Genomic DNA, 57,671 nt, shown 5'->3' on the forward strand with positions numbered 1-57,671 from the left:
CCAGCCTGCGCCGCTTTCACACCCACCACCGCTTCCGCATAACCACAGAAGCGGTAATCCTTCGGATCCTCCACAATGCCAGCACGCACAGGATTGAGATCAATATAAGCCGCCATCGTTTGCAGCGGATTACCATGTCCCTCAACCAGAACCGACTTAAAGCGGTCGGCCCACAGTGTGCCATAGCGCTTATGATTACGATTAAACCAGACCGAAAAGCGCTGCTTCAGCGATTTCATATATTCAGAAACATCGCCCATCCGCGCCAATAATTTCGCACGCAACTGCTGCGCCTCCTCCGAGTCCTCTTTCAACTGAGAAGTCAGCACTTTGACCGAATCCGCCTGATACTTAGTAGGTTTCGGATACAGCACCTTATAGCGGCGCATCAGCTCGGCATCATCCACCTGCTGACCGTCCGGCACACGCAAGAGCACATGAAAGTGGTTCGACATCACACAGTAAGTCAGCACCTGCACTCCGCAGAAATCAGCCACCTGCCAGATCATTTTACGCAGCATCTCCTTTTCACGATCCTCGAACAAGCGCTCCCCATTCACCACCCGCGTCATGCAATGATAAACGGCATCTCGACCATGAACTTTTGTGCGACGAACTTTCATAATATCCTCCCCCTTCCCAGCTGACTCTCTGCACATCACCAACTCGAGTCAACCCATTTCTTATAGCCTGGTTAATTAAAGATCTTTTCTTATAGCCTGGTTAATTAAAGATCTCTTTTTCCTAGGAGCTCTGTTTGAGGACTGGAACAGTCCGAGTGCTCCGTTAAAGGAAAATTAGGCATAAGATCGCTAGGGCGGGGAGAACGGCTATCCACCGCAAAATCGGGGGCGACTCAGGCGGGGCTGCGGTGGGACGGTCGATTGGAACCGTTGCTTGTGCAGGCCAGTTGCGTCGTTGCCGAGTTGATACGAGAGATGGCTAAAATCATGAAACACTGGGGCATCTCCTTCACGCTAAAGCTGTCTCATTGCCCGTTATAAGCTTGAAGCAAATCGACAACACCTTCCCTTTTGTTTCTTTCAGCCCAATACAAAGGTGTCCGCTTGCTTCGGTCAGCTATCGTCGGGTCTGCGCCATTTTCAATTAGCCATTTAACAACTGTAACATCCCCCCTTTGTGCTGATCTCAACAAAGCGGTTTGTCCTTGCCTGTTCGGCACATTAATGTTGAGACCGAGGCGTTTAACAAATTCCAATGCATCGGATGATCCCGAACTGGCCGCCCAATGATAAAGACTTTCACCAGAATATGAGGTCAACGTCGGATCTGCTCCATGATCGAGCAGCTTTTGCGCAATTTCGAGTTCATTTCCAGAAAGAGCACTCATCAAAGGTGTCATTTCGCCGGCTAATCTGGTGTCGGGTGTCGCTCCATTATCGAGCAATACTTCGGCGATTTGTTTTTGTGAATAACTAATTGAGAAATCAATTGGTCTTTGGCCAACGGTATTAACTGGCTCGTTCAAATCGACGCCAAACTCAATTAACGCTTTGACGATCTCCACATAGCCAAACTTTACTGCGGTAGTTATTAGGTGAGCATGAGACCTGGATTTTGCTGTAACTGGAACTCCCGCTTCTAAATAATTTCGAACACAAACCGCGTCCCCTTTTTCACAGGCCTCAAAGATGGGATGGCTATCTTCAAGCACAACTGTATTTTCCATAACCATAGTCTAATCGAGGTGTTGTATGCTTATTGTTGTAATAGGAGGATTCAGACTGTCGAACCATTTTTTGACTGTCGAAGTCAGATCGTTTGCCCCGTTGGGCATCGCATATATTACTCTTGAATAATTGCCAACTTCATCCAGATCAAGCAGAGCTTTTGTTACCCATGCTTGGGCATGTTTAAGTGTGCGTAACGCAATGGTGGATCGTTTAAATTGATAGTAAAACAAATCTGCCCCATTAGAAACAACTACATCTATATCCGTTCTTCCCGTTTTACCGAGAGCCTGAGCGGCGTCGTCCCAGGGAACATTTACACGCTTCGAGAACTCAACCACATTATGCCCTTGGCGGACAAGTTCTGCTGCACCTTCGATTTCATAGCGATAACCTTTGGTCTGATTGATTCCGCGTGCCGTAGACTTTAAAGTGTCTAATGCCAAATCAAGACCCTTAACCGTTGAAACTTCTCCAATGTCCATGAGTAGGTTAGCATGCCTATATTGACTCCCGAAAACGTTTGCGTTATTTAGTGCTTTTTTGACTAGTTCTGGATTAATTCCTTCGTCCAGAACCTTTACTAATCCTTCCAATGCATCGTCGAGATCTGGTGATGCTTTGAGAGATGCCAAAACATCATCGGAAAATCCAGCCGTTGTTTCCACTAACTTTTTCGCAGCTAACTCGGAATAATCATCTACCGCGTTCTTAACAGCTTGACTAAAGTTTTCTCCGAGGTGATCTGCGCTTCTTACCGAAGCCTCCCAAAGTTCTTCACTCACCGCTACCTTACTGAAGCTATCAGCGTAGGAATCATTGTTCTTTAGTAGGTTAAAAAAACCTTCCTCAGCTTCGGTAATTGATTTCGTACCTTTTACTACATCGATTGCTCTCTTAAGTAACATCCGCGTGAACGGAGTATCGCCGAACCGTTGAACGATGACACGAAGGAAGGTAATAAATCCATCAGCAGGCCCAATGAGAATGCCACCGATCCCAATCATGGCTAACGAAGTCTCGACCGAATTTACCTCTTCCTCCGACCATCCAACCTTTCTAAAAAGGTTTTTGACAATGACTCCAATGTCTCCAACGACCAAAAAACCTCCAACTACGCCACCAACCATACCCGCGTTGTTTTCGGTATCGCCACCCCAAAAACCTATCCAAGCTTGACTGATATTTCCCCAATTCGCAACGTCAGTGATGAATGGAAGTGTCGTTCCCTCCGGATTGACTTGGACACTAATTTGAATTTCGGCTGAGGTGTTAACGTCTGGGAGCACTCCGACGTAAAAAACTCCGAGGCCATTTGAATCAATATGAACTTTTCCATTTTCATTTAGCCCCCAAATCTGAACAAACTGGCTTCCTGGATTGATCGTTACGGTTCCTTCTGAATTCGGCGGACCTAGGACTCTGACAGAAGTAGATGTGAAGTAAGGGACATCAAGTGGAGTTCCATCTTCCGATGTGAGCGGGTGGCCCTCTGGGTCGTTGAGATTTGGGATTAAATATGGATTTTCTAGAGTAAGCACGAGTGGAGCTGTTGACGTTGTCGTCCCCTCCCAGATAAACATTCTTTCTCCAACCTTCGCCGTAGCGTAAATATCGCCCAAACGCTGGCTGTTTGGTGTAAGTGTGGCTGATGAGGTCCCCCCTGAAATTGTTGTCTCGTCAGTAAGAGCAATTTCTTATAGCCTGGTTAATTAAATCTCCTTGGTTAATTTAATCTCCCGGAATCGATGCCTGAGTTCGAAACTGAGTGGGCAATCAAGTTATCCAGACAAGAATTAAGGCAAAGAGCAGCCTTCTCTCAAATAGAGAGCGAAGAGTTTGAATCACTCGCAAGAGAGTTCCTCAAAGGCTACACCGAACGCTATGACGAATATTATGACGACGCACGGGCCAGAGAACTAGGCTACAACTATGGGCTCAAATTCGACCCTGAAATATACGGAATGCTCCCATTTTCAACACTCAATCGGCTACTAAAGGATCGTAATCAAATTGAGCGCAAATTCCCCATCAACGATGAAGCGGAATGGCTGTGCTTCTGCAGGGCCTTCGATCACGGATTCGTCGACGGTTACAACATCATAAAAGAAGGCATTACCTACCGCACGAGAAGACCGGAGATCCAATTATTCGACAAATAAGGATTTACAGGCCCAACTCAGGCTAGCGTTGCTTGCGTGACGCCACTCTGCGCGAGAGAAATCTGCCCGTGGAGGCCTGAAGCTTCAGAATCTTCAATTTTACTGCGCAGGCTGCCTGTTAATTTGCAGTTAAACGCTCGCCTGAAAAGGCCGTCATGTGCTTATGGCTCGTCCGAGAATCGGAACAGCAACTCGTCGGGACGGGCGTAACCAAGCCGCTCGCGCACGACACGCTCTAGAAACTCGGGGTCATCGATCAGGCGCGCCATATAGGACTCCTTTTGATCAAACTCTTTTCGAGCTTGTATGAGCTTAGCCTCGATTCTATTTTCGCGGGCTTTGAAGTTCATATACTCTCGATGTGTCTTCATGACGAGCCCGCCAAAAAACACGACCAACACGCATAACATGCCCATCAACATGAGCACAAAAGCACGTTCCTTTCGCTGGGCAGAATTTTTTGACATCAGACAGGACAAAGAAGGCCATTTTCCCGCACTTGGAAAGGGTATTTTAATCTAAGCACTATGTATCTCGAATACTTCGGTTTTAAGGAAATGCCTTTTCACGTAACGCCCAACCCGCGTTTCCTCTTTCTCAGCCCCACTCACGAGGAGGCGCTGCAGCACTTACGCTATGGGATCGAGGACAAAAAGGGCTTCATCGTACTGACCGGAGAGGTGGGCTGCGGCAAGACGACGCTCTGTCGCAAATTGCTCGAAGAGCTGGACTCGCGGAAAGAAGTGGACACCGCGCTGCTATTAAACCCGCGCGTTTCTGAGACTCAACTGCTGCGCGGCATCATGAAAGAGCTCGGCGAGGAGGTCAAAGCGCGCTCTAGCAACGACCTACTGGACAAAATTAACGATGTATTGCTGGAGCGCATCCACGCGGGCCGTGAAATTGTAGTCATCATCGACGAAGCGCAAAACCTCTCCTTTGAGGTCATGGAGATGCTACGCATGCTATCAAACTTGGAAACCTACGACCAAAAGCTGCTGCAGATCATCTTGATGGGTCAACCGGAACTGAACGAGAAGCTGAAAGAAGAGCGTCTGCGCCAATTTCGCCAACGCGTGCTGGTGCACTACGACCTCAAACCGCTCAATCAGATGGAAGTACAACTCTACGTGCTGCACCGGCTCTCGCTAGTTGGCAGCAATGGGCAGCCACAGTTCACACCACGCGCCATCAAGAAGATTGCCAACAGCAGCCTAGGCATTCCTCGCATGATTAACAATATCTGCGACAAGTCATTACTCTCTACCTTCATCCGCAACGGCAACGAAGTCACCTACTGGGACGTGCGCCGCGCCCTCAAAGACATCAACCGCCTACATCGATAATGAGCCTAATCAACCAAGCCCTTCGAAAAGCCCAACGCGACCGCACGCCTAACCGCATGGCGCAACCCGGTGAGCAGAGTGCGCCGGCCTACGCCCAGAGCGCGGCGCGCGGCATGAGCCCTGCGCTCGTGATAGGCCTCGTCATTGCTGTCGCAGTGCTGATCGGCTTAGTGGTAGGTTTGAGCGTAGTGATCTTTAGAGATAACTCCACCCCGGCACGACCAATCAGCAATGCCGCGAGTGCGACGCCTGCGAGCGGCGAAAATCCAACTCCGGCTCCGCAACCTGCACACAGCCCGATTCCGCAAGCCTCTGTTCCAGCGCTGGCACCCACGACAGCTGCCCCGGGGGAGAGTACTGCAGCCGCTCCCAGCGTAGTGGACGAATTGCGCAAAGCACGTGAAGCCGCCGAGGCAAAAGCCGCCGCTGAGGCCCAAGCAGCTGCCAAGGCCGCCGAACTTGAAGCAAAAGCCGCCGCGGCCGCCAAGGCCCGAGCAGAAGCGAAACCTAGCCAAGACATCATTACATGGCTAGGGCAAGCGAAGCTTTCAGGTGTCAAAATATCCACCAGCGAAAGCAAAGTCATCTTAAACGGCAAAGCTTATGCAGTCGGCGAATATGTAAATTACAATCTCGGGCTCAAGGTCATGGTGATCCAACAAGAGCGCGTTTTATTCATGGACAACAATGGCAAGAAATACATGAAGCGTCTATAATGCAGGGCAAGCCATCCAAAATCCCGCGCGCCTACTTATGGCCAGTATTACTCATCATCGCCATCTTCGCGGCCTCTAGCACCTCGCGACTCGCCACACCCGACCTCGGATTTCAATTTTCAAAAGACAAGTTGGCTCATTTTTTAGTCTTCGGCCTGGTCGCGACAGCCGTACTGCGCACGCCAAAGTTGCGAAGCTGCCGTTGGCGAGACCTCATGATCGCAGTGTTGATCACCTCGGCCTATGGTGGCTGCGACGAGTTTCGCCAGTCACTCACGCCAGGCCGCAGCGTGGAAGTGGCCGACTGGCTGGCGGACACTCTCGGGGCAATTGTCGCCGTCAGCGTCTATGCCCGCTGGCACAGTTACCGCCGTTTACTAGAATGGCGCGTCCCAGCCCGTCGTAGGGCCTCTGCTACGCAAAGGCCAAGCTTATAGATCATATATTCTTAGAGTGGTATTAATAGGCAGGATTGCATAAAAAAGCCCTGCCGAATCAACGGCAGGGCTTGGAAAACAATTAAATCGAGCCGATCGGCTCGTGGGCCACTTAAGCGACGCGCTCGACAATAAGCTCTGGTGGATTCGGACGCTTAGGCGCGAGGCGGTAGGCAGTCTTGAGGTATTCAAGCGCTTCTTCCATCTTCGCTTCGTCGTTGTAATGAATCATCATCAATGGCTCACCTTGTTTGACCTGCGTGCCAACCTTCTTGATTTCGGAAACTCCAACCGCGGGGTCGTATTTACCGTTCTTACGCATGGCTAGTTTCGCCACGCCTTCTGCAATCAATCCGGCATTAATGGTGTGCACATAGCCGCGCTTAGGCGCAGGCAATTTACGCACATGCTTTGCAGTCGGGAATTTCTCTGGATCGTCGATCACGGATGTATCGCCTCCCTGTGCGGCCACCATATCCTTAAATTTCTGCAGAGCGGAACCATCCTTAAGGTGACGTTGCACCGTCTGCTTAGCAGACAGCGTGGAACCAGCGACACCTGCAAGACGCACGATTTCCATACCGAGCTTAAGCACCAATTCTTGCAAATCTTCCGGACCTTCGCCCTTGAGCAATTGGATTGCTTCCTTGAGTTCCAAGGCGGTGCCAACGGTATCGCCGAGCGGCTGATTCATGTCAGTGACCAATGCCACACAGCGGCGCTTCATCGAGCGGCCGACACGTGTGATGGAGCGCGCGAGTTGCTTGGCTTGCTCGACATCTTTGATGAAGGAGCCGTTGCCCCACTTCACGTCGATCACGAGCCCTTCCGCTCCCTCAGCCAACTTGCGGCTCAGCACACTGCCCGTAATCAAAGGCAAGCTGGGGATGGTGCCCGTCTCGGTGCGCATCTGATACAGGATGCTATCAACGGGTGCGATTTCCGGATCTTGCTTGATAAAGGTGCAGCCCACTTTCTTCAACTGAGCATGGAAGCCCTTGAGGTCGAGCACGGGATCGAAACCAGGGATTGCAGAAAGCTTACTCAGATTGCTGATGATGTATTCCTCATCCACACCATTCATAGTGGGCATCACGACGCCACATGCAGCTGCAAGCGGAGCCAGCACTAGAGTGGTCTTATCACCCACACCGCCGGTCGAGTATTTGTCGATCTTTGGGCGTGTGATCTTGGTCAGGTCGATGACCTCACCGGAAAGCATCATTTCTTCAGCAAAGACAGCGGTCTCTTGCGCGGACATGCCTTGGAAATAGACTGCCATCGCGAAGGCAGCCTGCTGAAATTTCGGCATCTCTTCGTCTAAAATAGAGTCGACGATGAAACGGATTTCTTCGTCGGTGAATTCGCCACCGTCACGCTTCTTTTCAACCAAATGGCTGAACGAAGGCTTGATGAATTTGCGCGAGCTAATGATCTTTTTTCTCATTTAATGAGTATGTGTCTTCTGTGGATAAAACCGCCCGAGGCGGCATAAACCTTTGATTAATGGGCACTAATGAGCCAAATGTCGAGCTTAAAATGAAATTCCTGCGCAACTGACTAGGTCACGGGGCCCCATTTGAACAACAAAAAAAGCCGGAGGCCTCTCGGCCTCCGGCTGAATAAACTAGCAAGAATGGACGCTTACTTGGAGAGCTTTTGTGCGCTCTCAACAAGAGCTGCAAAAGAGTTCGCCTTAAGGGCCGCACCGCCGATGAGACCACCGTCGATGTTCTTTTGAGCGAGCAGATCATCTGCATTTTCTGGCTTCATAGAACCACCATAAAGGATGCGCACCTTATCCGCAGCTTCTTCGCCGATCAGGCCAGCGAGCATGCAGCGGATTTCAGCGTGCACTTCTTCGGCCATCTCAGGAGTGGCGGTCTTACCAGTGCCAATCGCCCAGACGGGCTCGTAAGCGATCACAAGTGCGTCCGCAGCATCCGCTTCGACGCCGACCAGTGCACCTTCGAGTTGTGTCTTGATGACTTCGTTGACCTTGCCGGCCTCACGCTCTTCGAGTGTTTCACCGACACAGACGATGGGCTTCAGGTTGGCAGCAAGTGCAGCGAGTGTCTTCTTGTTGACGATCGCATCGGTCTCACCGAAGTATTCGCGGCGCTCGGAGTGTCCAAGGATCACGAAGTTAGTGAAGAGGTGGCGCAGCATTTCAGCTGAGATCTCACCCGTGTAAGCGCCGGATGCTTCGAAGTGCATGTTTTGTGCACCGAGTTGGATGTTCGAATTGTTCACGACCTGAGAGACAGACTCCAGTGCTGTGAAGGTCGGGCAGACACAGACCGTAACATCGGTTTGTGCACCAACGAGGCTGACTACGTCTTTAGCGAGCTCTGCGCCTTCGGCAGAATTCAGGTTCATTTTCCAGTTACCTGCGATCAGGTATTTGCGTGCGGATGTGCTCATAATATTGATGAATGATGGCGGATTGCGGATTGCGGATGAATAATTAATGATGGCGGATATGGCTAAGCTTGATCCAGGGCGGTCACGCCGGGAAGCTCTTTACCTTCGAGGAATTCAAGTGAAGCACCACCACCGGTGCTCATGAATGTGACTTGATCGCCGTAACCAGCCATCTTGATCGCCTTCACCGAGTCGCCACCACCAATGATGGAGCAGGCGTCGGACTCAGCAATCGTCTTAGCGACTGCGAACGTGCCCTTGTTGCAGGCGTCGATTTCGAAGATACCCATCGGGCCATTCCAAAGAACAGTCTTGGCTTGCTTCACTTCGTTGCTGAAGAGCTCGATACTCTTAGGACCGATGTCGACACCTTCCCAACCATCTTCGATGTTACCTTCAAAGAACTGAGTTTCCCCCACAGTGCCGGCACCGAAGTCGAGATCCTTCACCGCGAGGTTATCCACTGGCAGCAAGAATTTGACGCCCTTTTCCTTAGCCTTGGCCAAAGCAGACTTTGCAGTCTCGATGAAATCAGGCTCGCTGAGCGATTCGCCGACCTTGCGGCCTTCAGCGAGTGCGAAAGTGTATGCCATGGCGCCACCGATGATAATGGTATCGGCCTTTTCCAGCAGTGCATCGATCACCTTGATCTTATCAGAGACCTTTGCGCCCCCAAGGATCACAGTCAAGGGACGCTCGGGGTTGGCAGTCTTATCGCCCAAGTAAGCGAGCTCTTTTTCGATCAATAGACCGCACACGCAAGGTGAGAGGTGCTTCGCAACGCCTGCAGTGGAGGCGTGCGCGCGGTGCGCGGTGCCAAAAGCATCATTGACGAAAGCGTCCGCCAACTTAGCCAGTGCGGCAGCAAATTCCGGGTCATTCTTTTCTTCCCCCGCATAGAAGCGGACGTTTTCCAACAGCATGACATCGCCGTCGCCCATTTTGGCGACTTCAGCTTCGACTTCTTCGCCGATGCAGTCTTCGACAAAAGTCACAGGCTGGCCCAGTTGTGTCGCGAGTTCTTCGGCGACAGGTGCGAGTGTGAACTTCGCGTTCTTCTCGCCCTTGGGACGACCGAGGTGCGATGCCAGGATCACCTTAGCACCCTGCTCGATCAGAAGCTTGATGGTAGGCAGCGCAGCAACGATACGAGAGTCGTCGTTGATTACGCCGTCCTTAAGAGGCACATTGAAATCACAGCGAACGAACACGCGTTTGCCAGAGAGATTGACGTCTTTAATGGTTTTTGTGGCCATAAATATGTGGCGGCGCTTCGCGCCGAGTAAAAGTGAATGTGAGAGTGATACTGTGGACTGGTTCCGGATATTTGAATATGCCCGCCTGCGCTCTAGGAGCGACGGCGTGGTCTCTTTTTCTTCGCGCCGGTAAACCGTCGAGAAAAAACCCGTCTTACGCTCTGCGAGCTTGGGAGGGTCCTTTTTCTTCGCGCCGGTAAACCGTCGAGAAAAAGAAAGGCCGCCGCAACCAAGAATCCGTATGGGATACCTGCCGCGGCGGCCTGAAAATTCAATCAATGGTTACCAGAGATCCGGGTTTAGAGGAACTTGGAAACTTTTTGAACAAGCTCAACGACGCGGTTGGAGTAACCCCATTCGTTGTCATACCAAGAAACAAGCTTGAAGAATGTGTCGTTCAGACCCATGCCGCTGCCTGCATCGAATACGGAGCTAAGCTCTTCGTGGATGAAGTCAGAAGAAGCCACTTCGTCTTCAGTGTAGCCAAGGATCCCCTTGAGCGAACCTTCAGAAGCTTCCTTCATCTTAGCGCAGATGTCTTCGTAAGTTGTGCTCTTTTCAGTCTTAACTGTAAGGTCAACAACCGAAACAGTTGGAGTTGGCACGCGGAAAGACATACCAGTCAACTTGCCTTGAACCGCAGGAAGCACGAGGCCAACAGCCTTCGCAGCACCTGTTGTGGAAGGAATGATGTTAAGCGCAGCTGTGCGGCCACCCTTCATGTCCTTAGGCGAAGGACCGTCCACAGTCTTTTGAGTCGCTGTGTACGAGTGAACTGTTGTCATCAGACCTTCAGCAATGCCGTAGTTCTCAAGAACGACCTTAGTGATCGGTGCCAAGCAGTTAGTTGTGCAAGATGCGTTAGAGATGATGTTGTGGTCCGCTGTAAGCTCGTCGTCATTAACGCCAAGAACAACAGTCTTCACGCCGTCACCCTTACCAGGAGCGGAGATGATGACCTTTTTAGCACCTGCTTCAAGGTGACCCGCAGCTTTTTCGTCTTGAACGAAAAGACCAGTCGACTCGATGACGATGTCTACGCCAAGCTCTTTCCAAGGAAGGGCTGCAGGACCTTCGCGAAGTGCGAGTGTCTTGATCTTGTTACCGTTCACTACCAGAGTGTCGTCACCCTCTGTAGTTACAGTGCCCTTGAAACGACCCTGTGTGGTGTCATACTTAAGAAGGTATGCAAGATTGTCTGCAGGAACGAGGTCGTTAATAGCAACCACTTCGATTTCAGAGCCAAGGAGACCCTTCTCGACGAGCGAGCGAAAGACTAGGCGACCAATGCGGCCGAATCCGTTAATTCCAATTTTTGTAGCCATATTATATATGTATGTATTTTTTCAGGTTGAGATAAAATCCGTAAAACTGGCACTTGTATGCAGGTACTTTGCTATGGCAAGTGTTATTCCGTAGATTCAGTTGAATTGAATTGGAGCGAACATCGCAACTTATCCAAAATCGTCAAGCTATAAGTTAAATTAATCAAAAATGCATATTGGCTAGCCGTGCAATACCATGAATGCGCTTGACATTAGCAACATTCATGCGATGACTACGCGCATCTACTTCTAGGCGGCAGCAGCCCGAACCTAGACGTCGTGATCCTCTGTGCATGAGGCACTTACAAAGTGTGTAATCGCTCGAATCAGCCCAATCTCTTGGCACGATTCAGCCTAATGAGCACTACAACCAAAGATTTATTTATGAAAATTAAAAACTGGGACATGTTCGCATTTGTCGTCGTCTACCACCTAGCATTGGTAGCGCTATTGCCTGCATTTATCAACGTCTTCTCTTGGAGCGCGGTGGCGCTCTTCTTAGTCACCTACATCATGGGAGGCATGTCGATCACCGTCGGCTACCACCGCATGTATTCGCACAAAGCTTACTCCGCCAATGCATTCTTTGAATGGTGTGTGCTCCTCAGCTCCGCATTGGCTTTTGAAATGTCGGCGCTCAAATGGTCACACGACCACCGCGTCCACCACAATCACGTCGATACCGACAAGGACCCCTACTCGATCAAAAAGGGCTTCTGGTATGCCCACATTCTGTGGCTATTCGACTATAAGCGCGACTTCGACAAGAGCCTGGTGGCCGACCTCATGAAGAACCCACGCGTCATGCTGCAAGACAAACACTATGGCAAATTCCTGCTGGGCGTGAATTTCGCAGTGTTTCTGATTGGCTGGGCGATTACTGGCAGCGCGCTGGCCTCGTTTTACATGGGCTTTCTAATGCGCATGGCGATGATCCACCACTGCACATGGTTCATCAACTCACTCTGCCACACTTACGGCTCCAAAACTTATGCCCGTGAACTCAGTGCCGTAGACAATGCGATCCTAGCGACACTCACCTTCGGCGAAGGCTACCACAACTACCACCACGCCTTTGCAGCCGACTACCGTAATGGTATCCGCTGGTATCACTTCGACCCCTCGAAGTGGACCATCTGGCTCGCATCTAAGCTCGGCTTAGTTAAGAACTTGCGCGTAATCAACGAAATCACCGTGCAAAAATCACTGGTCTCCAAGGACAAGAAAATGATCCTCGACCACATCAGCCATGAGATGGACGACTGCGCCGCCGAGCTCAAAGCGAAGCTCGAAGAGCTCTCAGCCACTTTCGAAGAAAAAGCCGCCGCCCTCATGGCCAAAGCCCGCGAACTCAAAAAAGCCAGTGACGACCAGAAGGAGCACCTGCAACAAGAGATCAAAGCACTTCGTGCCTCCCTCAAAGAAACTTGGGACGAGTGGGTCGAAGTCACACGCAACGCCGCGAAGCAGTATGAGTTTGCACACTAAATACTGCGATTAATTAAATTTCAAAAAGGCCCGACATGCACATGCATGTCGGGCCTTTTTTTTTAGAGCGCTTAGACCAACCACAAACCGCAAGTCAGCGGCGGCAGATTAATACGCGTGGCATCGAGCGGGATACGCGCGGAATCGATGCCCTCCAAGCGAAAACGTTCCTGATCCGCAATCTGCTTGAGCCTTTCTGGCTGCAAGTCCGCACACTCGATATCGGCATACACCAAGTGGGGGTTGATCGCATAGACCAACTGTGGTGCGTCAACCGAATGGTCTGCGTTAAAGAGCACCACTGCCGCACTCGAGCCCTCTGCAAAGAAAAATTTCACGTAATCTTCGCTCATACCACCATCATAGCGCAAGGCCTTGCCCAGGGGCGACAAGCGAAAGTGAATCCAGTCACGAAAATAGCCATGCGTGCCTGAATACACGTAGCGCCGATTATAATCCAGCGCGTTAATGTCGCCACGCTGATAGGTATTCTCGACCCCACGCTTCGAGCGCATAAAGTCCTGCCCTTCGGCCAGCATCGGAACCCCCAATGAAGCAAAGAGCAACGAAGCCATCAGATGTGTCCGGCGGCGATCCAGGAGCGTGGGGTCCGTGCCATCCCCTTTCGGGCGCTCGGTAATGCGGTCAATCCAGCAGTGGTCATCGTGCGATTCCGTATAATTAATCGTCTGCGCAACGAAGCGCGTCGTGCCAGGCGAGCCCGCCACGAAATGGCGAATAATATCCTGACTGCCCTCCCCCTTCACGTACTTGGCGATACACTCGCGAAAGCCATCGTTCCAAGAGGCAAAGCCCGTTTCCTTAAGCTCCTCTTGAATGTGCCCACGGAAGCTCCACGGCTCCGCGATTAAAATCAAAGAAGGCTTCACTTTCTTGAGTTCGATCTCAATTTCGCGCAAGACCTCGATGCCAATTAACTCCGCGAGATCGAAGCGGAAGCCGTCCACATCGTAGGCCTCCACCAAGTGCTTCAAACTATCGATGATCAAGCGACGCCCCATCGCCGTATCGCAACGAAGATCGTTACCGCAACCGCTCCAGTTCATCAAGTCATTCCCCTGGTCCAGGTGAAAGTAGTAGAACTTATCAATAAAGAGCAGATGATTCGGCTCCCCCACATGGTTATAAACCACGTCGAGAATCACCGCTAGATCCTGCCGGTGAAAGTCCTCGACCAATCCACGAAACTCTTCGATTTGCGAAGCCTTTTCAGGCTCTGCGGCGTAGCTGCTCTCCGGCGAGAAGTAGTTCACCGTCATGTAGCCCCAGTGGTAATCCTGCGGCTGTTCATTATCAAATTCCTGAATCGGTTGTAGCTCCACAGCATTGACTCCGATTTCCTTCAAATAGGAGCCCTCTGCCTGCAGCCATTTGCGCAAGCCCGCATAGCCCGAACGTTCTTGAGCCGTCAATTCAATCGGCGCATGCGCCGCCAAATCGCGCACGTGACCTTCGAGTATCACAAGATCGTGCCAAGACGGTGGCGTAAAAGGGGCACTCACCTTAGGCATGCGCTCCGGTGCCACCACGATACCTGGGCCACGTCGTCCCAAGCAAGCCTTCGCGTATGGGTCCAGCACTGCAAAATTCGGATCAAAGTGCGAAGTCCCCTCCACACTCAAACCTCCCACCCGATAGCTGTAGTAATATCCGTCCAGATTCCGATCCACGACCAGTGACCAAGTGCAACCATCCAAGCAGCCCATCGAATACAGCTGCGCATCGCTCCCATCGGCCAACTTGCCATAACTCACCTTCACCGAAGTTGCTCGAGGTGCAAACAAGCGAAAAGTTGTTTGGTCGCCCTCCACCAGTGCCCCCAGCTCAAGATCTGTCTTCGCAGCAGTCAAAAACTGCGTATGTGGCAACTCATGCACTTCCTGCTCATCCGCCGAACGCCATATAATCTTCTCATTGCCGATCGGCTCATAGCCTACAGGTGTATGAAAGCGAAAGATGTGATTCCCCGTCTGCTCCGGCTGAAAAAGGAAGTTTGAAACGCCATCCCGCTCCATGCGATTCGGCGCACTATCCGGTACGTCCAGCCAGACCTCATGATCTGTCACAAACTTAAAGGCAAAAGCCTTGCCCGAGGGAATCAACTTCAACGGAACTCGCAACTCGTAGACTGTCTCCGCGGCGTCATCTACAGGCTTCAATTCCCACTGCGATTGCCCCACCGCTTTGCCCCATTGATTAAAGTCTGCCCCCAGGAATACTCGCACCTTACGATCCAGAAGCTGCGGGTATCGACTCGAACGAAGCGTAAAGACCCAACTGTTCTTTCGTCGGTAATAACGGCAATAGCGCCCACACTCCTCTGGCGACAAACGCTCCACCTTCGCAAAGGGCTGCTCTTTCGGCCCCAACAACAGAGGCGGTAAAGTCGTCGTACTCGGCCAATTAGCGGAAAGGATCACTAAGCCCGAGTCCCGTGATTCCCAAAATGCATTCGCGATCTTTTGCGTCTTCTTACCCATAGCGTCCTCTATTGTCTGCAAGAGACCCTAGCAAGCGCAATACCCATTAACAAAGAAGTAGCAGAATTCCATCAGTCACCTCAGTAATTGACGCCATCCAATTCTAGCACTTACTTAGGCCGCTTATGAACAAAATCCTGGTAGCGCTCTCGGGCGGCGTCGACAGCGCCGTAGCAGCTTGGCTCCTCAAAGAGCAAGGTTACGACATTTCAGGTGCCTACATTCGCACTTGGATGAACGAGGAAATGCCCCTCGCAGACTGCCCTGCGCAACAAGACATCGAAGACTCCCGTGCCGTCGCCGCCCACCTAGGCATCGACTACGAGATCGTCAACCTCGTCAACGAATACCGCGAACACGTAGTCAACTACCTTGTCGACGGCTACCAGCGCGGCATCACCCCCAACCCGGACATCATGTGCAACCGGGAAATGAAGTTTGGCATTTTTCAAGACTACGCCCTCAAGGCAGGATTCGACGGCATCGCCACCGGCCACTACGTGCGTAAGTTCACCAACGACGACAGCAGTCAGGACCTGCTCGAAGGACTCGACAAAAATAAAGACCAAACCTATTTCCTCGCACTTCTGCGCCAAGAGCAAATCCGGCACGCCCTCTTCCCCGTCGGCGAGCTGGAAAAGCCACGCGTGCGGCAACTCGCACTAGAGAACAAATTGCCCAACGCCACCAAAAAAGATAGCCAAGGCATCTGTTTCTTGGGCGACATGAATATCAGCCGCTTCCTCGAACACTACATCGACGACAAGCCGGGCGACATCGTAAACCCTGAAGGCAAAGTGCTCGGCCGCCACCGCGGCCTGCATCGCTACACCACCGGGCAACGTCGCGGCATCGGCGTGCCCTCCAACACCGACAACGAATTCTACGTCGTCACCGGTCTCGACATGGAGCGCAACGAGCTCATCGTCGCCTTCGACAAGCCCGACTCCCCCGGCCTGTTCACCTCCGAGGTCGAAGTCTACGGCCTCAGCTTCGTCAATCAAAGCATCAGCGAGCCCTGCCGCCTACTCGCCAAGCCCCGCTACCGCGATCCCTCGCAAGCGATCCACTATACACCACTAGGTGACAACCGTGCCAAAGTCAGCTTCGACCAGCCCCAGCGAGCGCTCTCGCCCGGCCAAATCCTAGCCATCTACGACGGCGACAAACTACTGGGTGGCGGATTTTATAAATGACCCTCATGAAACAACACCCCCCATTTGTATGGCCCGATGGGCAAAGATGCGCAGTCACCTTGAGCTACGATGATGCCCTCCCAGTGCACCATGAGCTCGTTGCCCCTCAACTGAGCGCGCGCGGCCTGAGGCATGCTTTTATATCTGCGCCAGCCCCAACTTCACCGAAACCGTCCTCACCACTACCCGCGTAACTGTCGGCGCAAATCCAGGGTGTGGCGAAATTCCGGTGCGAGCTTGGGCTCAAACTGCGCGGGCTTGCGGCCGATCAAATCAGAGGCGATCTGCCAACGATCTGCGCGGCGCTGAGCAGCCTCCTCACTCGTTTGCGGACGCCCCTCATAGACGGGCCCGAAGGGATTCCAGTAATGATAGCGCGCCGCTTGCAGCGTCTCTCCGGAACGCTTGCAGACCCACTCAAATTCGAGCGGCGATTGAATCGGTACGTGCGGATGCAAGGCCGGATACGCACTAGCACATTTATAACGCAGCCCACAAATCATTTGCCCATTGACCAACTCGAAGGGCACTTGCACTCCGTTGACTAATAACAAGGCGTCGGCGCACAGGGCGGAATCCGACAGCGTCAACTGCAGCCGGTCGCTGGAATTGTCCACCACCCGCACGGTGTTCGCGCCTTGGCTTTCTTCCGCCATCAAAGGAAAGGATTCGAAGGCTTGCCGCAAGTCGACATGCCCACCCGGCACCTCTAAGCGCCCGACACTGGGGCAACGGAAGGACAAAACGGGCTCAAGCCACTCGGCTTGGAATGGCAAACCATGCGCCGCCAGATCATCGCAGATGACATGCACATCTTCCCACAAAAATGCCGGCAGGAAATAGCGATCGTGTAACAATGGGCCAAACCGGTTCAGCGGCTCACTGAAGGGGGCTTTAAATAGGCGCGCGATAATCGTGCGCACAAATAATGCGATCACCGACATGGTCTCGATTTGCGGAAAAGTCTCAAACGCGCGCAGTTCGATGATGCCCCACTTACCATTGGGCGCAGAGGGATTACAAAACTTATCAAAGCAAATCTCAGTGCGATGCGTGTTCCCCGAAGAGTCGGTCAGTAAGTTACGGTAAAACTGATCCAATAGCTCTCCCTCAGGCGCCGCACTCAGCGCTTGCACGCCCTCACAGGCCACCTCCAACTCATACAAGGAATGCATAGGCCCCTCGTCCACGCGTGGCGCTTGGCTACCGGGACCGACGTATTGCCCCGTAAACAAATAAGAGAGCGCGGGATGATGCTGCCAATAACGCAAGACCGAAACGATGCGCCGCGGCTCTAATAAAAAGGGATTGCACTCCAAGCTAGGTCCACCAAACGCCAAGTGCGAGCCACCGCCAGTCCCATAGATCGCTCCATTGAGCTGCCGCTTAGTTAGTTGCAAACCGACAGCGTTGGCGGCCCGCGCGCACTGTCGCAGAAAACGATCGTACTCCACCCAAGTTGCCGCAGGCGGCAAGTTGATCTCCAAAACTCCAGGGTCCGCGGCCAGCCCAAATTTGAGCAAGGCATCGCCTGCGGCCTTGGGCGCATAGCCGCAAAACACGATATCACTAAAAGCACTGGTAGCGATGGTCGCATCAAAAAATGCAATGAGAGCCTGAAAGCCCACCCAGTCCAGCGGCGGCACAAAGATCTCCAAAGCACCCTTGCGCACTTCGATGGTTAGCGCCGTACGCATAGTGGACTCGTCTAAATCCCCCAGCGGCAAGCGTAGCCCCACAGGGCTGTCGCCCATAAATAATTGCAATGGTTCCTCCTCTGAAAACGGCCACTGCGCCGAGGTCCATTCTCCCTCAACATAATCAAGCGGTAAGACCCAGCCAGTCGGCGTCCTTTGCTCCGCCTCACAAGCGGGCAGCACGAAGTCACTCAAGCCCAAGTGCTCAGCGACCGTTTGCATTAAACTACCAGCGGCAGCTGGCTCATTCTGCCCCGGCACATCGTCCAGCAACATGCGAGCTGTATCCGACCAGAGCGGCTCCCCCGACTGACGGTGTAACAACATGCAGTTCCAACGAGGCAGCGGTTCGCCCGGATACCATTTGCCAAATACCTGCATGGTTAAAGCGCCCGGATAGACCTCACGTATCAGCTCGGCTGTCATACGCCGGGCATAGCCCAGCTTTTGCTCCCCCATCGCGGCATTGTTCCATTCAGGAGCGTCCGGCTGAGCAGGAATAAAGGTCGGCTCGCCTCCCATCGTCAAGGCGATGCCTTGCGACTGCAGCGAATCTTCAACTTGTTTGGCGAGGGATTGAATATTTGGGCTCATAGTAAAATTCGTAGAAAAAAATCATTGATCCATCCCCTCGATCTCAAGACTGACATCCATCGTGGATGCAACGGATGCGTTAGCGAAATAAGAACCTTGAATCGGATCAACGGCCTTCGGGTCGTGCGAGACGGCACAGGGAATAAAAAACCCATTGGCTAAAATACCATTGGTCGGGTCAAAGCCCTTCCACCCGGCACCGGGCAAATAAATCTCCGCCCAAGCGTGCATGGAACCGACCGCCCGGTTAAACACATGCGTGTCCTCACCCGCAACAGGAGGATCATATAAATACCCACTACAGAAACGAGCCGCGAAACCAAGCTGCCGCGTAATCGCAATAAATAGCACTGCCATATCGCGACAGGACCCGGTCCTCAACGCCAATGTCGTATCCGGATCTTGAATACCCTCCTCATCACGCCGCACATAGTTAATATCGCGCGCCACGGCGGCATTTAGATCCGACAAAAACTGCACCACATCGACATGTTGCATCGGACTCGGCACAGCCTGATAAAACCAGTCCAAGACACGACCAGCCCCTTTGGGCGCTTGAGCGTTCACATAGGGCCGAAGTGCAGTCAAGTCGGGCTCACGATAACTTAAAGGATATGCAGTGGCATAGCTTTCGAGAATAAAGTCGAAGGGGTTATCTTCGCCGACCTCGATCACGATCGAGGTATTGAAACTTAACTGCTGCGATTCGAGCAAACCGAAATTACAGCGCAACACTAGATTGCCATAAGCATCACGCAGCCATCGTTGCTGCGAAGCAGGCGTGGTGGCTACCTCGAAGCGTACAACGTGGCGCAAGTGACTATCGAGTGGTCGTAAAAACAATGCGTGATCACTAAAACTGACAGCGCGTTCATAACTATGCGTCGTGTGATGTTGGATACTTAATTTCATGTATTTTGCTTCGTTCGTTCCAGTGAGACAATCACATTCAAGCGTTGGTCCGTCGCCCCTTTATACGTGCCCCGCATCGGTGCCACATCGCGATAGTCACGACCGACAGCCACTTCGATGTGCCGCTCGCCTACGGCTTGATTATTAGTCGGATCCAGCCCCCACCAAGTGCCCCCGGGCAGATAGACTTCAACCCAAGCATGACTGGCCGCCGCACCGATTAAGGCGGGGTCCGTAGTCTCCGGATCATAAGCCTCAATATAGCCACTCACATAGCGGGCCGGTATGCCGTTACTGCGCAAGATAGCGAGCATCAGATGCGCAAAATCCTGACACACGCCATGGCGCTTACGCACCACTTCCGCGATCGGGGTGGAGATGTCGGTCGCCCCCGACTGATACTTAAAATTCTCATAGATCCAAGTATAGAGCGTGCGCAAAGCATCACCATACGAATCCGCCTGCTTGAAAAATTGCTTACGAATACGGCGATGCTGGTTAAGCGGCACATGGTAACTCGGCTCCAAGAACTCAAATAACTGGTAGCGCATACTATTAAAGATCTGCCGCACCTCGCCCACGCACAGATCCAATGCCGCGGTGGGCGGCTCCACTGCGAAAGTTTCAACTTCCGTCTCCGAAGTGACCGTGAGTGCATTGTGTCGGTGTGGGATCGTGAAAAACTCCACGTGGTTACCAAAATAATCAACGTAGTGATCCACCTTGGCTGCAGGCGTGATATCCAAACGCCGATTTAATATGCGCTGCGAAGCATTGGTTTGCGGCCACACGCGTAACTCTGCAAACGACTCAGAGGCCGGAACAGCGTATTTATATTCGGTGGTATGGGAGACTCGGAAGCGCATGAAACAATAATTGAATAAGCAAAAAGAACGCCAACTCACAGTTTATTCCAAACCAAAGAGCGTCGGCTCACGCGCAAAAACATCCTGATGACTAAAAAAGATATCCTCCAGGCGCTCGTGCAAGGCCTCCACTTGCTCCGCAAGGCCGGCAAAAGCCTCGCCCACAAACTCCGCCGAGTGCTGGGCCGATTTAGGCGGCAGCTCACCAGCATCCAACCAGCCCACTTCATCCATCGGGCTCTGAGCCAAAGGAAAATCAGCCAATACCTGCAACAAGCCATGAATCTGATCACTCAGATCACTGCCCAGCGCGCGTGCCCCATTGTAAGAAAGTGTGCCGATCGCATAATCTAAATTACGCAGACAGAAATTAACCGAACTCGGCACATGCTTCGCCTGCAGCATCAAACTGCAAATGCGGTCGACATAGGCGCGTGAACGAAACTCTCGCCGATACGCGTCCAGACAGCCAAGTAAGCGCAACAAAGCAGTCAAATCGGCGCTCTCCTCGTCCACTTCATGGTAGGCCTCTACCACTCGCGGCATCGCGACCTTTAAAACTGCTAAGGCTCCGACCGCACGCTCAAAAAAGATGCCAACACGATAAAACTGCCAGGTATCATCATGCGGCATGGTGCGCTCCGCGGTGCCATTAAAGCGAGCCAGTTCACTCACCATATGCGCGCACAGCTCTGCCAGTCGCGCACGGCTCACTGGGCGCTTCGCCTCTGCGTTGAGGTAAAGTGTGATATCTTCCAAGACTTCACGACACTCGGGACTGATCACCTCTCGCACACGCTCCAGCGAATTGCGGGCATAGCTGATACACGCACGCACCGAAGCCCCCTCATTGGCATCCAACAAAAGACTCTTAGAGAGCGGTAAAGTATCGCGCGGCGGTCGCTTACGCTTCGTCACATCACTCTGCCCCGTGGCCGCAGCCACCGCTTGCAGCAGCGGCCAGTAAGTGCGCTGCTCTGCATGCGCCATCTGATCCCAACGCAAACGCTCTAAGGTATAAAATTGACGCGCAGTATTCTCCGCCCGCTCCAAATAGCGCCCGGCCCAGTACAGCGACTCCGCCACACGACTACTGATCGAGAAGCGCTCCCCCATCTGTGCCGGTGGACGCTTAGGCGCGGAATCCTGCACCACACTGTCGGGCACCCACACATCTTTCAGACCGTCCGTGGCAATCGTCAATCGCCGCGTACGATGCCCCGAAACTTTCTGCCGTACCATGCCACCCGGCAGCACAATAGGCTCCTTACCAAGAATATAATAAACACGCAAATACCCACCCCGCGCCGAAAATTCACCCTCCTTAAAACGAGGAAGCTTGGCAGGTTCAGGAATCGATTGCGCCACAAAATAATCAGCATGCTTCCGGGCAATACGCGCCAAAGAAGCCGCTGAATTTTGCGGGCGCTCCCCGCAAATTTGCCACAACATATCATGATCCTGCATGGGTTTGAGCACAAAGTCCTCGCGGTGCTCACTCACATATTCCCGTTGATCCACATCGCTCAAATGAAAAGTCTCCACTGAGCGCAAGATCGGGCTCTCATTACGATAGTGCCCAATAATACGATCACTGTATCGTAACAAAGCACGATTATCCGTCACCCCCGCACCCGGCGCATTCACAATCGCCACATTGCCCTGACGCCAGGCGTTGATCAGCCCCGGCAAGCCAAAGACATTTGCATTCGGCACCGCAATCGGGTCCAACGCAGAACTTTCCACCCGCCGATAAATCACATCAACCGGCTCCAGGCCTCGAATCGTTTTCAAAAACACACGACTCTCGCGCACCAAAAGATCGCTCGACTGCGCAATCGAGATCCCCATGTGACGCGCAATAAAAGCCTCTTCAAAATAAGCCTGCCCCGGCTGCCCACTCGTCAACAACAAGATATGTGGGTTCGCCCGTGCGGACTGCGCGCGCAACATTTCTAGCAAGTAAGTGCTAAAGCCCGCCACCGGCGCCACATCCACACGCTCATACAGCTCAGGAAAGACCTGAGATAAGATACGGCGATTTTGTAACACATGCGACAAACCAAAGGGCGTGCCCATATGATTTTCGACCACACGCCAGTCCCCCTCGCCCGCGTCTACCAAATCAAATGCGCCAAACTGCGAATATTCTCCATAAGGCACCTCGATTCCACTCAAAGGCCGCAAAAAGGCTGGGTCACGGAGCGCCAAGTCATGCGGAATCACTCGCTGACGCAAAATATTCTGCTGCGAGTATAAATCCTGCGCATAGGCATTAAACGCCAAGGCTCGCTGCACCACCCCCGTAGAAATCAGCTGCCACTCCTCCGCACCCAAGGAGAGCGGAAACAAATCCAAGCCCCAGGGGTTCGCACTGGAGCGACTAGAGGTTACATCCGAAAACTGTAGGCCCAACTCCTCCACCGCAAAATCCAACCGCTGCTGACGCTGGTTCAAGTCCCCGGGGGAACAAGACCGAATCACATCTACAATCGGAGCATAAGGCGCACGCGCAGAGCCCTCAGCATCGAACACAGCCGAAGCCCCCCCTCCGTGAAAACCACGAAAAGGGTCCACCTTCAAACGAACCTCATCAAGCTTGCGCATATGCCGTCAAAATGCATCGCAGTTTGAATGATTGAAAGCCCAATCTACACAGACTGTAAGCGACGCCTCGCCATGCGCGTCGCCACCGAAACAGCACAAAACATCTCTCGCGTAACACCACCTAACAGCAATACAGTCAGACTCTCGGCTCACACGAGTGCCACCCGAACAGCGACCTCCATCTCGGCCACCGCTTCGCCGCGGTAGGTACCAGCCAGCGGACGCACATCTACATAATCGCGCCCGATCGCCAACTTGATATAACGTACATCAGCACGCCGATTATGCGTCGGGTCATAGCCCGCCCAACCAATGCCGGGCAGGAAACACTCCACCCAAGCATGTGAGGCCGAGTTATCATCAGCCGAGCCAGACACGGATTTTTCGACATAAAAATAGCCACTCACATAGCGTGCGGGAATCTTAATGGAGCGACAAAGCGCAATCATAACATGAGCAAAATCCTGACATACGCCCCGCTTATGTTTGAACACCTGTATCACATCCGTCTCCACCTGTGTACTACCCGGCGCATAGCGAAACTCTCTAAAGATATATGCCATCAGCGCCTCTACCCGTAAACGCACATCCTCCACACCCGTAACGATCTCAGTGGCCTCATGCTCAAACATGGGGCCCAGCAACACTCGCTGACTGCCCGCTAAAAAATCATAATATCGCTCATCTCGATCCAAGCCCGTGAGCCCCGCCAGTGGACAGGGGACCGTGAAATCCCGCGTGTCGGGCATCGTCTCCACCAACGAGCGAGCCTCGACTTCCAGCCAGTCGTGCGGCTCCATCACTTCGAAATGATGTACTTGATTCGTATAGAAATCCAAACGCCGCAGCACCCGTGGCTCTTGCGGCAAAATCTTTAGCGTAAACGATTCGCAGCACTGCAACTCATCGGAAACAGGACAAAGATGGGCATCATTAAAGCTCTCCCACACTGGATTGGCGTAAGTATAGCGAGTGACATGTTGGACAGAGAACTTCATAGCAAACAACTACTGTTGCTGCTGTTGTTGCTGCGTGGCAATCTCTGTCTCCATATCGGGGCGTGCGTGGAACATGTAATTTTCGAACATCACCATGCCGATCTCGACGAAACGTTCTTGCAACTGACCTAAATACTGGTGCAAGCCCGACTGAAAGACCTCGTCAATATTGCTATAGGTCAGGTCGCTCATCAAACGTCCCGAGACGCGCTCGACATCGTTGGAGTAGAAACCGGGATTACAGCCGGAAATCTTATGCAAATTCGCGTCCAAATGACGCACACAGGACAAGATCGAGCGTGGGAAGTGCTGATCGAAGATCAGAAAGTTAGCGACTTTCATCGGATTCACAGCAGTCACATAAAAGCTATGATAGGCCTCAAATCCACTACATGATTTTAAAATAGCCCCCCATTGCACCGCATCGATGGCCCCGCCGACATCGTCCACGCTGGGCAGCAGCATGTGGTACTTAATATCGAGAATGCGACTCGTTTTGTCCGCACGCTCTAAATATTTACCCACCTGCATGAAGTAAAAACCTTCGTTGTGCGAGAAGGTGGAATCGGTCATCCCTTGAAATAAATGACTGTAATCCTGAATTTGTTTATAAAATTCATACGGGCCCTCTTCCCAAACTTTTTTTGCGTTATTGGACTTCAAAAACAAATAAGCATCGTTCAAGCATTGCCACATCTCCGTCGAGATTTGATCGCGAATCATACGCGCGTTCTCCCGAGCCGCAAACATGCAAGCAATCACCGAACTAGAATTCTCTGGGTTAAAGGTCAAAAAGTCTGTCACACTTTGTGAGTCGGCACGCTCATAAAGCTCATAGAACAGCTCCTCCTCGCCAGCAGCACGGATCACGGGCTCCCAGTGTTCCTTTAATTTGTCATCATCCAGAGCCTCAAAATCGAGTAATAGTTGAAGATTTACATCCAACAAACGGGCAATATTTTCGGCCCGTTCGATGTAACGGCTCATCCAGTAGAGAGAATCGGCAACGCGTGAAAGCATAGTATAATATATTTCTTAAAGATTAAAGTGGTCTTAGCTGTCTGTATAAAGCACCCAAGTATCCTTACTCCCTCCACCCTGTGAGGAATTCACCACCAGCGAGCCCTTTTTCAAGGCCACTCGCGTCAGCCCCCCCGGAACGATCGAAGTTTTTTCGCCCGAAAGAATGTAAGGCCGCAAGTCCACATGGCGTCCCTCGAAGTCGCCATCGCACCATGTAGGATGGCGCGAGAGCATGATCGGCGGCTGAGCGATAAAATTGCGTGGGTCCGACTTAATCAAAGCTCGGAAGTCTTCGACCTCTTGCTTGCTGGCCTTGGGCCCGATCAACATTCCGTAGCCACCCGCCTCGTTAGCCGACTTCACGACCAACTGATCCAAGTTCTCCATGATGTACTTAAAGTCATCATCCTCCGATGCAAAGAAGGTCTCCACTTGCCCCAGAATCGGCTCCTCGCTCAAGTAAAAGCGAATCATGTCCGGCACGTAAGCATAGATCAGTTTATCATCCGCGATACCAGTACCGATCGCATTGGCGATGTTCACATTACCTGCACGCAAGGCATTCACCAAGCCCGGCACCCCCAGCATCGAGTCCGGCCGGAAGACACTGGGATCCAGAAAGTCATCATCAATGCGGCGGTAGATCACATCCACCTGCTGCAAGCCTTGAGTGGTGCGCATATAGACCTTGTAATCACGCACCACAAGGTCGCTGCCTTCCACGATCTCGATGCCCATTTGCCGCGCCAAGAAGCAATGCTCAAAGTAAGCCGAGTTGAAATGCCCCGGAGTTAACAATACGCAGACCGGGTCTTCCTTACCATAGGGCGCCACATACTGCAGCGTATTCAACAACTCCTCCGAGTAGTTTTCCACCGGCCGCACACCCGCCTTAGGAAAGAAATTAGGAAAGGCGCGCTTCATGGCTTGCCTATTTTCTAAGAGATAAGAGACGCCCGAAGGGCTGCGTGCATTGTCCTCTAAGACCAAATAATTGCCCTTATCATCACGGATCAAATCCGTGCCACAGATATGGATATAAATATCTCGCGGGACCTTCACGTTCATAAACTCACGGCGAAAGTGCTTCCCCGACAAGATGTAGCTGGCCGGGATGATGCCCTCCTTAATGATACGCTGCTCCGAATACACGTCCTTTAAGAACATATTCAGTGCCTGCATCCGCTGCGTCAGACCACGCTCCAGAAAAGACCATTCCGTCTTCGGAATAATGCGCGGCATCAAATCAAAAGGGAAAATCTTTTCCGTCCCCTCATCATCGTCGTAAACGGTAAAAGTGATTCCTTGGCGCAAGAACGAAAGATCCACCGCTTGCCGCTTCTGTTCAAACTTATCGATCGATAGCGGCGTCAAGCGCTCTAAGATCGCTTGATAGTGGGGACGGACTTTACCGTCGGCATCAAACATCTCATCAAAGAAATGATCGGTATCGTATTGTTCAAAAAACATAATAATAGGGGCTCAATAGAGTTCAGACAAAGGATTAGCAAATTACCTGCCACTTTTCAGATCGCCACCAACTATACCTCACTACAAATTTGAAAAGCTTCACAGCTTGAGTATGCTACAGCTCATGGAAATGGGAATCACAATCGAAGAGTTATTTCGCTACATGAGTTTAATGGGAATTGCCTACGTGCTCGCGCTTCCGATCGGCCTTAATCGTGAAATGAAAGCTAGAGGCGCCGGCCTACGCACCTTCCCGATCGTGGCGATTGCCGCCTGCGCTTTTCTACTGGTAGGACGCGCCGTGCTTCCAGAAGGCGATCCACAGGCCCGCATCATGTATGGCTTAATGACAGGTATTGGCTTCATCGGCGGCGGCGCGATCATCAAGGGCGATCATGAAGTCAACGGCACCGCAACCGCCGCCAGCATCTGGGCGACAGGTGCCATCGGCATGGCGGTGGCCTACCAACAATATGCCATCGCGATCGTGCTCAGCGCGGCCAATTTTTTCACTCTATACTTCGGCATGTCCGCCAAAAAAGAACTTAACTGCGACCACGAAGAAGAATGCTAATGCGCTTAGCTTCTGCTTGCTTGACTTCAAACACGATTTACACGATATTATACTCATTCAACCCCATGGAATGCTTAGCTTTAAATAGTCAAGAGTCCATGGCCCCCCATAGGCTGCGGTCTATGGGGTTATTTTTTATACGGGAGTCACCAAGCAGGTAAATGGCTGAGCAAAAAAGAGGTCGCCGCACCAGTTTTTTCATAGACGGCTTCAATTTGTACCACTCCCTGCGGACCGCCGAAAGATTACTGCCGCACACTCAACTCAAATGGCTGGATATCCCAGCACTATGCCGATCCTACCTGCCGATGGTGGGAAATGGAGCCGAACTCGAAGAAATCCATTACTTCAGCGCCTACGCCGATCACCTACAAAAAGAGATCCCGCAAAAGCCTGAAAGGCATCGCAAGTTCACACGCGCCCTGACCGCCAGCAAGGTGAACGTGCACATTGCCAAATTTCGGAAGAAAAAAGTGTGGTCTCACTCGCAAAAAATCTGGCTGGAGGCATACGAAGAAAAGGAAACCGACGTCGCCATCGCCTGCAAAGTGCTCTCGCTGGCACAAAAGAATGCCTTCGAAGTAGCCGTCTTAATCACTGGCGATTCGGACTTCTCTCCCTTGGCACGAACCTTCAAATAAGACTTCCTTCAAAAGGAACTCTTATTCGCATTCCCCTTTGCACGTAGTTCCAAAGAACTCAAACAGATCTGCCCACGCTCCTTTACAATCAGTAAAGAAACCTATGCGAAATATCAGCTGCCAGACCAAATTCGATTACCAAGCAATAAGTACGTTTCAGTGCCAAATGAGTGGCAGGTTTAATTAAAAACAAGCGCCCACTAAGCAAGAATGACTATCGAGACTAGTACAGCTTCTGCTTGCATTGAGGGTTTGCGCGCTCAATCTACCCGATCCCATGCCAGAAAAAGATACCGAGTTCGTCCACCTTCATGTCCACACAGACCACAGTCTGTTGGATGGTTGTAGCCGGGTGGATAAACTCTGTGGCCGAGCGGCAGAGCTGGGCATGAAGGCGCTCTCGATCACCGACCACGGGGTGCTCTACGGGCTGACCAGCTTCTTCAAGCAGGCGGAAAAGCATGGCATCAAACCACTGCTGGGCTGCGAAATCTATCTAGTCTACGAAGATCAGCTGGCCACGGTCAATGAGCTGCGCGCCAAACAAAAATCACGCCACATGGGCCTGCTGGCGCGCAATTTCACGGGCTATCAAAACTTGTGCAAAATCGTCTCGAAGGCACACACTCAGGGCTTTTACCGCAATCCACGCACCGACCTAAAAACTCTGGCCGAGCACAGCGAGGGTTTGATCGGTTTTTCGGGCTGCTTGGCGGCGGTGATTCCACAATATCTGCTGGAAGACAAATTTGACGAGGCACGCGCGGCAGCCGCCAAGTTCATCGATATTTTCGGGAAGGACTACTTCATTATCGAGATCATGGACCACGGCATCGAGGAGCAACGCCGCATCATCCCGGGCCTGCTCAAAATTGCGACGGAATTTGATCTCAAAGTGGTCGCCACCAACGACGTGCACTACGTCAAGAATACCGACTGGGAGCCGCACGACTCACTGCTCTGCATTCAGACCGGGGCCAAGATCCGCGACGAGAAACGCATGCGCTACGACGCGCAGCAATTTTACCTAAAGTCGCGCGAAGAGATGGACCTGGCATTTAAAGAAGTGCCCGAGTCGATCACCAATACTTCGGCGGTGGCCGAAATGTGTGAGGTCAAGCTGCCCTTCGGTGAAGACCACTACCCCGTCTACGAGCGTCCTGCGGAAATCGAGAGTGGCAAAGACCACGAGAATTTCGATCGCTGCTTAGACATCTATGTCGCCAAGAAGAACGAAATCCTGGTGCGTGATGGGGGCGAACCGATCGAGCTCAGCGAAGCGGAACGCATAAAGCATAAGAGCAACGGCCTCTACCTTTTTGAGCTGTGTAAAGAAGGGCTCAAGGAGCGCTACGGCACCGACTACGACGCCTGCCGTGCCGACTGGGAGCAGGCATCGGACGACGATAAACGCTACTGCGAACAGCTCGAATACGAGCTCGCGATCATTGCAGGCACGGGCTTCGTCGACTACTTCCTGATCGTTTGGGACTTCATTAACTGGGCCCGGGAGCAAGGCATCCCCGTGGGACCGGGCCGTGGCTCGGGTGCGGGTTGTATTGTGGCCTATGTGCTTAAGATTACCGACATCGACCCGCTAAGCTTCGGCCTACTGTTTGAGCGTATGCTCAACTTGGAACGTGTCTCGCCGCCCGATTTCGACGTCGACTTCTGCATGCGTCGCCGCGATGAGGTGGTCAACTACGTGCGTGATAAATATGGTAAGGACCGCGTGGCCAACATCATTACCTTCGGCACCTTCGGAGCCAAAATGATCATTCGCGACTTGGCGCGCGTCAACGATCTCGAATTTGCCGAGGCCAACAAACTGGCCAAGATGATTCCCGACGAGCTCAACATTACGCTGGATGACTCTGTAAAAAAATCGCCTGAGCTGGCGGCGGAGGTGAATCGCAATCCAGTGGCGAAATCGATCCTCGACCAAGGCCGCGTGATCGAGGGCATGATTCGTAATACCGGCAAACATGCCTGCGGAGTGATCATCGCCGACCAAGACATCACTAATCTTATTCCCGTCACACTACAAGAAGGCGATTTGACCACTCAGTATCCGAAGGGGCCTTCGGAAGACCTCGGCTTGCTCAAGATGGACTTCTTGGGGCTGAAGACATTGACCGTGATTTCGGATGCGGAGAAGAATGTAAAAATGACGCGCGACATGCCCGACTTCAATGTCGAGAAGGTATCGCTCAAAGACAAAGAGACCTTCGACTTGCTCAACTCGGGCCGCACCACCGCCGTCTTCCAGCTGGAATCGGGCGGCATGCAACAGCTCTGTCGTCAGATCGGGCTGAGCTCCTTCGAGGAAATTATCGCTTTGATCGCGCTCTACCGTCCGGGGCCGATGCAGTTCATCCCACAGTTCATCGAAGGCAAAAAAGATCCTACGACGGTGCAAATCCCCCACCCACTACTCAAAGAGTTGGTGGAAGAAACCTACGGGGTCTTAGTGTATCAGGAACAGGTGATGCAATCGGCCCAGATCATTGCCGGCTATACGCTCGGGGGCGCGGACATTTTGCGTCGCGCCATGGGTAAGAAGATTAAGTCTGTGATGGACGCGCAGAAGGATGTCTTCATCAAGGGCGCCAAAGCGACCAATAACATCGATCGCAAGACCGCGGAATCCATCTTCGCCCTGCTAGAGAAGTTCGCCCAATACGGATTCAATAAGTCGCACTCTGCGGCTTATGCGATGCTCAGCTATCGCACCGCGTATTTGAAAGCCAACTACCCCGTGGAGTTCATGGCAGCGGTGTTGACTTCCGAGCAAGGCAACGCCGACAAGCTATCCAATTTCTTGGCCGAGTGTAACGCCATGAACGTGCCGGTGCTCAGCCCCGACGTGAATGAATCCGGCGCCGACTTCACCCCCGTACTTGAAAATGGGGAAGGTTGTATTCGCTTCGGTATGGCCTCGATCAAAGGTGTAGGTGAAGGAGCGGCCAGAGTGATTATTGCCGAGCGCGATGCCAACGGCCCCTACGAGAACTTTAGCGACTTCATTGTGCGCAATGCCGACAAAGCCGTCAACCGGCGCGTGATCGAAGCCTTGATCAAGACCGGTGGCTTTGATGCCATGGGCGAAGACCGCGCCAGCTTGCTCGACGGCCTCGACTCCGAGCTGGCCGAAGCCGAAAGCGCTCGCAAAGACCGCGAGGCAGGCCAAGCTAGCCTCTTCGACATGTTGGGCGACGACACCGGGGTGGCCGATGAGGACAAGCCAGGCAGCAACCGCCGCCGCGTCGAAGAGATGGGCATGACAGAAAAGTTGCGCTACGAAAAAGAGTTGCTCGGTTTTTATATTTCCGGGCACCCGATGGATGCGTATGCCGCGCTCGACGATGCGATCGACAGCTTCCGTCACCCCGACGACTTGTTCAACTTCGATGACCGCAGCAGCTTTCGACTCAGTGGCATCGTCAGCAACCTGCAGATCAAATACACGCGTAAAGACAGCAAGCAGATGGCGGTCTTCAACCTCGCCACGCGCAGCCACAGTTTCGAGATGATCATGTTCCCCGATCCCTATGCCAAAGAGGGGCATCGCTTGGAAGACGGCAAACTCGCACTGATTCACGGCATCATTGGTCGTCGCAACGGAGAGATGAGCCTCGCCGCGCACAACGTCTTCGACCTAGAAGTTTCGATTCCAAAACTGATTCAGCGCATCAACTTTATTTTATATCCCAACGACAAAGCAGTGGAATTCATCCACCTCTTGCGTGACACCATCGACGAGCAATACGGCGAGACACGGGTCAACATTAGCTTCCTCGTCGAAGAGCAAATCCTAGAAGCACAGACCGCGCAATCGCTCACCTTCTCGATTACTCAGACCAATTTTAAAGCACTACGCCGCCACCCCGCTCTGGCCGGCGTGCGCGTTGAAGCAGTGGACCTAAAGCCCATCGACGACCGCAAGCCGTGGGAGAAGCGTGGCAAAAAATTCTAGATGCTCCCGATCCACGAACAATTTTACACCTTCCAAGGCGAAGCTGCACACGCGGGACGCGCGGCTTACTTCATCCGCACCTTTGGCTGCCCGGTGCATTGCCCTTGGTGTGACTCTGCCGGCACTTGGCATCCGGACTACATTCCGAAAAAGATCCAACGCTTCTCGGTGGAATCACTGGTGGCGGAAGTGGCCAAGACCAAGGCTGAGTTTGTCGTGATCACTGGCGGCGAGCCTGCGATTCATAATCTCGCTCCCCTAGTCGATGCCTTGCATGCGATCGAGCAGAAAGTGCATTTGGAAACGAGCGGCTCATTTGCGATTAAGGGCAACTTTGATTGGATCACCTTGAGCCCGAAGCGCTGGAAGTTGCCCTTGGCTGAGAACATTAAGCGCGCGGACGAATTTAAGATCATCGTCGATCGCGAGGGTGCGATTGAGAAATACGCCGAGGTGATCGGCAAAACCGAAAAGCCGATCTGGCTCCATCCGGAATGGTCCAAGCACAACGATGCCGCCACTTTGGATGCGATTACGGAGTGGGTGAAAGCACGGGGCGCGCCCTACCGGGCCGGTTGGCAGATGCACAAGCACTATGCGGCGGACTTGAAAGATAGCCGCAGTGCGCCCGCCGCCCCTTTAGGTGGCGATCCGAAACAGGGCTTCTGATAGTGTCCGTTTATGTCAGCTCGAAGAAAACTGCTCTCACACCGCGCGGGCGTGACAAGTCGCGCCCCTACAAATAGCATCCGCATGAGCAGCTAAAAAAAGCCCGCGCAGTTTTCACCGAGCGGGCTTCTGAAATGAATGTAGCAGAATCGTTTAATCGACCAGGTAGGCCTTCACGATTTTTTGCTCTTCGACCGGCTTGTCGCCGGCGCCAGTTTCGACCTTCTCGATCTTCACGACGTTATCATAACCTTTAACAACTTTGCCGAAGATGGTGTGCTTATCGTTGAGCCATTCAGGATTGCTCGTAGTGATGAAAAACTGGCTGCCGTTTGTCATGGGACCGGAATTGGCCATGGCGAGCATGCCTTCGCTATCGAAGCGTGCTTCTTCGCTAAATTCGTCGGGGAAATTTTTGCCCCAGATAGACTCACCACCGGTGCCTGAACCGAGCGGGTCGCCGCCTTGGATCATGAAGCCGTCGATCACGCGGTGAAAGATCAAGTCGTTATAGTAGCCATCTTCAATGTGACCTACGAAGTTCGCCACAGCCAGCGGAGCAATGCTAGGGAAGAGCTCGATTTCAACGTCACCTTGAGTGGTCTCCAACACGATGTTGAAATTGTCTTTTTCTTTCCACTCATCAGCCACTTCTTTAAACTCAGCCATGGCTGCTTCCTGTGCGGCGGCTTGCGCAGCCATCATCTCTGCCTGCTGAGCTTGCATTTGAGCTTGAGCGGCTTGTACGCGAACTTGAATAAACTCCTGGAATGCGGGCATCTTTGCTTCGAGTGTCGGGTCTGGCGCCTGATCCTTCGCACCCTGGGCAAAGCCTTTGCTGATCTTGCTAGCTTCCTCGCTGCCAAAGCCGAGTTGCTGCAATCCAGATTGCATCACGATAACTGCACCAATTTTACTCAAAGAGGCCTCACTGATCGCAGGCAATTCTTCTGCGGCCGCTTGCACAGCTTCGGCGCGTGCCTGCGCTTCGGCAAAAGCAGCTTCCACTTCTGATTGCTCAAACGCGCGTAAATCTAACTCGCCAGTCAAACCTTTTTCAAGGCCGTCAGCGAGCACGGCAATTTGCTTATCATCCAGCTGCAAGGAAGCCACACCGCCGCCTTGCGCGGTGAGATAGCCGACAATCTCGATTAACTCATCTTCAGAAACTTGAACGGGAGCCACATGCTCAGCATGATTGTGCCCCGCATGATCATGACCGGCGTGGTCCGCATGATCATGACCGGCGTGCTCCGCATGATCTTGGGCAAATACTGGGCTTGCTGCCATCAGCGCCACAAGCAGGAATCGGTACGATTTGGAATACATATATATTGTTGAAAAATAGAATTTCAGGGTGAAGGGCGCTAGGTTTACGCCTTTGGTAAAAAGGTCAACCGACTATCTTACTCTTCAGGCAGACAGAAGGGATACGAAAATGTTCAAAAATTCGCCCAATTCATGATGCGGATGCACCCGTGCGAACCTCGAATGCACCACGCGCCTGACTGGCCCAAGGGAGGGGGCGACTAGCTCAAATCGTATTGATCGATACGCTTGCGCAAGGTCGCGCGAGTCATACCTAAGATCTCGGCCGCTTTCACTTGCTTCCCTCCGCACTCTGCCAGCGCACGAGCAATGAGTGCGCGTTCACCGTGTTCCAGAATATTGCTCACGTGCGTCTCACGCAGAGCTGCATACACCGCATCGTAAGGATCAACCGATGGCTGACCGAGCAGTGTGCCTTCCTCTGCAGCGGGCGCACTGCCCCCAGCAACTGCTACCGGAGCCAGGGGCTCTGCAGCAGGCGCAGTTGCGGTGGCCGAGGCAACCGGTTCGACGCCCCCAGCGGGCTCCGTGTGGCTCGCACTGACAGCGACTTCGGACTCAGCAGTCACAGGCTCCGCGGTGCCGGCCGCAGCGGTGATAGCTTTAACGACCTCTTGCGGTAGATCTTTGATCAAGATCATATCGCCCTGCGCCAACACGGCACTGCGGTAAATGAGATTCTCCAGTTCACGCACGTTGCCGGGCCAGCGATATTGATTCAATAAGGCGAGCGCCTCGGGTGAAATAGACTTGGTGTCGGCCTTACTATCGCGAGCAAGACGCTTCAGCACAAAATCGATGAGTTTGGGCACATCTTCTTTACGCTCGCGCAAGGGTGGCAATTGTATGCGCACCACATTCAAGCGGTAATACAAATCTTCGCGGAAGGTCTTTTCTTTGACCATCTCTTCCAGCGGCTTATTGGTAGCTGCTAGCATACGAACATTGACCTTGATCGTCTCGCTACTGCCGACGCGCTGGATCTCGCCCTCTTGCAGCGCGCGCAAAATTTTAGTCTGCGTAGTGAGGGCCATGTCACCAATTTCATCGAGAAAAATAGTGCCTCCATCGCAAAGTTCAAACTTACCGATGCGCTGATTGGTCGCTCCGGTGAAAGAGCCTTTCTCGTGCCCGAAAAGTTCACTCTCGATCAGATTCTCAGGAATGGCGGCACAATTGACAGCGATATAGGGCTTCTGTGCACGTAGACTATTTTGATAGATTGCGCGGGCAATTAGTTCCTTACCAGTGCCACTTTCGCCGGTAACCATCACAGTCACGTCGCTAGCGGCAACTTGACCGATCATTTTGAAGACCTCTTGCATCGCAGAGGAACTCCCGATGATGCCGCCTTCGATGTCTTCATTAGAAACTGCAGAAGCCGCATCCTCTTTGCCTGCCTTGACCAAGTCTTTCGACGCCGCGATGGCCGACTCGGTCAAACTTAGGATCTTTTTCAGATCGAAGGGCTTCATGATGTAATCGAAAGCGCCGAATTTCATGGCCTCGATCGTCGTCTGCGTGGTGCCGTAGGCCGTCATCAAAATGATCATGGCGTTGGGATTAATACCACGTAGGTGCTGCAAGGCTTCCATCCCACTCATGCCGCCCATACGATTATCCAATAAGATCACGTGCGGATTGTGCTGCTCGGCCATACTGAGCCCCTCTTCGCCACTGGCAGCTTCGAGCACCTCGTATTGACGACCGGAAAGGACGCGTTTTAAAGAATAGCGGAGATCGTTATCATCGTCGATAACGAGAACTTTGGGCGTGATTGGTGCATTCATACTAGTCTGGAAAAGTTGGATTAATAAGAAGCCTAAGCGACGTGAAAGCAATGTTACATACTAAATACGCCGTGAAAGGGAAAAAAACTACAGTTGCACGTCGACGGCGCGGCTGGCCTGAGTGGCTTTTTCACGGGCTTCGGCGATGCTTTCGCCCCGGGCAATCGCCACTCCCATACGCCGTTTACCTTGCACCGCAGGCTTACCAAAGAGTCGCAGCTGCGTATCTGGCTGACTGAGTGCCGCAGCTAAATTACCAAAGCGGACATTGTCGGACTCGCCCTCGACCAAGATAACGGCCGAGGCGGAAGGCCCGTGCTGCACAATATTAGGAATCGGCAGTCCCAAAATGGCACGTGCGTGCAAGGCAAACTGGGACAGGTCTTGAGAAATCATGGTGACCATCCCGGTATCGTGGGGCCGCGGAGAGACTTCGCTAAAGATGACCTCATCGCCCTTAATGAAAAGCTCCACTCCGAAAATGCCGCGCCCGCCCAGCGCATCAGTAATGGCCTGTGCATAGGCTTGCGCCTCTTTGAGCGCCACGGCCGACATCGGCTGCGGCTGCCAGGACTCGCGATAATCTCCATCCTCTTGTGTATGGCCAATCGGCTGACAAAAGGAAGTGCCCTGGACATGGCGCACTGTTAACAAAGTGATCTCGTAATCAAAATCGACGAAGCCCTCAACGATGACTTTACCCTTGCCCGCACGGCCTCCGGCCTGGGCATAGTCCCAAGCAGCTTTGATTTGATCCGCGCTTTTGACGGTGCTCTGTCCTTTCCCCGAGGAACTCATGATCGGCTTGACCACGCAAGGCAGCCCGATCGCCTCAATCGCGGCGTTAAATTCTTCTTCCGTAGCCGCAAAGCGATAAGGCGAGGTCTTGAGCCCCAGCTCTTCCGCCGCCAGGCGACGAATGCCTTCGCGATTCATCGTCAACTGTGTCGCCCGCGCGGTGGGGATAATGGTCGCAATGCCCTCGCGCTCCAACTCCGCCAGCGTATCAGTCGCGATGGCTTCCACTTCCGGCACGACAAAGTCAGGCTTTTCCGTTTCAATCAGCTTGCGCAGCGCCGCACCATCGAGCATCGAAACGACATGGGCACGATCTGCCACTTGCATCGCAGGCGCGTCAGCATAGGCATCCGCTGCGATCACCTCCACGCCGTAACGCTGAAGCTCGATGACAACTTCCTTCCCCAGTTCTCCCGAACCACAGAGAAGCACTTTGACCGATGAAGATTTGAAAGGCGTTCCGAGCGTAACATTCATAAGCATGCATCTCAGGCCTAAGACGATTCGAGGTCAAGCGCGACGACGGGGCTCTTCAATCCTCGGTAATCGCATCCATGCGCGGTTTTAGCAAAGCCGAAGCCTCCTTCGGATCTTCACTCAAGGCCGCACAAGGGCCCACATCATCCATGCGCACTTCTATCCGGCTAAAAGGGTGCGGCACATAGAAACGGTCCCAACTCTTCAGACGCCAGGCCCTCGAATAATTGAAAGAAAGCAAGACGATCGGCGCCCCCGTTTTCAAGGCGATCGTCACCGCACCCGGTTTCATATCGTAGAGCGGGCCGCGTGAACCATCGGGCGTCAAAGCCACATCGTAGCCATCTCGCTGCGCCGCGATCAAGTCGCGCACCGCCTGTGTGCCGCGTTTATAACGCGAACCGCGCACTGGCAGCATGCCCAGCTTTTTAACAAATACCGCAGGCCAAGCACCATCCTTACTCGCACTGATCAAAGTCGCCAAACGTCGCTTACGGAAATAGCGCGCAAAAAAGAGCGGCCCCGCAAAGAGACGATTGTGCCAGAAGATAACCACCGAAGGCCCTGGATTGGCATCCATAAATGCCTGCACATCCGCCCCCCAATGAAAGCGCAGCGTCCGCCCCCAGGCTCGCATCAGCAAGGCCAGCACAGCAAGTAATAGGCGCTCGTGCCACTTTAATTCGGCGGGACTTTGTTTGGGATCTGACATAATGCAGAGCCAAGATGTAAGCTTCCGGTATAATGGCAATGCACCAATTCGGCCTTCAAGCGGGGCTCTTTGCCCGGCCCGATCTACTCGGGTTTATAACGGTAGCCATAGCCGTGCACAGTCAGCAAATAGCGGGGCTTACTCGGCTCGGGCTCAATTTTGTGGCGCAGTTGCGATACGTGCTGGTCTAGAGTGCGAGTCGTGCCTTGATAATCGATGCCCCAGGCGGCATTGAGTAGTTCGTCGCGACTGAGTGCGCGGTCGGCGTGTTGGATAAAAGCTAGCAGCAGTCGATACTCGAGCTGCGTGAGCGAGATCTCTTGATCGCCGCGCAGCAATTGTCGTCGCGCGCGGTCGAGCTGGATTTCACCAAAACACACGGGCCCGACTTCATCGGCGACAGTTACGCTATTGGCAGCACGCCGGAGCGCAGCACTCACCCGTGCCAATAACTCGCGCACGCCGAAGGGCTTGGTCATATAATCATCGGCCCCCAGCTCCAGCCCCAGCACTTTGTCGATCTCTTCGCTTTTGGCGCTGAGCATAATGATCGGCAGCGCGGCATCGCTTTTGCGAATCGCGCGACAGACATCGTAACCGCTCATGCGGGGCATCATGATGTCGAGAATCGCCAGCTGCGGCGCAGCGGACTCGAAGAGCGCCAGCGCTTCCTCGCCATTGGTCGCGACAGCGACTTGGTAGCCCTCGCTCTCGAGAATATCGACCAGCACCAGGCGAATGCTGGCATCGTCTTCGGCGATGAGTATCTGTTTTGTATCAGTCATGAACATCTAAAATAAAGGAACAACCGCTAGGCTGGTTGGCTTCCAAGCTAAGTTGGCCGCCCATTTCATTGGCCAAGCGTGACGCGATACTGAGCCCGAGCCCACAGCCAGGGCGCTCCGCAGTCAAACGATCATCGGACCTATGAAAGGCAGCAAAGACTTGCTGACGCTCGGCCGCAGGAATGCCGGCACCGTAATCACTGACACGCAATCGCCAGCCAGAGCCTTGGCCCGCGAGCACCACCTCGGCCCGCTCGCCGGAGGCAGCATATTTAGCCGCGTTATCCAGCAAATTGAGCAAGATCTGCTCCAGCGCGTCACGGTCGACCTTGGCGTGTATCGCCTGATCCGGCGTGTGCACTTGCACTTGCAAGCCATCTCCGCGCAGCCGATCGGCCTGAGCCGCCACGATCGCTTGCACAGTCGCGCCTAGCTCGAGCGTTGTGGCTTGGCTACGGTGCTGGCCACGCTCTAAACGACTAAAATCCAATACATTATTCACCAATCGAGTGAGTCGCTGGGTTTCGTTGACCATCATTTGTAGATACTCGCGTTGCTTGGCGGGCTCCTTGACTCGGCCCGCGTGCAACATATCAGCAAACAAGCGTATACTCGTCAGCGGGGTCTTGAGCTCGTGCGAGACATTAGCCACGAAGGTAGTCTTGCGCTCCGCCTCGCGAGCATCACGCCGCGCTTGCCAGATCAAAACCGTCGAACCGAGTAGAATCGCGCCACTCAGGCCAGCGATAAAAAGTCCTCCCACCAGCCGGAAGCTACTGCCAAATGTATTGGCGCCATGAATGCGAAAGGTCTCAATTCGCCACTGCGGCAATGCACTCCCCACCGCCAAGGATAACTCTGGCAACTGCGCGCCCCGACTACCGTAGCGCGGCAGCGATGCGCCCGCCACCTCGCGGCCCTGCGCATCGACCAGACGAAAGCCCAAGCCCTCGTTTTGCGATAGGCTGATCGCCTTGGAAAGCTCGGCCAAAATGGCGGCTCGATTCAGCCAGACGCCGAGATAATTTTCGCTCTCAGGCAATGCGGTCCAAGCCATCCATTGCTCCACCGCCTCCACCGGCGTGCTCACCCAACCACGACGAATCGAGACTCGCTCCGGGGCAAAGGAATCCAAGGAGTCACTCACGTCGGGAGCACTTTGCTGCGCAGACGCGGACGGCGCTGCCGCAGCAGCCAAAGAAAGCTGCTGCGGCGACGGGGGTGACGGCACGGCCGCAGCGACTTCCGCCATGCGCGTCTCCGCGAGCGCCACCTCATCGGCTAGCGCATCACTGGTGGCGACTTCGGTGTCGGCAAAAGAACTAAATACACTGCTGAGCCCGACTCGGTTCTCGACATTAACTTTGCGCACGGCAGCCCGTTGCGCCTTGAGCGCGATATTCTTCGAAACTACCTGCTGCTGCCGCTCTGGCACCGCAGCCTCTGACTCGGAGACCACATCCTTTTCAATATCACTCACCGGAGACATAGCACCATATGCATCACTCGGTGCAGCCGAACCATCCAGACGAGGCAACTCTGACGTGGACTGGACGACGCGCTGGCGCATCGCGTCCTCCGGCGCCTCAAATTCAGGCAAAGTCCATGGAAAGACGCCCGACTCCGACTCGATCGCTCCTGGCGAAGGTAAATCAGCCCGCTCGCCAAACCAAGCCGTGACTGCATCCGAACCACGAAAGTAGAAGCCGGCCGCGATGTAAGGATTGCCCTCCACCAACTCTGCCAGTGCGACCCGCGGCTCTGGCACACTGCGCACCGCGACCAGGCCTTCGCTGACACCGTCACGCACTTCCGCCATCAATAAGTCGATACTCTCAGCCACCGAAGCGGTGCGGTTGGCCAAGGTGCTAGCCGCCAAAGACTCCACCCGATCCGCCTCGCGCCCCAGCAACCACCACGCGGCAGCTGCCATCGCCAGCGTCGCCCCAAACAGGAGACACCAAGCAAATATAACAGGACGAAAACGCATAGGACTTAGACTCGTAGAAAGGAATGAACTTGAGAAGCTTGAAATCGAGTGAAGGCGAAAGCCTGTAGGGGCGCGACTTGTTTTTTATGCCCTTGGGTGCACACCCGCGTCGTGCGCACGTCGACCTGCTAAATAACTACTGCACCGACTGTTGATTGCGCGACTGGTAACTATCGGCCCGGAAGCTCTTACGCTTCTCATTCGACAAGCCTTTCGTTTGCACCTCATCAGCTTCGTGCTCTAAGTTGGCACTGGGCGCAGCCACCACCTCGTCACCGAGAAAGCCATAATCCGCCGAGATTTTGCCAACGACACTGCGCAAACTGCTGGCCGCTTCTTCGCGGTCGCCGGCGTCCGCATAGTTGATGGCGGCTTCCTTGGCCTCGGCCACCCGGTTATCCACCACGTTTTGGGCAACATCCTTGCGCGCGGCGGCCACCACTTGCTCGACCTGATCGGTGTAACGAATTGGCACCGAAACTTGCTGCGAACGCGTTTGCGAGCTGCCGGCAGGCAGATAGTTCACTTCCACGTCGATCAGATCTTCGACTGCCCCCACCACGCCTTGCGGCGCACGCACTTCCACCAACGCGAGTTTTTCCAAACCGCTGTAAACCTGTGGCATACGAAAACGTGCAGCACCGTCACGCAGTTCCGCTTCGCGCCCCAGACTTTTCAGAATGCGCGCACCACCACGAGGCCGCACAATGATCTCAATATTCGTGGCCGCAACATTCAGTGCATCGCCCAACTCCCCTGCAAAGATGCGTGGCAGATCGTCGGCATTTTCGACGAAGTATGTGTTGCCCTGTCCCGCATCGGCCAGGGTGGCCATGATGTCTTCGTTATACCCAAGCCCGAGACCGACAGTGCTGATCACGATATCCTCGCCCGCCAGCGCGCGCCCCAAGGCTCGAAAATCGGCCACTTCCGTCGGACCACGGTTGGCCAGACCATCCGAAAGTAAAATCATACGATTCACATAGCCCGCATCACGATAGCGACGCAGCTCCGCCGCCGCTTGACTGAGGCCGGCATAGATGGCGGTATTGCCACGCGCAGATACCCGGCGCAGTGCGCGCTTGATAGCATAAAGTCCCTCGTCGGTGACTACTTGAGAAGAGACCAAGGTCTCCACATCATGATCGTAAATAATGACGGAGACTCGATCGCGCGCGCCGAGTCGCCCGACGGCCAACTCCGCAGCCTGAATGGCTTGCTCAATTTTTTGACCACTCATCGAGCCCGAGCGGTCCAGCACCAAGCTCAAGTTGACCGGTGGCCGTGGGATGAGATCGCTGGCTCGTGTGGGCAGGATTTTAATTTGCACCACCACGTCCTCTGGCTGCTGAGCCGGCACCACGGGTCGATCCAAAGCCGCGTCAATTTGTAAGAGCGTGCCCACTGGCAAGGCATCCGCACGCAGGCTTAGGCCAGTGACTAGCGCCAGTGCGACAATAATTGGAAGGAATCGATTTTTCATGTGAATACTTTCTGTTGGAAATGAATGCGTGATTGCCCCGATAGCATATCGAATCGCGCCCCCAATGTCGTCATAGCCGCGTAAAAGGATTGTCAGGCTTTTGTCATGCGGCGGGGCCTTCGTAGCTGGCTTGGCTCTGCCGCCCAGTCGCTGACGCGGCCTAGGCTCGGAGCGGGCGACAACCGTCTTCGCTCTGCGAGCTACGCCGTGTCGAGAGTCCACCCGTCTAGCTTCGTTCGGGACAAGCTTGCAGGATTATGATTAAGAGCGCGTACCTACACTTGACCCCTCTCCCGCAAGCACCATCTTTGGACCGCTTATGACAGCTCCAGCATCCAATGACGCACTTATGGAAGATATCGTCGGCCTCTGCAAACGCCGCGGTTTTATCTTCGCATCTTCTGAAATTTACGGTGGCTATAATGGCTTCTACGATTACGGCCCACTCGGTGTCGAGTTGCGCAATAACATCAAGCAAGCTTGGTGGCGCGACATGGTGCAACGCCGCGATGATATCGAAGGCCTTGACTCGACCATCATCATGCACCCCGACATCTGGAAGGCCTCCGGACATATCGACAGCTTTTCCGACCCACTGGTGGATTGTAAAGAGTCGAAGCGTCGCTACCGCGCCGACCAACTGTTCTTCGCCCCCGTCATTCTGGACGACGAAAAGGTCGGTTATGTGGCATTCGTCGAAGGCACCGATAGCGCCAGCATCATCAAACGCGCCAAAAAGCTACGCGACAATCTCGACAAAAAGCAGTCGAAGCTCGACGAAGCCGTCCTCAGCAGCGACCACACGGAATTTACCGAGGCCACAGACGCGCAGCGCGAACTGACGCTCGCGCCAGACGCCAACGCCGTTGGCAGCCTGACAGCCCCCCGCGCTTTCAAGCTAATGTTCGAGACCAAGGTGGGCCCGCTCGCTGACGACTCTGCGGTCGCTTACCTGCGCCCCGAAACCGCACAGGGCATCTTTGCCAATTACAAAAACATCGTCGATACTGGTCGTGTGAAAATTCCTTTCGGCATCGCGCAGATCGGTAAGGCCTTCCGTAACGAGATCACACCGCGCAACTTCATCTTCCGCTCACGCGAGTTCGAGCAAATGGAGATCGAATACTTCATCGCGCCCGATGCTGACTGGAAGGCACTCCACCGCGAGTGGATCGACACCTGCACCGACTGGTTGGTCTCGATCGGCCTCTCGCGCGAGGGCATCACCGAAGATATCCACCCCGAAGACAAACTCTCCTTCTACTCACAGGCGACCACTGACCTCATGTATCAGTTCCCACACGGCGAACAAGAGCTCTGGGGCATCGCCTGCCGCAGCGACTACGACCTGCAGCAGCACCAGAAGCACTCCGGCAAATCGATGGAGATCTTCGATGAAAGCTCCAAGACCAAGTATGTGCCCCACGTCATCGAGCCTTCGCTCGGCGTCGACCGCACCCTACTGGCCGTGCTGACAGCCGCTTACACCGAAGACGAAGTGCCCAACGACAAGGGCAAGGTCGAGAAGCGCACCGTTATGAAATTCAGCCCCAAGATCGCGCCGGTCAAGGCCGCCATCTTCCCGCTGCTCAAGAACAAGCCCGAGCTCGTCGAAGTCGCACAGAAGCTTTACAAGAAACTGCAGCGCCGCTGGAACGTCTTCTACGACGCCTCTGGCGCGATCGGTCGTCGCTATCGCCGTCAAGACGAGATCGGCACCCCCTACGGCATCACCATCGACTTCGATACCATCGAAAAAGACGGCACCGTCACGCTACGCGATCGCGACACTTGCGAACAACGCCGCGTGACTGAAGCCGAACTAATCGACTTCCTGGAAGAACAAATCGACGGTTAATCCGACCCGAGCATTGTATTTACAAAAACTCCCACAGCGAAAGCTGCGGGAGTTTTTTTGTATCTAAATTTAACACACAAGTTCAGCGACGATTGAACTGTGTTCCGACGACCCGATGCGATCGCATCGGAGTCCCCTGCGAGTGAATTAGCGAATTGTGATGTAAGGCTCGACTGGACGGTTGCAATTAGCCGAAGCAACGAAAGCGTCGCGATCTTCGGAACTGTGAAAAAGGTAGAGCGCATAACCGCCCCAGCCGCCACCGGAATATTTGCGACCGATGCAACCGTCTGCCTCGGGTAATGGCTGCATGCCCTCCTTGAGCTGCATTTCGTATGTCAAAGAGACCGCCTGCCCAAGCTTGCTGATGCTCGCTTCCACCACAGCTTCCTCCGCTAAGCGGCCTGCGGCTTCGATCATATCGTAATCGCGATCATTGTCGGCATTACCTGGAGTGTCGTGTGGAATATCCGTATAATGCAGCGCCATGTGGCCGTGCAGGAAATCTCCGTTGCGCTTGAAGTGGAGCACAGGCTTGTCGCCACTGCGCCACACGCAAAGCCCCGTCTCACGAATGATGGCCGGGTCCTGCCAGCCGACCCCTAGGTTGAGTTCGCTTTCCACCCCATCGTTGCCGTTGAGCAAGGCCCAAGCACCACTGCCTCCGAGCCCCGACTTCTGTTGATAGCCCCAATTGGTCAATGACACCATGGGAGAAATCGCACAGTTCACAATGAATCCACCCTTGCGCGCATGGCGCGGCACATCCAGCCAACCTCCCGCGAAGTCCACTCGCAGTGGTGCATACGCAGGCGTGCGAATATTGCGCACGATCGAAGTCGTCGAAACAGGCGTAAACTGAGGCGGCGTCTTAGGCAGCACGACATACTCAGCACCCACTTGAGCACAGAGCGCGCGTTTGCCTTCGGCGTATTGATCGTCTTCCGTCACTGCCAGGATGTCGGGCTTAATCTTGAGGAAGTGTTCTTTAAAATCCAGCCCCAGCTCTTCGCAGTCCCCGATCACCACTTGATCGACGATATCCAGCGCCGTCATTAAAGCCAGCTTGTGATCCTGTGGGATAGAGGTGCGGCGCTTCTTATGCTCCCACAACACCTTATCCGAAGCAAAACACACGGTCAGGTGATCTCCTAACGCGCGCGCTTCTTTAAAAAACTGAATGTGTCCCCCATGGAGGATATCATAACAACCGGAGATAAATACTTTTTTCATAAAATAGAGGGCTTCCAATCAACTAAAGTTACTTGTGGGTAGCGATTATCGCGCCAATAATTCCACGAAAATCGGACTGCCATATCAATCGGCTGACCTGCGGCAGGTGGCTCTCCGAGTCGCCAAGCGATGCCCGCGACTCCGCGTCTAGAGCTGGCATTGGCAGGCATGCGAAAACGAAAATTGCCTTCGCCAAAGGCCTGCGGAAATTCCTCCAGAACCACGCCCTTCAATCCGAAGACGGGCTCAGGGTTCCCTTGCCCGAAGGGATGCAAGCGATCCAGCTCATCCAAGAGCGCCTCGCCAAGGTCGGCGGGCTGCAGCCAAGCCGAAATCGATAAGGATGGCTCCGGCAAGCCATCTGGATATAACTGCTTCAAACTTTCCAGGTAGCACTGAGTAAAAGCAGCCACATCACAGGCCTGCAAAGACACGCCTGCAGCCATGGGATGCCCCCCCCAATGCCCCAGCAAATGGGCACAGCGCTGGAAAACTTCAACTAAATTGACCGAGGCCACGGAGCGACCGGACCCCTTGGCTTCCTCGCCCTCAGAGCCCAGGATCACGCAAGGTTTATGAAAGTGACGACTCACTCGACTGGCTACAATTCCAACGACACCGGGGTGCCAATCATCGCCAAAGAGCACGATGCCCGGCTCATCCGCAAATTCCACGGCCGCGCGTTCTTCCGCGTTCTTCGCAATCCCGCGTTCGATGCTCTGCCGCTCCTTATTCATCTCGTCGAGTTCTTCGGCGATCTGTTTGCATTCAGGATAATCCTCTATCAAGAGCAACTCGATCGGGAGCGACGCATCTGCAAGTCGACCGCTGGCATTAATGCGCGGGGCGATTTTAAAAGAGATATCGCAGCTGGCCATTTCTTGGCCGCTATCAATCCCCGACACTTCGGCCAACGCACGAATACCGCTACGTCCATTGGCGCGCAAGTGACGTAGGCCAAACCAGGAAAGAATGCGGTTCTCCCCATGCAGCGGAACCAAGTCGGCCACGGTGCCCATGGCCACGAGATCCAGGTAGTCTTTGAGTTGAATCCCTTCGACACGCGGATCTTCGGCTTCACGGCGATGCTTAAGCAAGCCATGCAACAACTTAAAGACCAGGCCGGCGGTGCACAAGTCGCGCCAAGGTGCCTCTTCGGCATCATTGACGTGCGGGTTGACGAATATGCAATCTTCGGGCGCCTGAGTCTTGGTTTGGTGGTGGTCGACAACGATCACATCGATCCCGAGCCCACGCAGGTAGGCAATCGGCTCATGTGCATTGGTACCACAATCCAGCGCGATGAACAGCTGCGGAATCGCTCCATCAAAGATGCGGTCAATGGCCGCACGGCTCAGGCCGTAGCCCTCCTCCATGCGACGCGGCACAGAATAGCGCGGCTCCAGATCCAAAGTGCGCAACATGCTCACCAACTGCACGGTGCTGGTGACCCCATCGACATCGTAGTCACCAAAGATGACGACAGATTCCTTGCCTTCGATAGCTTGCTCGATCCGCTCGACCGCGGCTTCGAGATTTACCATCTCAAAAGGGTTATCCAACTGCGCCAGACGAGGCCGCAAAAACTGCTCCGCAGCCTCGGTGGTGGTGATACCTCGTTGAACGAGTAACTCTGCGGTGACCTTCGACAGTCCGAGGCGCTCTGCCAATGCGGTGGCAGCGCCCTCGTCGATGTCGATTGAAGTCCAGAGCATATGCTTACACTAGATGCAACTATGCCTCTTCTTTTTGGCTCTCCCACTCATAGCGTTTGGGCGTGAGCTGACGCTCTTCAACATGGCGACGGCTCCCCTTGTGCCACCAGTAGAATACCGGGCTGGCAATAAAGATCGAGGAGAAGGTGCCGGTCAGAATACCCACAATAAAGACAAAGGCCAAGTCGTTGATGACGCCCGCTCCAAAGACATACAGCGAAACAGCTGCGAGCAGTGTCGTGATACTGGTCAGCAAGGTGCGAGAGAACACACGGCTAATCGACAGATTAATCACGCTACGCAGATCCATGCCAGGATTGAGCTCCAACTCCTCACGAATACGATCGAAGGCCACAATAGTGTCATTGATCGAGTAACCGACAATCATCAGGATCGCGGCCAACATAGGCGCGGTGAACTGACCACTAACAAAAAGACCCAACTCGCCACAGATGACGAAAATACCAATCGTCATCAAAACGTCGTGAATCGTCGCCACCACGGCACCGACACCGTAACCCACCTCGAAACGCAGGGCCACGTAGAGCAGGATGCCAAGCAACGCTGTGAGCACAGAAATCAGCGCGTTCCATTGAATATTTTGAGAAACCGAAGCACCAATTTGATTGATACCAGCCTCTTCAAAACCAGCAGTGGGGAATGCTGCTTGCAGCACTTCAAGTGTTGGGCGGGCTTCGTCAAAAGCAGTTTGAATCTTGAGCACTTCGCGATCTTCGCCAATCAAGCTTTGGTAGTGAACGGATACATCAGTCAGGTCCTGCGCTTCCACGGCTTCCATGATTTTGCCAGTCTCGACTTGCTCCGAGTAGTTGACTGTCATTTCGTCCCCACCGGTAAAGTCCTTACCAAGAATATTGTCGTGATGGATCACGACGCTGATCACACCGATCAAAACGATCGCCCATGAAGCGATGAAAGCCGGCTTACGGAACTTGAAGAAATCGAATTGTCTCTCTCCAAACATCTCCAGGCCGAGGATCGTGGAAACTCCGATGCGATGCACCAGGAAGTCGACCAAGAAACGAGTGACGATCAATGCACAGAAGATCGACGCGCAAATACCAATCGCAAGCGTCACACCGAAGCCCTTGACGGGCCCCGTGCCGAGCCAAATCAAAATTGAAGCAGTGATCAGCGTTGTCACATTGGCATCCACAATGGTGGAAGTCACCTTATCAAAGGCACCGGCAGTCGCATTCTTGATGCTCTTACCTGCACGCAGTTCTTCGCGCAAACGCTCGAAGATCAAAATATTGGCGTCCACGCCCATACCAAGCGTCAGCACCAGCGCGGCCACACCAGGTAGCGTCAATGTGGCACCTAGGCTGGCGAGCACGCCGAGCACAATCACCACATTGATCAAAGCCGACACCACGGCGACCAAGCCGCCGAGGAAATAATAAACCACCATGAATCCAACCACCGCAATGGCACCCCACTGAGCCGCACTGATCGAGCTATCGCGTGCACCAGCGGCCATCGTCGGGCCGACTTCATACATCTCATCGACACGCAACTCCACAGCCAGTGGATTATTCAAAACATTGGCCAGCTCGATCGCTTCGCGTTGGGAAAAATTACCCGTGATCTGAGCATTCTTCGAAAGCACGCCTTGAATGGTGGGTGCCGAATAAAGTTTACCATCCAGCACGATGGCGAGCGGCTTACCTACCATGCGTTCGGTCACGGTGCGGAACACGTCGGCTCCCTCACTCGTCATCACTAGGTTGATTTGAAAGCCGCCTGCTTGCGTCTGTGAAGCAAAAGCATCGTCAACGATCTCCCCCGTCGCCTCAGGAATCAACTTTACGAATTGACGACGCTCATACGTTTCACCGCTACGGTGATCTTCGATTTCTTCCGCCAACACTTCGTAACCGACAGGATAGCGATTGGCCGGAGTGGTGTCTGGAGTCAAATCAGGGTGCACCGCGCGAAATTCCAAACGAGCCGGCTTCTTGACCGCATCGATTACTTCCGGGTTATCCTTAGTGGACAGCCCAGCAAGTTGAATCTCGATGGCATTGTCACCACGAGCACGAATGACAGGCTCGGCCACGCCCATGCCGTCGAGGCGCTCGGCCATGATGCTGATCGCATCCTTGAGCTGCTCCGCTTGCTCAAACTGGCTGAGCTCGGTCTGCGAGGACTCATCAATCTTGAGCGTTACCCCCACCCCACCTTTCAGGTCGAGACCGAGACGAAGCTGGCTTTGCGCCTTTTTCAAGATGTGCTTGAGCAGGATGTCGTTGCGCTTGGTCTGATTCGCAATATCAGCGACATTGATCTGCGGAAAGAACTTCGCGTAATTGATCTCTTCTTCGACCCCCAGGTCGCGCAAGGCGATAAAGAGCGTCGGCGACTCCTCCGCCTCCACACGCGCCTGCGCCCGCTGGAGCACATCCGTAAAGTCCGCCTGCTCGGCAGTGACTTGCGACACGATGTAATCCTCGAAAGGACGATCCTGCAAAGGCGTAATGCTCATCACACACCAAAAGATAATGGCGGCGGTGAGTAGGAATTTCCAAAGAATGTTTCCGGACATGGGTATTAAGCTTAACGCGTGGGGTTAAGATGAAAGAGAAATTTACTTACTTGGCTACAGCAGCCTCGACCTTGTTCGCCACAAAGCCCTTACCAAGTTCAACCTGGGTGCTATCCGCGATGCGGATGACAAAACGATCGTCCTTAACATTCGTGATGGTGCCATAGAGGCCCCCCGTAGTGATGACCTCATCACCCGTCTTCAGCTCACTGAGCATTTTATCGTGCGCCTTTTGTCGCTTGCGTTGTGGCGCAATGATCAGGAACCACATACCCACAAAAAGCAGAATGATCGGCAGGAACTGACCGAGACCGCCGCCAGGAGCTGCCTGTGCGATTGGAAGGAGCGTTGAAATTTCGGGAATTGACATAGAGCTTGTTAGTTGAAAAACCGCAGAAGGAAAGGGAGTCGCCCCTAAATAGCAAGTTCCTATTTTTTTACTCGCTGAGCCCCATCCGTCTCAGCAAGAGGCGCAGGTGCTTGGGCGGCGCACAATGAATCGTAGCATCAGGCTCGCCGGGGATGATTTGCACCTCAGCCAAATGCAAGGCCACGCCATGGAATGCAGGTAAATTAAGGCCGGCTCGTTGCTTTTTAGGATGCAGGTCGCGCTGGCTCGGCGCCTCAGGGCCGCCATAAAGACTGTCGCCGAGCACGGGAATCTCCATCACTGCGGCATGCGCCCGCACGTGTTGCGGACGAAAAAAATCAACTTCAGCCTCCCAAAGCGCCCAGCCTTTGGCCGACTCCGCGATACGCTTGAAATCTGTAAAAGCTTTTTTCCCCTTCGCGGTCGAAGGAATCATTTTAGGCTTCACATTGTGTGGCAGCAGCGGCGCATCAGCCCGCATACTAGCGGCGCCCCCGGTAGGTTGCGCAGCCGTGACAAACTGAAAGCGAAAGCGGCAATCTCCAGAACCAAAACGGTTGCGAAGATCTGCCAGTGCCTCCCGGTTTTTCGCAAAGAGCGCCACACCGGAAATGACTGGATCGAGGTAATACACCGAAGCAAACAGCGACGCGCCACGACGCACCAGCTCAGGCTTCCCCGCCTGTAGCTGCGCATTGAGCGCGGCATCCATGTCCGGCTCATCATCCCAGGGATACGCACGCGTGCCGACTCCCGCCGGCTTTTCTAGCGCCACCCAATCCTCTGTCTCCGCCAAAACAGGCATGCGATAAGGCGCATCCCCCAACAAAGGAGGCGGAAAGCCAATGGCGTTTTTCTTATTTGGTTTCTCAGACACGCGAAAAGTAGATACAAAATACCCCCGGCTCGACAAGCGCAACCGAGGGTACCATTAAAAAGAATTGAACCGCAATTTACGCAGCGAGCAGCTGTGCACAGCGTGCCTTCTGGCGAGCAATCTTGTTCGGATGCACAAGGCCATTTTTACCAGCCTTATCAAGCGTTGAGATGTAATTGCGTGCAGCTACTGCAAGCGCATCCTTATCGCCCGCAGCCGAAGCAGCGTCCACCTTCTTCGCAAAAGTCTTAATGCGAGTCTTGATCTGACGGTTACGCAGAGCGCGAGTCTCTGTCTTACGGATGTATTTAAGTGCTGATTTTGTGTTAGCCATAGCTGAAAAAAAGTTAAGAGGCGGGAAAGTGGGGGTACCCAACGCAGCTGTCAAGGCGTAAATTTTGATAAAAGAGTGTCGATTTCGAAGTGCTGTAAGCCGGATTTTGTCCGCCGTGCGCCGAAGCGATTGGCTGTGCGTTCATTTATCTATCCCGCCGAAGCGAAATTCCCACCGAAGTGAGATGCGACATACCCGGAATCATTGGACGGGCAGCCCGATCCCCTATTTTGCCTTGCACCGGATTGGGTTTATCCTGCCTCCTTCGTTACCTCCGGAGCGGTGAGCTCTTACCTCCCCATTTCACCCTTACCTCAAACAAGTTCGAGGCGGTATAATTTCTGTGACACTATCCGTCACGCCAAGTTACCCTGACGCGCCCCCGTTTTCACAGGGAATCCTGCCCTACGGTGTCCGGACTTTCCTCTCAATCTTACGACCAAGCGAACGCCCACACTCCGAAATCGACTCGCACACGCTGGCTCGCCAATTCTTAAGGTGCAAGCGGTAATTTAGGAATTACACACGACGCCAGCGGCTCGCTTGTGCGATACTGTATTGAAACTTGCGCGCATGCTCCCGAATCAAAAAGGGCATATCCCACTGCGCCTCCAGCACGAAGGCGGGCTGCAGCGCCTGACGCAGGCCGGCAAAAGAATCGGCCGCCCCATCGCCGAGCCAATTGGACGATGCGGTGTACTCTTCCAACCAAGTAAAGGGAGTCGTGATAAAGAGCTGCCCCCCAGGCCTCACGAGCTCTGGTAAACGCCGCAGTAAACGCATCGGTTCGGGCAGCCGACAGATCAAATTACAAGCGACCACGAGGTCGAATTGCCCAATGTCTTCGCGGATATGCTGCGCATCGCCTTGCTCAAAGTGCACGCGACTGCGATCAATCGCGGGATCGAGCTCCAGTAGGAGCTGCGTCGTCGCGGAACCTTCGTCCAGTCGCGTCGCCGCATGCCGCCCATCGCTCGCCATGCGGCTCGCTGCATGTATAAAGGCCTGCGAATAGTCCACCCCGATCACCTCTTTACAATGACGCGCCAGCTCAAAGCTTGAACGCCCGACCGAACAACCAAGGTCCAGCGCACGCGCATCCGCAGGCAAGCTCGCGAATTCCGGCCCCTCCAGCGCACAACGCTTTGGAAAGTCCAAGGCATCGCCTCCACCAAAAGAATATGGAAATTGCTCCGCGGCACTGGCATAATGAAACACTAAATACTGCTGCAACAGCTCATCGGACTCGTAAGGGTTATTTTCTGACATCATCAATGATACAAACTGAAGGATTGAAGAGTTAGCAAGAAGCCGTTGACCTTTCTCAGCAAATCCAATAGTAGCTACAACATGTCATCCGACACTTCCCCCTGGGGCTTACATCCATTTTCCAATCAAAAAGAGATCCGTCTCCAATGGGAACAACTCCGCATCCGCATCGTTAAACGCGGCAGCGATCTACTATTGGTCGAGAACCGTGACGGCAGCCACAGCGGCAGCCAACTCGGGGCCTACCCGGAGTCCGACTTTCGGCGCTATGCTTTCCAAAGCCCGGTCGAAAGTATCCATGTGCAACCACGCACCCCCGATCGCCCGCTCGTCGTTCAACCCATTCACCCGCTACGCCTAGCACCGCGGGCCAAGGTCGAGTTCTACGTCTCAATTCCATTGGACATTCAACTCTTCGCCGGCGAAGGCAAGTCAGGCGAACGCATCGAACGCATCCGCGGCGAGATTCTCTCCGACACATGGTTCGGCGATCTGGCCGGCGGGGTGCTCTGCTACGCGATCAAGAGTCGCGCCCGCCGCGAATGCCCCACGATCGACTCTGAAACCACCGCTCGTGCCCTGTGCAAAGTCGAAATTCACAACCGCTCGATCGAGCAACTTCACTGCACCAAGTTTTGCCTACGCCTGGACCACTGCCACCTGTGGCGCAGCGAGGCCTCACTCTGGACCTCTCCGGTGCATATACGCTTCAATGGCAACGACCAGCTCAGCTCGATCGACTACAGCGAGAAAGCTCCCAGCGAAGCGCCGCAGGCCACAAAAATAACCGAGGCCACCGAAGCGCCCCTCAGCGGCCTCATTCGACGCACATTTGCCGGACTCGGCAACTCACTCACATAGCATGAAACCGCTAGACCTACCGACCATCCTCCACACTCTGGCCGTCCTTTGCATCGGACTCTTCTTGGTATTCTTCATCGGGCGCCTACTCACTCGCGTGCTGAAGCCGCGCTTCTCGCCTCACCACCTACTGCTCGCGCAAAAATCCTTCCTCTATGTCGGCATCGTACTGGTCGTCTGCACAGTACTGATCCAGCTACAGGTCAACCTGACCGCCGTGCTCGGTGCGGCGGGCATCGTCAGCGTAGCCATCGGATTCGCCGCGCAAACCAGTCTATCCAATCTGATCAGCGGCCTATTTTTGCTCGGCGAACGCCCCTTCGAAGTCGGCGATACCATTATCGTCAGCGGCACCCGCGGCGTCGTGCTCTCCATCGACTTACTTTCGGTCAAACTACGCACAGTCGACAATCTCTTCGTGCGCATGCCCAACGAAACACTGATCAAAGCCGAGGTCACCACCGTCACCCGCTTCCCGATCCGCCGCATGGACATCAATATCGGGGTCGCCTACAAAGAAGACGTCAAACAGGTCATCCGCGTATTAAAAGAAATCGCCGACAGCAACCCACACTGCCTCAACGAGCCAGAGCCGCTCGTACTCTTTAAAGACTTTGGAGCCTCCTCACTCGATTTCCTACTAGGCGTCTGGTTTGAGAAGAGCAAATTCGTCGATCTCAAAAACGGCATAATGCAGGACATCAAAGAACGCTTCGACCAAGAAGGCATCGAGATCGCCTTCCCACACCTAACCGTGTATGCTGGCAGTGAAACGCCGCCATTCCCCGTGAGCGTAACTCAGGACAAAGAGAATCTACCCTTCGAGTAGATCCACCATATATTTCGATGGCTTGTAATGCTCGATCAGGATTTCGGTCTGTTCGCCGCGAATCATGCGCGCTTGCTGCAAGCGAATTTCGGGTGTCTTATGCGGCGCGTAGAGCACATCATCGTGCGAGGCATTGGCATGCTCTTTAAAGAGGTCGGGCGTAATATTGCCACCGAGGTGGTCGTCGCGCCCCGTGGCTACGTGGATCGTGCCGAGGATTTTTTCATCCTGAATATCACGCCCAGAAAATGGCAGCACTTGCGTGCCAAAGCCGAGTTCGCCCAGCGCACCAATCATAGGATCTTCCTTCAAACGACGGTTGTGATCTTCGATCTCCGCATAGTCCCCATATACAAACTGCGATTTCACGATCTTGCCGTCTTCTACATGCAATAGACCGATGGTGCTTTCGTCGTATTTAAACGGAAAAACACCTTCCGCACTTTCAGGCACGAAATAAACCTCGCCCGCGGGCAAGTTGGCCACGTCCGGCTTGCCGGGAGGGCACAGACCATGACTCTTTTGCGCCTCTTGCCCATTGGTGTGCAGGATCAAAGTGTAGACTTTGCGCTCCACCTCAAAATCAATTTCAAAGCGGTCGGCCTTCGTCAGCCCTAAACGCAGCTTTTCCGCCTCCGCGCTCACCACCTCATAATCCACAGCCAGGCCGGTATCCAGGATGATTTGATTCAGTCCGTGCAAGGTCGCTCCACGGAAGCCGAACTCCTTGCACTTCGCAGTCAACGGAGCGGTCGCGGAAAAAGTCGAAACCGTCAAAATGATGTCGTACTTGGTATAAATATCTCGATCCAAGCTCAAGTGATTGCCATCCGGATCGTAGCAATCGTCCTCCATATCCAGATTACTACCGCCGGTTTCCTTGTAGGCAAAAATATCACCGCCGGTCCAGTTCATCTCATCCAGGGCGCCCGCCTTGAAGCCCTTATAAAAGACTTCGTGCCCATAATTCTGAATCGAGAGTGTCTCGTCCTCTAGAAATTTATAATCTTCGATGTCAGCCGGATTCGGCAAATCGATCAGGATGCAGACTTTTTCCCCATTACCGCGACCGAAGCAAGTCGTCAGCAGACGAGTGAGACTGAATGGAGGGAAGCTGCGTTCGTTGGCGTCGAGTATCATGGTTCGTTGGCGTTAGTTAGGCAATAAAGTCAGGCGAAAAAGTTCAGAGCAGACACAGAGCTGTGTCAAAGCTAGGTTTGACTGATAGGGCTGAGGTGATGAAATCGCAAATGATTTTGAAAATTTATCCTAATTCCAAGCATTCATGAAGCGCCTATTCGACATCCTATGTAGTCTCTTACTCTTGTCGGTATTGTGCCTACCACTGCTACTGCTCTTAATCCTGCAGCTGATTAATCTCGGCCGCCCCCTCTTTTTCAGACAAAGGCGTGCAGGTAAAGACGGGCGCGCCTTTAACATTCTCAAGCTCCGCTCCATGCGCAATGGCCCCGGCAGCGACGAGGAACGTCTCACCACCTGGGGCCAATTCATCCGCAGCACCAGCCTCGACGAACTGCCCGAACTCTGGAATGTGCTCAAGGGCGAGATGAGCCTCGTCGGCCCGCGCCCGCTACCGACCATCTATTTAGACCGCTATTCCGCTGAACAAGCCCGCCGCCATGAAGTCCGCCCTGGCATCACGGGTTGGGCCCAGGTCAAAGGCCGCAACGGCCTCACTTGGCAGCGACAATTCGAGCTCGATCTCTGGTATGTCGAAAACCATTCCTTCTTGCTCGACCTAAAAATCCTCTGTTTAACCATTACCACCGTTCTCCGCCGCGAAAACATCTCCGAAGAAGGCCACGCCACACGCAGCGAATTTCTCGGCAACGAAAAATAACCTCACGATACTCCACACACACCATGACCATCCAGAGAGAACAAGTCCTTCAAGTTATTATCGAAACGCTACATGAACTAGGCGAAGACCTCGAACTGCCCGAGCTACTTGCAGCGGACGAAAACACGCGACTGTTCGGCGCTCGCAGTGCGCTCGACAGCATGAATCTAGTCAATTTTATCGCCGAAGTCGAAGAACGTGTCTCTGAGGAATTCGGCGTCGATATCCTGCTAGCGAATCAGAGTGCGATGAGCATGACACACTCTCCCTTTCGAAAAGTATCCAGTTGCACTGACTATGCACTCACACTGATCAAGCAAGAAGTTGTATGAACCGTATCGCATGCATCACAGGAACGCGTAAGGGAATCGGACGCCACCTAGCGAATCACCTGCTCGCCAAAGGCTGGACAGTCGTCGGCTGTAGCCGACGTGAAAACGATCTGCAACATGCCAACTACAAGCATTACTGCGTCGATGTCAGCGACGAGGCGGCGGTGGTGGCGATGGTGCGCAAGATCAAGCGAGAGCATGGCCCCATTTACGCGCTCATCAACAATGCTGGCACGGCATCCATGAACCACATTCTACTCAGCCCTAAGAAGAGTTACGATCGAATCTTCGACACCAACGTGCTGGGCACTTTTCTATTGCTGCGCGAGTGCGGCAAACAAATGAGCCGGAACGGCGGTGGCCGCATCATTAACTTCAGCAGTATCGCGCATCCTCTCGACCTAGAGGGCGAAGCCCTTTATGCTGCCAGTAAAGCCAGCGTGGAATCCTTAACCCGCACCGGCGCCAAGGAGCTGGCGGATTATGGCATTACCGTAAATGCCATCGGACCGACTCCCATCGAAACCGATCTCATTAAAAATGTCCCGGAAGCTAGCTTGCAAGCTCTCTTAAAACGTCAAACGATTGCGCGCTTTGGAACCTGCGAAGATGTCGCAAATTGCGTCGATTTTTTCCTGCGCGAGGAAAGTGCATTCATCACAGGGCAAACTATTTACCTCGGCGGAGTCGCGTAACTCACACGGATCATGAACAACACTTGGTGGTTTCAACGTTTCACCGACTATGCAGAACGTGCATTCCTAGTCGAAGCGGACACAGTCTATAATTATTCAGCCCTCACAGCACGCATCGAAGACTACCACGCCGAATTCAAACAGTCCGGCGTGCAAGCAGGCGATGTGGTGGCACTTCATGGCGATTATACGCTCAACGGCATCGCTGCGCTATTTGCGCTCTTCGGGCTACAAGCCATAGTCGCCCCAATTACCAGCACTTCTCAAGCGGAAATCACTCTACGCGAAGAAGCCGCCCAGGCCAAATGGCGGGTGCAAGCCCGCAAGGACTTATTGACCCAGCAGCTTGCGGAAACAACAGACCCTCACGACTACGTCGTCAGGCTAAAGCAAAGTCAGCACCCAGGCTTAATTTTATTTAGTAGCGGCAGCACAGGCACGCCCAAGGCGATGATCCACGATGTCGAGAACCTACTAGCACCCTTTGCTCACAAACGAGCACGGCGCCTGTGCATTTTGATATTCTTACTTTACGATCACATTGGCGGCCTAAACACATTGTTTAATGGAATGGCGACGGGCGCTAAGATCGTAGTGCCTCCGTCGAGGAATGCAGATGTCGTCGCCCAAGCAATCGAAACGCACAAGGTCAAACTGCTGCCCGCCTCCCCCACCTTTCTCAACTTATTCCTAATGAGTGGTGCCGTCGAGCGACACGACCTGTCCAGCCTCAGATTTATCACCTATGGCACGGAACCGATGCCGGACAGCTTGCTGAAGCGTATCAAAGAACAACTCCCAGACACCGCATTGATACAAACTTTCGGCACCAGTGAGACAGGCATCACACAAACGATCAGCCGCTCATCCGAGAGTACACTAATTAAATTCGACGATCCCAACACGGAATACAAAATCGTAGAGGGCGAACTATGGAT

At 53.7% G+C, this 57,671-nt stretch carries 48 protein-coding genes and 1 other RNA gene (1 of these 49 running past the window's edge); 17 read left to right on the forward strand and 32 right to left on the reverse strand.

What is annotated here, in order from left to right:
- From QEH52_RS11105 to QEH52_RS11115, 3 genes are all read right to left on the reverse strand, one after another.
- The coding region (locus tag QEH52_RS11105; RefSeq protein WP_308950478.1) for a transposase at positions 1–623 on the reverse strand (623 nt) is incomplete at its 3' end.
- Between the two features lie 365 nt (positions 624–988).
- A complete protein-coding gene (locus QEH52_RS11110; RefSeq protein WP_308950479.1) occupies positions 989–1,690 on the reverse strand; it encodes an ankyrin repeat domain-containing protein in 702 nt (233 codons plus the stop codon).
- 9 nt (positions 1,691–1,699) lie between these two features.
- Positions 1,700–3,313, reverse strand: coding sequence for a hypothetical protein (locus tag QEH52_RS11115; RefSeq protein ID WP_308950481.1), 1,614 nt, complete (start codon positions 3,311–3,313; stop codon positions 1,700–1,702).
- A 126-nt stretch (positions 3,314–3,439) separates the two neighbouring features.
- Between QEH52_RS11115 and QEH52_RS11120 the strand changes: the two genes are divergently transcribed.
- Positions 3,440–3,853: a hypothetical protein gene (locus QEH52_RS11120; protein WP_308950482.1), complete on the forward strand. Its 414-nt coding sequence runs from the start codon at positions 3,440–3,442 to the stop codon at positions 3,851–3,853.
- Positions 3,854–4,014: 161 nt separating this feature from the next.
- On the opposite strand, the gene QEH52_RS11125 is transcribed toward QEH52_RS11120, so the two are convergent.
- A complete protein-coding gene (locus tag QEH52_RS11125) occupies positions 4,015–4,320 on the reverse strand; it encodes an FtsB family cell division protein (RefSeq protein ID WP_308950484.1) in 306 nt (101 codons plus the stop codon).
- A gap of 60 nt (positions 4,321–4,380) precedes the next feature.
- Between QEH52_RS11125 and QEH52_RS11130 the strand changes: the two genes are divergently transcribed.
- From QEH52_RS11130 to QEH52_RS11140, 3 genes are read left to right on the forward strand one after another with little or no spacing between them, the layout of a single operon-like run.
- A complete protein-coding gene (locus QEH52_RS11130) occupies positions 4,381–5,199 on the forward strand; it encodes an ExeA family protein (RefSeq protein WP_308950486.1) in 819 nt (272 codons plus the stop codon).
- Entirely contained in the window at positions 5,199–5,915 is a 717-nt protein-coding gene (locus QEH52_RS11135; protein ID WP_308950488.1) for a hypothetical protein, read from the forward strand. The genes QEH52_RS11130 and QEH52_RS11135 overlap by 1 nt, the downstream gene beginning before the upstream one ends.
- Positions 5,915–6,352 (forward strand): VanZ family protein, encoded by a 438-nt coding sequence (locus tag QEH52_RS11140; RefSeq protein WP_308950489.1) that lies wholly within the window; start codon positions 5,915–5,917, stop codon positions 6,350–6,352. Before QEH52_RS11135 ends, QEH52_RS11140 begins: the two co-directional genes overlap by 1 nt.
- A 112-nt stretch (positions 6,353–6,464) precedes the next feature.
- On the opposite strand, the gene QEH52_RS11145 is transcribed toward QEH52_RS11140, so the two are convergent.
- From QEH52_RS11145 to gap, 4 genes are all read right to left on the reverse strand, one after another.
- Positions 6,465–7,799, reverse strand: a complete 1,335-nt coding sequence (locus tag QEH52_RS11145) for a thymidine phosphorylase (RefSeq protein ID WP_308950490.1) — start codon at positions 7,797–7,799, stop codon at positions 6,465–6,467.
- A gap of 197 nt (positions 7,800–7,996) precedes the next feature.
- Positions 7,997–8,776: a triose-phosphate isomerase gene (tpiA, locus tag QEH52_RS11150; protein WP_308950491.1), complete on the reverse strand. Its 780-nt coding sequence runs from the start codon at positions 8,774–8,776 to the stop codon at positions 7,997–7,999.
- Between the two features lie 62 nt (positions 8,777–8,838).
- The gene (locus QEH52_RS11155) at positions 8,839–10,032 is read right to left on the reverse strand and encodes a phosphoglycerate kinase (protein ID WP_308950493.1); all 1,194 of its coding nucleotides are present in this window, start codon (positions 10,030–10,032) and stop codon (positions 8,839–8,841) included.
- A gap of 299 nt (positions 10,033–10,331) precedes the next feature.
- Positions 10,332–11,357 (reverse strand): type I glyceraldehyde-3-phosphate dehydrogenase, encoded by a 1,026-nt coding sequence (gap, locus tag QEH52_RS11160; RefSeq protein WP_308950495.1) that lies wholly within the window; start codon positions 11,355–11,357, stop codon positions 10,332–10,334.
- A 384-nt stretch (positions 11,358–11,741) separates the two neighbouring features.
- Between gap and QEH52_RS11165 the strand changes: the two genes are divergently transcribed.
- Positions 11,742–12,845 carry a fatty acid desaturase gene (locus QEH52_RS11165; protein WP_308950497.1) on the forward strand — a complete coding sequence of 368 codons (1,104 nt, stop codon included), beginning with the start codon at positions 11,742–11,744 and terminating at the stop codon, positions 12,843–12,845.
- Between the two features lie 71 nt (positions 12,846–12,916).
- Here the strand turns inward: QEH52_RS11165 and QEH52_RS11170 are convergent, their stop codons facing one another.
- Positions 12,917–15,346 (reverse strand): alpha-amylase family glycosyl hydrolase, encoded by a 2,430-nt coding sequence (locus QEH52_RS11170; RefSeq protein WP_308950499.1) that lies wholly within the window; start codon positions 15,344–15,346, stop codon positions 12,917–12,919.
- Between the two features lie 125 nt (positions 15,347–15,471).
- Here QEH52_RS11170 and mnmA point away from each other — a divergent pair, with 125 nt between their 5' ends.
- Complete coding sequence (gene mnmA / locus QEH52_RS11175) at positions 15,472–16,542, forward strand: tRNA 2-thiouridine(34) synthase MnmA (protein WP_308950501.1); 1,071 nt, start codon at positions 15,472–15,474, stop codon at positions 16,540–16,542.
- 182 nt (positions 16,543–16,724) lie between these two features.
- Here mnmA and QEH52_RS11180 read toward each other — a convergent pair whose 3' ends face one another.
- From QEH52_RS11180 to QEH52_RS11210, 7 genes are all read right to left on the reverse strand, one after another.
- Positions 16,725–18,833 (reverse strand): transglutaminase family protein, encoded by a 2,109-nt coding sequence (locus QEH52_RS11180; protein WP_308950503.1) that lies wholly within the window; start codon positions 18,831–18,833, stop codon positions 16,725–16,727.
- A gap of 21 nt (positions 18,834–18,854) precedes the next feature.
- Positions 18,855–19,745: a transglutaminase family protein gene (locus QEH52_RS11185; RefSeq protein WP_308950504.1), complete on the reverse strand. Its 891-nt coding sequence runs from the start codon at positions 19,743–19,745 to the stop codon at positions 18,855–18,857.
- Entirely contained in the window at positions 19,742–20,611 is an 870-nt protein-coding gene (locus QEH52_RS11190; RefSeq protein ID WP_308950505.1) for a transglutaminase family protein, read from the reverse strand. The genes QEH52_RS11185 and QEH52_RS11190 overlap by 4 nt, the downstream gene beginning before the upstream one ends.
- A 42-nt stretch (positions 20,612–20,653) precedes the next feature.
- On the reverse strand, positions 20,654–23,218 hold the full coding sequence (locus QEH52_RS11195; RefSeq protein ID WP_308950506.1) for a circularly permuted type 2 ATP-grasp protein: 2,565 nt from the start codon (positions 23,216–23,218) through the stop codon (positions 20,654–20,656).
- 149 nt (positions 23,219–23,367) lie between these two features.
- Positions 23,368–24,216, reverse strand: coding sequence for a transglutaminase family protein (locus QEH52_RS11200; RefSeq protein ID WP_308950508.1), 849 nt, complete (start codon positions 24,214–24,216; stop codon positions 23,368–23,370).
- A 9-nt stretch (positions 24,217–24,225) separates the two neighbouring features.
- On the reverse strand, positions 24,226–25,236 hold the full coding sequence (locus QEH52_RS11205) for an alpha-E domain-containing protein (protein ID WP_308950510.1): 1,011 nt from the start codon (positions 25,234–25,236) through the stop codon (positions 24,226–24,228).
- 33 nt (positions 25,237–25,269) lie between these two features.
- Entirely contained in the window at positions 25,270–26,709 is a 1,440-nt protein-coding gene (locus QEH52_RS11210) for a circularly permuted type 2 ATP-grasp protein (RefSeq protein WP_308950511.1), read from the reverse strand.
- Between the two features lie 124 nt (positions 26,710–26,833).
- On the opposite strand from QEH52_RS11210, the gene QEH52_RS11215 reads away from it, so the two are divergent.
- The 4 genes from QEH52_RS11215 to QEH52_RS11230 all read left to right on the forward strand — a co-directional run bounded on the left by QEH52_RS11215 (position 26,834) and on the right by QEH52_RS11230 (position 32,569).
- Complete coding sequence (locus QEH52_RS11215; protein WP_345785467.1) at positions 26,834–27,283, forward strand: MgtC/SapB family protein; 450 nt, start codon at positions 26,834–26,836, stop codon at positions 27,281–27,283.
- Positions 27,284–27,444: 161 nt separating this feature from the next.
- A complete protein-coding gene (locus QEH52_RS11220; protein ID WP_308950513.1) occupies positions 27,445–27,924 on the forward strand; it encodes an NYN domain-containing protein in 480 nt (159 codons plus the stop codon).
- A gap of 277 nt (positions 27,925–28,201) precedes the next feature.
- A complete protein-coding gene (gene dnaE, locus QEH52_RS11225) occupies positions 28,202–31,900 on the forward strand; it encodes a DNA polymerase III subunit alpha (RefSeq protein WP_308950514.1) in 3,699 nt (1,232 codons plus the stop codon).
- On the forward strand, positions 31,901–32,569 hold the full coding sequence (locus tag QEH52_RS11230) for a 7-carboxy-7-deazaguanine synthase QueE (RefSeq protein WP_308950516.1): 669 nt from the start codon (positions 31,901–31,903) through the stop codon (positions 32,567–32,569).
- A 153-nt stretch (positions 32,570–32,722) separates the two neighbouring features.
- Here the strand turns inward: QEH52_RS11230 and QEH52_RS11235 are convergent, their stop codons facing one another.
- The 7 genes from QEH52_RS11235 to QEH52_RS11265 all read right to left on the reverse strand — a co-directional run bounded on the left by QEH52_RS11235 (position 32,723) and on the right by QEH52_RS11265 (position 41,933).
- Positions 32,723–33,898 carry a peptidylprolyl isomerase gene (locus tag QEH52_RS11235; RefSeq protein WP_308950517.1) on the reverse strand — a complete coding sequence of 392 codons (1,176 nt, stop codon included), beginning with the start codon at positions 33,896–33,898 and terminating at the stop codon, positions 32,723–32,725.
- Positions 33,899–34,098: 200 nt separating this feature from the next.
- Positions 34,099–35,688, reverse strand: coding sequence for a sigma-54-dependent transcriptional regulator (locus QEH52_RS11240; RefSeq protein ID WP_308950518.1), 1,590 nt, complete (start codon positions 35,686–35,688; stop codon positions 34,099–34,101).
- Between the two features lie 87 nt (positions 35,689–35,775).
- Complete coding sequence (gene purT, locus QEH52_RS11245; protein WP_308950520.1) at positions 35,776–36,963, reverse strand: formate-dependent phosphoribosylglycinamide formyltransferase; 1,188 nt, start codon at positions 36,961–36,963, stop codon at positions 35,776–35,778.
- A gap of 55 nt (positions 36,964–37,018) precedes the next feature.
- Entirely contained in the window at positions 37,019–37,675 is a 657-nt protein-coding gene (locus QEH52_RS11250; protein WP_308950521.1) for a lysophospholipid acyltransferase family protein, read from the reverse strand.
- An 83-nt stretch (positions 37,676–37,758) separates the two neighbouring features.
- Complete coding sequence (locus QEH52_RS11255) at positions 37,759–38,460, reverse strand: response regulator transcription factor (protein ID WP_308950523.1); 702 nt, start codon at positions 38,458–38,460, stop codon at positions 37,759–37,761.
- Complete coding sequence (locus QEH52_RS11260) at positions 38,453–40,450, reverse strand: sensor histidine kinase (protein WP_308950525.1); 1,998 nt, start codon at positions 40,448–40,450, stop codon at positions 38,453–38,455. Before QEH52_RS11260 ends, QEH52_RS11255 begins: the two co-directional genes overlap by 8 nt.
- A gap of 136 nt (positions 40,451–40,586) precedes the next feature.
- Complete coding sequence (locus QEH52_RS11265; protein WP_308950526.1) at positions 40,587–41,933, reverse strand: vWA domain-containing protein; 1,347 nt, start codon at positions 41,931–41,933, stop codon at positions 40,587–40,589.
- A 319-nt stretch (positions 41,934–42,252) separates the two neighbouring features.
- Between QEH52_RS11265 and QEH52_RS11270 the strand changes: the two genes are divergently transcribed.
- A complete protein-coding gene (locus QEH52_RS11270; protein WP_308950527.1) occupies positions 42,253–43,791 on the forward strand; it encodes a glycine--tRNA ligase in 1,539 nt (512 codons plus the stop codon).
- Between the two features lie 147 nt (positions 43,792–43,938).
- Here QEH52_RS11270 and QEH52_RS11275 read toward each other — a convergent pair whose 3' ends face one another.
- The 8 genes from QEH52_RS11275 to QEH52_RS11310 form a co-directional block, all read right to left on the reverse strand.
- On the reverse strand, positions 43,939–45,024 hold the full coding sequence (locus QEH52_RS11275; protein ID WP_308950529.1) for an adenylyltransferase/cytidyltransferase family protein: 1,086 nt from the start codon (positions 45,022–45,024) through the stop codon (positions 43,939–43,941).
- Positions 45,021–46,739 carry a single-stranded-DNA-specific exonuclease RecJ gene (recJ, locus tag QEH52_RS11280; RefSeq protein WP_308950530.1) on the reverse strand — a complete coding sequence of 573 codons (1,719 nt, stop codon included), beginning with the start codon at positions 46,737–46,739 and terminating at the stop codon, positions 45,021–45,023. Before recJ ends, QEH52_RS11275 begins: the two co-directional genes overlap by 4 nt.
- A 19-nt stretch (positions 46,740–46,758) precedes the next feature.
- Positions 46,759–49,305: a protein translocase subunit SecD gene (gene secD / locus QEH52_RS11285; protein WP_308950531.1), complete on the reverse strand. Its 2,547-nt coding sequence runs from the start codon at positions 49,303–49,305 to the stop codon at positions 46,759–46,761.
- A gap of 46 nt (positions 49,306–49,351) precedes the next feature.
- A complete protein-coding gene (gene yajC, locus QEH52_RS11290) occupies positions 49,352–49,675 on the reverse strand; it encodes a preprotein translocase subunit YajC (RefSeq protein WP_308950533.1) in 324 nt (107 codons plus the stop codon).
- Positions 49,676–49,742: 67 nt separating this feature from the next.
- Positions 49,743–50,552 (reverse strand): RluA family pseudouridine synthase, encoded by an 810-nt coding sequence (locus QEH52_RS11295; protein WP_308950534.1) that lies wholly within the window; start codon positions 50,550–50,552, stop codon positions 49,743–49,745.
- A gap of 76 nt (positions 50,553–50,628) precedes the next feature.
- Positions 50,629–50,886, reverse strand: a complete 258-nt coding sequence (gene rpsT / locus QEH52_RS11300) for a 30S ribosomal protein S20 (protein ID WP_308950535.1) — start codon at positions 50,884–50,886, stop codon at positions 50,629–50,631.
- A gap of 79 nt (positions 50,887–50,965) precedes the next feature.
- An RNA gene (gene rnpB / locus QEH52_RS11305) (RNase P RNA component class A) lies at positions 50,966–51,349 on the reverse strand.
- Positions 51,350–51,405: 56 nt separating this feature from the next.
- On the reverse strand, positions 51,406–52,158 hold the full coding sequence (locus QEH52_RS11310; protein WP_308950537.1) for a putative 4-mercaptohistidine N1-methyltransferase: 753 nt from the start codon (positions 52,156–52,158) through the stop codon (positions 51,406–51,408).
- Positions 52,159–52,236: 78 nt separating this feature from the next.
- On the opposite strand from QEH52_RS11310, the gene QEH52_RS11315 reads away from it, so the two are divergent.
- Positions 52,237–53,016 (forward strand): DUF432 domain-containing protein, encoded by a 780-nt coding sequence (locus QEH52_RS11315; protein WP_308950538.1) that lies wholly within the window; start codon positions 52,237–52,239, stop codon positions 53,014–53,016.
- Between the two features lies 1 nt (position 53,017).
- A complete protein-coding gene (locus QEH52_RS11320; RefSeq protein WP_308950540.1) occupies positions 53,018–53,845 on the forward strand; it encodes a mechanosensitive ion channel family protein in 828 nt (275 codons plus the stop codon).
- Here QEH52_RS11320 and QEH52_RS11325 read toward each other — a convergent pair.
- Positions 53,831–54,985 (reverse strand): M29 family metallopeptidase, encoded by a 1,155-nt coding sequence (locus QEH52_RS11325; RefSeq protein ID WP_308950542.1) that lies wholly within the window; start codon positions 54,983–54,985, stop codon positions 53,831–53,833. The two genes, QEH52_RS11320 and QEH52_RS11325, sit on opposite strands and share 15 nt — an antisense overlap.
- A 145-nt stretch (positions 54,986–55,130) precedes the next feature.
- On the opposite strand from QEH52_RS11325, the gene QEH52_RS11330 reads away from it, so the two are divergent.
- The 4 genes in view from QEH52_RS11330 to QEH52_RS11345 are tightly spaced (at most 23 nt apart) and all read left to right on the forward strand, a layout consistent with a single transcriptional unit that may run on beyond the window.
- On the forward strand, positions 55,131–55,706 hold the full coding sequence (locus QEH52_RS11330; protein ID WP_308950543.1) for a sugar transferase: 576 nt from the start codon (positions 55,131–55,133) through the stop codon (positions 55,704–55,706).
- A gap of 23 nt (positions 55,707–55,729) precedes the next feature.
- Positions 55,730–56,038, forward strand: a complete 309-nt coding sequence (locus tag QEH52_RS11335; RefSeq protein ID WP_308950545.1) for a hypothetical protein — start codon at positions 55,730–55,732, stop codon at positions 56,036–56,038.
- A complete protein-coding gene (locus QEH52_RS11340) occupies positions 56,035–56,733 on the forward strand; it encodes an SDR family NAD(P)-dependent oxidoreductase (protein ID WP_308950546.1) in 699 nt (232 codons plus the stop codon). The genes QEH52_RS11335 and QEH52_RS11340 overlap by 4 nt, the downstream gene beginning before the upstream one ends.
- A gap of 12 nt (positions 56,734–56,745) precedes the next feature.
- On the forward strand, positions 56,746–57,671 hold the 5' portion of the coding sequence (locus QEH52_RS11345; protein WP_308950548.1) for an ANL family adenylate-forming protein. It continues 430 nt past the right edge of the window; the window shows 926 of its 1,356 coding nt (coding positions 1–926); its start codon is at positions 56,746–56,748; its stop codon lies off the right edge, out of view.

The organism is Thalassobacterium maritimum, assembly GCF_031127805.1.
GTDB lineage: Bacteria > Verrucomicrobiota > Verrucomicrobiia > Opitutales > Coraliomargaritaceae > Thalassobacterium > Thalassobacterium maritimum.

Excerpts from the sequence above, each read along its gene's own strand:
- QEH52_RS11110 (WP_308950479.1), bottom strand. The coding sequence starts at position 1,690 with ATGGAAAATACAGTTGTGCTTGAAGATAGCCATCCCATCTTTGAGGCC.
- QEH52_RS11120 (WP_308950482.1), top strand. The coding sequence starts at position 3,440 with ATGCCTGAGTTCGAAACTGAGTGGGCAATCAAGTTATCCAGACAAGAA.
- QEH52_RS11125 (WP_308950484.1), bottom strand. The coding sequence starts at position 4,320 with ATGTCAAAAAATTCTGCCCAGCGAAAGGAACGTGCTTTTGTGCTCATG.
- QEH52_RS11130 (WP_308950486.1), top strand. The coding sequence starts at position 4,381 with ATGTATCTCGAATACTTCGGTTTTAAGGAAATGCCTTTTCACGTAACG.
- QEH52_RS11135 (WP_308950488.1), top strand. The coding sequence starts at position 5,199 with ATGAGCCTAATCAACCAAGCCCTTCGAAAAGCCCAACGCGACCGCACG.
- QEH52_RS11140 (WP_308950489.1), top strand. The coding sequence starts at position 5,915 with ATGCAGGGCAAGCCATCCAAAATCCCGCGCGCCTACTTATGGCCAGTA.
- QEH52_RS11145 (WP_308950490.1), bottom strand. The coding sequence starts at position 7,799 with ATGAGAAAAAAGATCATTAGCTCGCGCAAATTCATCAAGCCTTCGTTC.
- tpiA (WP_308950491.1), bottom strand. The coding sequence starts at position 8,776 with ATGAGCACATCCGCACGCAAATACCTGATCGCAGGTAACTGGAAAATG.
- QEH52_RS11155 (WP_308950493.1), bottom strand. The coding sequence starts at position 10,032 with ATGGCCACAAAAACCATTAAAGACGTCAATCTCTCTGGCAAACGCGTG.
- gap (WP_308950495.1), bottom strand. The coding sequence starts at position 11,357 with ATGGCTACAAAAATTGGAATTAACGGATTCGGCCGCATTGGTCGCCTA.
- QEH52_RS11165 (WP_308950497.1), top strand. The coding sequence starts at position 11,742 with ATGAAAATTAAAAACTGGGACATGTTCGCATTTGTCGTCGTCTACCAC.
- QEH52_RS11170 (WP_308950499.1), bottom strand. The coding sequence starts at position 15,346 with ATGGGTAAGAAGACGCAAAAGATCGCGAATGCATTTTGGGAATCACGG.
- mnmA (WP_308950501.1), top strand. The coding sequence starts at position 15,472 with ATGAACAAAATCCTGGTAGCGCTCTCGGGCGGCGTCGACAGCGCCGTA.
- QEH52_RS11180 (WP_308950503.1), bottom strand. The coding sequence starts at position 18,833 with ATGAGCCCAAATATTCAATCCCTCGCCAAACAAGTTGAAGATTCGCTG.
- QEH52_RS11185 (WP_308950504.1), bottom strand. The coding sequence starts at position 19,745 with ATGAAATTAAGTATCCAACATCACACGACGCATAGTTATGAACGCGCT.
- QEH52_RS11190 (WP_308950505.1), bottom strand. The coding sequence starts at position 20,611 with ATGCGCTTCCGAGTCTCCCATACCACCGAATATAAATACGCTGTTCCG.
- QEH52_RS11195 (WP_308950506.1), bottom strand. The coding sequence starts at position 23,218 with ATGCGCAAGCTTGATGAGGTTCGTTTGAAGGTGGACCCTTTTCGTGGT.
- QEH52_RS11200 (WP_308950508.1), bottom strand. The coding sequence starts at position 24,216 with ATGAAGTTCTCTGTCCAACATGTCACTCGCTATACTTACGCCAATCCA.
- QEH52_RS11205 (WP_308950510.1), bottom strand. The coding sequence starts at position 25,236 with ATGCTTTCACGCGTTGCCGATTCTCTCTACTGGATGAGCCGTTACATC.
- QEH52_RS11210 (WP_308950511.1), bottom strand. The coding sequence starts at position 26,709 with ATGTTTTTTGAACAATACGATACCGATCATTTCTTTGATGAGATGTTT.
- QEH52_RS11215 (WP_345785467.1), top strand. The coding sequence starts at position 26,834 with ATGGAAATGGGAATCACAATCGAAGAGTTATTTCGCTACATGAGTTTA.
- QEH52_RS11220 (WP_308950513.1), top strand. The coding sequence starts at position 27,445 with ATGGCTGAGCAAAAAAGAGGTCGCCGCACCAGTTTTTTCATAGACGGC.
- dnaE (WP_308950514.1), top strand. The coding sequence starts at position 28,202 with ATGCCAGAAAAAGATACCGAGTTCGTCCACCTTCATGTCCACACAGAC.
- QEH52_RS11230 (WP_308950516.1), top strand. The coding sequence starts at position 31,901 with ATGCTCCCGATCCACGAACAATTTTACACCTTCCAAGGCGAAGCTGCA.
- QEH52_RS11235 (WP_308950517.1), bottom strand. The coding sequence starts at position 33,898 with ATGTATTCCAAATCGTACCGATTCCTGCTTGTGGCGCTGATGGCAGCA.
- QEH52_RS11240 (WP_308950518.1), bottom strand. The coding sequence starts at position 35,688 with ATGAATGCACCAATCACGCCCAAAGTTCTCGTTATCGACGATGATAAC.
- purT (WP_308950520.1), bottom strand. The coding sequence starts at position 36,963 with ATGAATGTTACGCTCGGAACGCCTTTCAAATCTTCATCGGTCAAAGTG.
- QEH52_RS11250 (WP_308950521.1), bottom strand. The coding sequence starts at position 37,675 with ATGTCAGATCCCAAACAAAGTCCCGCCGAATTAAAGTGGCACGAGCGC.
- QEH52_RS11255 (WP_308950523.1), bottom strand. The coding sequence starts at position 38,460 with ATGACTGATACAAAACAGATACTCATCGCCGAAGACGATGCCAGCATT.
- QEH52_RS11260 (WP_308950525.1), bottom strand. The coding sequence starts at position 40,450 with ATGCGTTTTCGTCCTGTTATATTTGCTTGGTGTCTCCTGTTTGGGGCG.
- QEH52_RS11265 (WP_308950526.1), bottom strand. The coding sequence starts at position 41,933 with ATGAAAAATCGATTCCTTCCAATTATTGTCGCACTGGCGCTAGTCACT.
- QEH52_RS11270 (WP_308950527.1), top strand. The coding sequence starts at position 42,253 with ATGACAGCTCCAGCATCCAATGACGCACTTATGGAAGATATCGTCGGC.
- QEH52_RS11275 (WP_308950529.1), bottom strand. The coding sequence starts at position 45,024 with ATGAAAAAAGTATTTATCTCCGGTTGTTATGATATCCTCCATGGGGGA.
- recJ (WP_308950530.1), bottom strand. The coding sequence starts at position 46,739 with ATGCTCTGGACTTCAATCGACATCGACGAGGGCGCTGCCACCGCATTG.
- secD (WP_308950531.1), bottom strand. The coding sequence starts at position 49,305 with ATGTCCGGAAACATTCTTTGGAAATTCCTACTCACCGCCGCCATTATC.
- yajC (WP_308950533.1), bottom strand. The coding sequence starts at position 49,675 with ATGTCAATTCCCGAAATTTCAACGCTCCTTCCAATCGCACAGGCAGCT.
- rpsT (WP_308950535.1), bottom strand. The coding sequence starts at position 50,886 with ATGGCTAACACAAAATCAGCACTTAAATACATCCGTAAGACAGAGACT.
- QEH52_RS11310 (WP_308950537.1), bottom strand. The coding sequence starts at position 52,158 with ATGATGTCAGAAAATAACCCTTACGAGTCCGATGAGCTGTTGCAGCAG.
- QEH52_RS11315 (WP_308950538.1), top strand. The coding sequence starts at position 52,237 with ATGTCATCCGACACTTCCCCCTGGGGCTTACATCCATTTTCCAATCAA.
- QEH52_RS11320 (WP_308950540.1), top strand. The coding sequence starts at position 53,018 with ATGAAACCGCTAGACCTACCGACCATCCTCCACACTCTGGCCGTCCTT.
- QEH52_RS11325 (WP_308950542.1), bottom strand. The coding sequence starts at position 54,985 with ATGATACTCGACGCCAACGAACGCAGCTTCCCTCCATTCAGTCTCACT.
- QEH52_RS11330 (WP_308950543.1), top strand. The coding sequence starts at position 55,131 with ATGAAGCGCCTATTCGACATCCTATGTAGTCTCTTACTCTTGTCGGTA.
- QEH52_RS11335 (WP_308950545.1), top strand. The coding sequence starts at position 55,730 with ATGACCATCCAGAGAGAACAAGTCCTTCAAGTTATTATCGAAACGCTA.
- QEH52_RS11340 (WP_308950546.1), top strand. The coding sequence starts at position 56,035 with ATGAACCGTATCGCATGCATCACAGGAACGCGTAAGGGAATCGGACGC.